Annotated in this window: 56 protein-coding genes and 2 pseudogenes (2 of these 58 cut by a window edge); 44 read left to right on the top strand and 14 right to left on the bottom strand. The window is 54.1% G+C overall.

All coding sequences use genetic code 11. From position 1 onward, the window contains the following. Positions 1–589, bottom strand: the 5' portion of a protein-coding gene (gene mnmC, locus OGX81_RS10940) for a bifunctional tRNA (5-methylaminomethyl-2-thiouridine)(34)-methyltransferase MnmC2/FAD-dependent 5-carboxymethylaminomethyl-2-thiouridine(34) oxidoreductase MnmC1 (protein WP_286487569.1). 1412 nt of this gene lie to the left of the window's left edge; 589 of the gene's 2001 nt are visible here — the first part of the coding sequence; its start codon is at positions 587–589; the stop codon falls past the left edge of the window. Positions 590–747: 158 nt separating this feature from the next. On the opposite strand from mnmC, the gene fabB reads away from it, so the two are divergent. Next, positions 748–1968, top strand: coding sequence for a beta-ketoacyl-ACP synthase I (gene fabB / locus OGX81_RS10935; protein WP_058667781.1), 1221 nt, complete (start codon positions 748–750; stop codon positions 1966–1968). Positions 1969–2078: 110 nt separating this feature from the next. Here fabB and OGX81_RS10930 read toward each other — a convergent pair whose 3' ends face one another. From OGX81_RS10930 to OGX81_RS10920, 3 genes are all read right to left on the bottom strand, one after another. After that, complete coding sequence (locus OGX81_RS10930; protein WP_104868398.1) at positions 2079–2609, bottom strand: YqhG/Tai3 family protein; 531 nt, start codon at positions 2607–2609, stop codon at positions 2079–2081. Beyond that, positions 2609–2977, bottom strand: a complete 369-nt coding sequence (locus tag OGX81_RS10925; RefSeq protein WP_058667779.1) for a hypothetical protein — start codon at positions 2975–2977, stop codon at positions 2609–2611. Before OGX81_RS10925 ends, OGX81_RS10930 begins: the two co-directional genes overlap by 1 nt. Positions 2978–3140: 163 nt before the next feature. Next, complete coding sequence (locus tag OGX81_RS10920) at positions 3141–3389, bottom strand: helix-turn-helix domain-containing protein (protein ID WP_047462299.1); 249 nt, start codon at positions 3387–3389, stop codon at positions 3141–3143. Between the two features lie 173 nt (positions 3390–3562). Here OGX81_RS10920 and OGX81_RS10915 point away from each other — a divergent pair, with 173 nt between their 5' ends. Both OGX81_RS10915 and OGX81_RS10910 read left to right on the top strand, forming a co-directional pair. Next, positions 3563–3937 (top strand): MerR family transcriptional regulator, encoded by a 375-nt coding sequence (locus OGX81_RS10915; protein WP_104868399.1) that lies wholly within the window; start codon positions 3563–3565, stop codon positions 3935–3937. 179 nt (positions 3938–4116) lie between these two features. Further along, positions 4117–5295: an MFS transporter gene (locus OGX81_RS10910; protein ID WP_047462305.1), complete on the top strand. Its 1179-nt coding sequence runs from the start codon at positions 4117–4119 to the stop codon at positions 5293–5295. On the opposite strand, the gene flk is transcribed toward OGX81_RS10910, so the two are convergent. Then, positions 5292–6293: a flagella biosynthesis regulator Flk gene (flk, locus tag OGX81_RS10905; RefSeq protein ID WP_049008705.1), complete on the bottom strand. Its 1002-nt coding sequence runs from the start codon at positions 6291–6293 to the stop codon at positions 5292–5294. The genes OGX81_RS10910 and flk overlap by 4 nt on opposite strands. A 102-nt stretch (positions 6294–6395) precedes the next feature. On the opposite strand from flk, the gene pdxB reads away from it, so the two are divergent. The 15 genes and pseudogenes from pdxB to hisP all read left to right on the top strand — a co-directional run bounded on the left by pdxB (position 6396) and on the right by hisP (position 20727). Next, on the top strand, positions 6396–7532 hold the full coding sequence (gene pdxB / locus OGX81_RS10900; RefSeq protein WP_012131449.1) for a 4-phosphoerythronate dehydrogenase PdxB: 1137 nt from the start codon (positions 6396–6398) through the stop codon (positions 7530–7532). Between the two features lie 61 nt (positions 7533–7593). Continuing rightward, a complete protein-coding gene (locus tag OGX81_RS10895; protein WP_012131450.1) occupies positions 7594–8607 on the top strand; it encodes an aspartate-semialdehyde dehydrogenase in 1014 nt (337 codons plus the stop codon). Continuing rightward, positions 8607–9419, top strand: a complete 813-nt coding sequence (gene truA / locus OGX81_RS10890) for a tRNA pseudouridine(38-40) synthase TruA (protein WP_104868400.1) — start codon at positions 8607–8609, stop codon at positions 9417–9419. Before OGX81_RS10895 ends, truA begins: the two co-directional genes overlap by 1 nt. Before the next feature lie 23 nt (positions 9420–9442). Then, a complete protein-coding gene (locus tag OGX81_RS10885) occupies positions 9443–10102 on the top strand; it encodes a DedA family protein (protein WP_012131452.1) in 660 nt (219 codons plus the stop codon). A gap of 152 nt (positions 10103–10254) precedes the next feature. Next, positions 10255–11169: an acetyl-CoA carboxylase, carboxyltransferase subunit beta gene (gene accD / locus OGX81_RS10880; protein ID WP_104868401.1), complete on the top strand. Its 915-nt coding sequence runs from the start codon at positions 10255–10257 to the stop codon at positions 11167–11169. 193 nt (positions 11170–11362) lie between these two features. Continuing rightward, a complete protein-coding gene (gene folC, locus OGX81_RS10875) occupies positions 11363–12631 on the top strand; it encodes a bifunctional tetrahydrofolate synthase/dihydrofolate synthase (protein WP_049008685.1) in 1269 nt (422 codons plus the stop codon). Next, positions 12621–13304, top strand: coding sequence for a cell division protein DedD (gene dedD, locus OGX81_RS10870; RefSeq protein WP_104868403.1), 684 nt, complete (start codon positions 12621–12623; stop codon positions 13302–13304). The genes folC and dedD overlap by 11 nt, the downstream gene beginning before the upstream one ends. 247 nt (positions 13305–13551) lie before the next feature. Continuing rightward, positions 13552–14040 carry a colicin V production protein gene (gene cvpA / locus OGX81_RS10865; protein WP_012131456.1) on the top strand — a complete coding sequence of 163 codons (489 nt, stop codon included), beginning with the start codon at positions 13552–13554 and terminating at the stop codon, positions 14038–14040. Positions 14041–14075: 35 nt separating this feature from the next. Further along, on the top strand, positions 14076–15593 hold the full coding sequence (purF, locus tag OGX81_RS10860) for an amidophosphoribosyltransferase (RefSeq protein WP_012131457.1): 1518 nt from the start codon (positions 14076–14078) through the stop codon (positions 15591–15593). Positions 15594–15684: 91 nt separating this feature from the next. Beyond that, positions 15685–16260 (top strand): annotated as a pseudogene (locus OGX81_RS10855) (UbiX family flavin prenyltransferase); the annotation flags it as partial. 288 nt (positions 16261–16548) lie between these two features. Continuing rightward, on the top strand, positions 16549–17331 hold the full coding sequence (gene argT / locus OGX81_RS10850; protein ID WP_286487568.1) for a lysine/arginine/ornithine ABC transporter substrate-binding protein ArgT: 783 nt from the start codon (positions 16549–16551) through the stop codon (positions 17329–17331). Between the two features lie 247 nt (positions 17332–17578). Further along, on the top strand, positions 17579–18361 hold the full coding sequence (gene hisJ, locus OGX81_RS10845; RefSeq protein WP_012131461.1) for a histidine ABC transporter substrate-binding protein HisJ: 783 nt from the start codon (positions 17579–17581) through the stop codon (positions 18359–18361). 185 nt (positions 18362–18546) lie between these two features. Continuing rightward, positions 18547–19233, top strand: a complete 687-nt coding sequence (locus OGX81_RS10840) for a histidine ABC transporter permease HisQ (protein WP_012131462.1) — start codon at positions 18547–18549, stop codon at positions 19231–19233. Next, positions 19230–19946, top strand: coding sequence for a histidine ABC transporter permease HisM (gene hisM, locus OGX81_RS10835; RefSeq protein ID WP_012131463.1), 717 nt, complete (start codon positions 19230–19232; stop codon positions 19944–19946). The genes OGX81_RS10840 and hisM overlap by 4 nt, the downstream gene beginning before the upstream one ends. Positions 19947–19953: 7 nt before the next feature. After that, positions 19954–20727 (top strand): histidine ABC transporter ATP-binding protein HisP, encoded by a 774-nt coding sequence (hisP, locus tag OGX81_RS10830; protein ID WP_049008687.1) that lies wholly within the window; start codon positions 19954–19956, stop codon positions 20725–20727. Positions 20728–20824: 97 nt separating this feature from the next. On the opposite strand, the gene OGX81_RS10825 is transcribed toward hisP, so the two are convergent. The 3 genes from OGX81_RS10825 to folX all read right to left on the bottom strand — a co-directional run bounded on the left by OGX81_RS10825 (position 20825) and on the right by folX (position 22683). Next, positions 20825–21337: a GNAT family N-acetyltransferase gene (locus OGX81_RS10825; protein ID WP_049008706.1), complete on the bottom strand. Its 513-nt coding sequence runs from the start codon at positions 21335–21337 to the stop codon at positions 20825–20827. A gap of 70 nt (positions 21338–21407) precedes the next feature. Beyond that, a complete protein-coding gene (locus OGX81_RS10820; RefSeq protein WP_047462321.1) occupies positions 21408–22301 on the bottom strand; it encodes a TIGR01777 family oxidoreductase in 894 nt (297 codons plus the stop codon). A 19-nt stretch (positions 22302–22320) separates the two neighbouring features. After that, entirely contained in the window at positions 22321–22683 is a 363-nt protein-coding gene (gene folX / locus OGX81_RS10815) for a dihydroneopterin triphosphate 2'-epimerase (protein ID WP_104868404.1), read from the bottom strand. 196 nt (positions 22684–22879) lie between these two features. Between folX and yfcF the strand changes: the two genes are divergently transcribed. From yfcF to yfcD, 3 genes are read left to right on the top strand one after another with little or no spacing between them, the layout of a single operon-like run. After that, the gene (yfcF, locus tag OGX81_RS10810) at positions 22880–23524 is read left to right on the top strand and encodes a glutathione transferase (RefSeq protein WP_047462323.1); all 645 of its coding nucleotides are present in this window, start codon (positions 22880–22882) and stop codon (positions 23522–23524) included. A 55-nt stretch (positions 23525–23579) separates the two neighbouring features. Continuing rightward, a complete protein-coding gene (yfcE, locus tag OGX81_RS10805; protein WP_047462326.1) occupies positions 23580–24131 on the top strand; it encodes a phosphodiesterase in 552 nt (183 codons plus the stop codon). A 55-nt stretch (positions 24132–24186) separates the two neighbouring features. After that, on the top strand, positions 24187–24741 hold the full coding sequence (gene yfcD, locus OGX81_RS10800; protein ID WP_058667767.1) for an NUDIX hydrolase YfcD: 555 nt from the start codon (positions 24187–24189) through the stop codon (positions 24739–24741). Between the two features lie 5 nt (positions 24742–24746). Here yfcD and OGX81_RS10795 read toward each other — a convergent pair whose 3' ends face one another. Next, on the bottom strand, positions 24747–25766 hold the full coding sequence (locus OGX81_RS10795; protein WP_012131471.1) for a LacI family DNA-binding transcriptional regulator: 1020 nt from the start codon (positions 25764–25766) through the stop codon (positions 24747–24749). Positions 25767–26016: 250 nt separating this feature from the next. Here OGX81_RS10795 and OGX81_RS10790 point away from each other — a divergent pair, with 250 nt between their 5' ends. The 6 genes and pseudogenes from OGX81_RS10790 to OGX81_RS22120 form a co-directional block, all read left to right on the top strand. Further along, positions 26017–26460 (top strand): PTS sugar transporter subunit IIA, encoded by a 444-nt coding sequence (locus OGX81_RS10790; protein WP_104868405.1) that lies wholly within the window; start codon positions 26017–26019, stop codon positions 26458–26460. Positions 26461–26542: 82 nt separating this feature from the next. Further along, positions 26543–26815, top strand: coding sequence for a PTS sugar transporter subunit IIB (locus OGX81_RS10785; RefSeq protein ID WP_024130155.1), 273 nt, complete (start codon positions 26543–26545; stop codon positions 26813–26815). A 22-nt stretch (positions 26816–26837) separates the two neighbouring features. After that, positions 26838–28229, top strand: a complete 1392-nt coding sequence (locus tag OGX81_RS10780; protein WP_012131474.1) for a PTS ascorbate transporter subunit IIC — start codon at positions 26838–26840, stop codon at positions 28227–28229. Further along, a complete protein-coding gene (locus OGX81_RS10775; RefSeq protein ID WP_104868406.1) occupies positions 28226–29056 on the top strand; it encodes a transketolase in 831 nt (276 codons plus the stop codon). The genes OGX81_RS10780 and OGX81_RS10775 overlap by 4 nt, the downstream gene beginning before the upstream one ends. Next, positions 29049–30002, top strand: a complete 954-nt coding sequence (locus OGX81_RS10770) for a transketolase family protein (RefSeq protein ID WP_104868407.1) — start codon at positions 29049–29051, stop codon at positions 30000–30002. The genes OGX81_RS10775 and OGX81_RS10770 overlap by 8 nt, the downstream gene beginning before the upstream one ends. A gap of 86 nt (positions 30003–30088) precedes the next feature. After that, positions 30089–30181 (top strand): annotated as a pseudogene (locus tag OGX81_RS22120) (transketolase); the annotation flags it as partial. 104 nt (positions 30182–30285) lie between these two features. On the opposite strand, the gene yfcC reads toward OGX81_RS22120, so the two are convergent. The 3 genes from yfcC to ackA all read right to left on the bottom strand — a co-directional run bounded on the left by yfcC (position 30286) and on the right by ackA (position 35452). After that, positions 30286–31812, bottom strand: coding sequence for a putative basic amino acid antiporter YfcC (gene yfcC / locus OGX81_RS10765; protein WP_104868408.1), 1527 nt, complete (start codon positions 31810–31812; stop codon positions 30286–30288). A gap of 216 nt (positions 31813–32028) precedes the next feature. Continuing rightward, positions 32029–34173 (bottom strand): phosphate acetyltransferase, encoded by a 2145-nt coding sequence (gene pta / locus OGX81_RS10760; protein ID WP_024130156.1) that lies wholly within the window; start codon positions 34171–34173, stop codon positions 32029–32031. A gap of 76 nt (positions 34174–34249) precedes the next feature. Then, positions 34250–35452, bottom strand: a complete 1203-nt coding sequence (gene ackA, locus OGX81_RS10755) for an acetate kinase (RefSeq protein WP_012131481.1) — start codon at positions 35450–35452, stop codon at positions 34250–34252. A 338-nt stretch (positions 35453–35790) separates the two neighbouring features. Here ackA and yfbV point away from each other — a divergent pair, with 338 nt between their 5' ends. From yfbV to OGX81_RS10735, 4 genes are all read left to right on the top strand, one after another. Then, entirely contained in the window at positions 35791–36246 is a 456-nt protein-coding gene (gene yfbV / locus OGX81_RS10750) for a terminus macrodomain insulation protein YfbV (protein ID WP_003028087.1), read from the top strand. A gap of 83 nt (positions 36247–36329) precedes the next feature. Next, a complete protein-coding gene (locus OGX81_RS10745; protein ID WP_012131483.1) occupies positions 36330–36824 on the top strand; it encodes a YfbU family protein in 495 nt (164 codons plus the stop codon). Then, complete coding sequence (locus tag OGX81_RS10740; RefSeq protein ID WP_012131484.1) at positions 36817–37494, top strand: sugar phosphatase; 678 nt, start codon at positions 36817–36819, stop codon at positions 37492–37494. The genes OGX81_RS10745 and OGX81_RS10740 overlap by 8 nt, the downstream gene beginning before the upstream one ends. A gap of 77 nt (positions 37495–37571) precedes the next feature. After that, positions 37572–39404, top strand: coding sequence for an SLC13 family permease (locus OGX81_RS10735; RefSeq protein ID WP_012131485.1), 1833 nt, complete (start codon positions 37572–37574; stop codon positions 39402–39404). Between the two features lie 90 nt (positions 39405–39494). Here OGX81_RS10735 and yfbR read toward each other — a convergent pair whose 3' ends face one another. Then, complete coding sequence (yfbR, locus tag OGX81_RS10730; protein WP_012131486.1) at positions 39495–40094, bottom strand: 5'-deoxynucleotidase; 600 nt, start codon at positions 40092–40094, stop codon at positions 39495–39497. Positions 40095–40198: 104 nt separating this feature from the next. Beyond that, on the bottom strand, positions 40199–41416 hold the full coding sequence (gene alaA, locus OGX81_RS10725) for an alanine transaminase AlaA (protein WP_012131487.1): 1218 nt from the start codon (positions 41414–41416) through the stop codon (positions 40199–40201). A gap of 935 nt (positions 41417–42351) precedes the next feature. Between alaA and lrhA the strand changes: the two genes are divergently transcribed. The 13 genes from lrhA to nuoM form a co-directional block, all read left to right on the top strand. Continuing rightward, entirely contained in the window at positions 42352–43290 is a 939-nt protein-coding gene (gene lrhA / locus OGX81_RS10720) for a transcriptional regulator LrhA (RefSeq protein ID WP_012131489.1), read from the top strand. A 629-nt stretch (positions 43291–43919) separates the two neighbouring features. Then, positions 43920–44363 carry an NADH-quinone oxidoreductase subunit NuoA gene (nuoA, locus tag OGX81_RS10715; RefSeq protein WP_012131490.1) on the top strand — a complete coding sequence of 148 codons (444 nt, stop codon included), beginning with the start codon at positions 43920–43922 and terminating at the stop codon, positions 44361–44363. Between the two features lie 15 nt (positions 44364–44378). Continuing rightward, a complete protein-coding gene (gene nuoB / locus OGX81_RS10710; RefSeq protein WP_012131491.1) occupies positions 44379–45053 on the top strand; it encodes an NADH-quinone oxidoreductase subunit NuoB in 675 nt (224 codons plus the stop codon). An 85-nt stretch (positions 45054–45138) separates the two neighbouring features. Then, positions 45139–46941 carry an NADH-quinone oxidoreductase subunit C/D gene (nuoC, locus tag OGX81_RS10705; RefSeq protein WP_012131492.1) on the top strand — a complete coding sequence of 601 codons (1803 nt, stop codon included), beginning with the start codon at positions 45139–45141 and terminating at the stop codon, positions 46939–46941. Between the two features lie 2 nt (positions 46942–46943). Then, positions 46944–47444, top strand: a complete 501-nt coding sequence (gene nuoE / locus OGX81_RS10700; RefSeq protein WP_012131493.1) for an NADH-quinone oxidoreductase subunit NuoE — start codon at positions 46944–46946, stop codon at positions 47442–47444. Continuing rightward, on the top strand, positions 47441–48778 hold the full coding sequence (nuoF, locus tag OGX81_RS10695) for an NADH-quinone oxidoreductase subunit NuoF (protein WP_012131494.1): 1338 nt from the start codon (positions 47441–47443) through the stop codon (positions 48776–48778). Before nuoE ends, nuoF begins: the two co-directional genes overlap by 4 nt. Before the next feature lie 81 nt (positions 48779–48859). Beyond that, a complete protein-coding gene (nuoG, locus tag OGX81_RS10690) occupies positions 48860–51586 on the top strand; it encodes an NADH-quinone oxidoreductase subunit NuoG (RefSeq protein ID WP_104869116.1) in 2727 nt (908 codons plus the stop codon). Further along, a complete protein-coding gene (gene nuoH, locus OGX81_RS10685) occupies positions 51583–52560 on the top strand; it encodes an NADH-quinone oxidoreductase subunit NuoH (protein ID WP_012131496.1) in 978 nt (325 codons plus the stop codon). Before nuoG ends, nuoH begins: the two co-directional genes overlap by 4 nt. A 14-nt stretch (positions 52561–52574) precedes the next feature. Continuing rightward, positions 52575–53117, top strand: coding sequence for an NADH-quinone oxidoreductase subunit NuoI (gene nuoI / locus OGX81_RS10680; RefSeq protein WP_012131497.1), 543 nt, complete (start codon positions 52575–52577; stop codon positions 53115–53117). An 11-nt stretch (positions 53118–53128) separates the two neighbouring features. Next, positions 53129–53683 (top strand): NADH-quinone oxidoreductase subunit J, encoded by a 555-nt coding sequence (gene nuoJ / locus OGX81_RS10675; RefSeq protein WP_012131498.1) that lies wholly within the window; start codon positions 53129–53131, stop codon positions 53681–53683. After that, positions 53680–53982 carry an NADH-quinone oxidoreductase subunit NuoK gene (nuoK, locus tag OGX81_RS10670; protein ID WP_000612644.1) on the top strand — a complete coding sequence of 101 codons (303 nt, stop codon included), beginning with the start codon at positions 53680–53682 and terminating at the stop codon, positions 53980–53982. Before nuoJ ends, nuoK begins: the two co-directional genes overlap by 4 nt. Next, positions 53979–55820, top strand: a complete 1842-nt coding sequence (gene nuoL / locus OGX81_RS10665) for an NADH-quinone oxidoreductase subunit L (protein WP_012131499.1) — start codon at positions 53979–53981, stop codon at positions 55818–55820. Before nuoK ends, nuoL begins: the two co-directional genes overlap by 4 nt. Before the next feature lie 183 nt (positions 55821–56003). Beyond that, positions 56004–56644, top strand: partial view of an NADH-quinone oxidoreductase subunit M gene (nuoM, locus tag OGX81_RS10660; protein WP_012131500.1) — the 5' end (the start) only. 889 nt of this gene lie beyond the right edge of the window; only the first 641 of its 1530 coding nucleotides appear in the window; it begins with the start codon at positions 56004–56006; the stop codon falls past the right edge of the window.

The following is a 56644-nucleotide window of genomic DNA, read 5'->3' as shown; positions in this document are numbered from 1 at the left end:
TGGTGGAAAACAGATTCTGCGTCCACATGTCAGGGTTTTTCGCGGGGGCAAAACCATCCAGAAACCAGGCGTCCACTTTCTGGTTCAGAGATTCATCCAGTTTCCCCGTCAGTTCATTAATATCGCCGAACCAGAGATCCAGCGTCACGCGACCGTCATCAAGAATCAGACGATGGCACCCGGCCAGCGGCAGCGGCCACTGCGCGTGTAGCTGCTGTGCCCAGGGGGCAAGCTCTGGCCAGTGTTGATGGGCTAAAGCGAGGTCGGCCTGCGTCAGGGGAAATTTTTCAAAACTGATAAAATGTAATCTTTGTAGCGTAGCCTCAGGGTGAGCGTCGCGAAACTGCGAGAACGCCTGCCAGAGCGTCAGGAAGTTAAGGCCAGTGCCGAAACCGCTCTCCGCCACCACGAATAATGGGCGAGGGTGCAGCGGAAAACGCTCCTCAAGCTGATTGCCGCCGAGAAAAACATAACGCGTCTCTTCCAGCCCATTATCATTGGAAAAGTAGACGTCATCGAAATCTCGGGAAACAGGTGTACCCTCAGCGTTGAATTCAAGGTTGGCAGGTTGTATAGCGTATTGTTTCACGTAAGTTACTCGTCTGACAGGCAGTGTCACGATCTTAGCGATGTGCGCCCGGAGGCGCAAATTTCCATATTAATTGGCTGATCGGACTTGTTCGGCGTACAAGTGTACGCTATTGTGCGAGTCGAATCTTAAAATAGTGCGACTTACAGAGGTATTGAATGAAACGTGCAGTGATTACTGGCCTGGGCATCGTTTCCAGCATCGGTAATAACCAGCAGGAAGTCCTGGCATCTCTGCGTGAAGGACGTTCAGGGATCACTTTCTCTCAGGAGCTGAAGGACTCCGGCATGCGTAGCCATGTTTGGGGTAACGTCAAACTGGATACCACTGGCCTCATTGACCGCAAAGTAGTGCGCTTTATGAGCGACGCATCCATCTATGCTTACCTTTCTATGGAGCAGGCGATTGCTGATGCGGGTCTCTCTGTAGAAACTTACCAGAATAACCCGCGCGTTGGCCTGATTGCAGGTTCCGGCGGCGGCTCCCCGAAATTCCAGGTCTTTGGCGCAGATGCCATGCGTAGCCCGCGTGGTCTGAAAGCCGTTGGCCCGTATGTAGTGACCAAAGCGATGGCCTCCGGCGTTTCTGCCTGCCTCGCTACGCCGTTTAAAATCCACGGCGTGAACTACTCCATCAGCTCTGCTTGCGCGACCTCTGCACACTGCATCGGCAACGCGGTTGAACAGATTCAACTGGGCAAACAGGACATCGTCTTTGCCGGCGGCGGCGAAGAGCTGTGCTGGGAAATGGCGTGTGAATTCGACGCGATGGGCGCACTGTCCACCAAATACAACGACGATCCGTCTAAAGCTTCCCGTACCTATGATGCGAACCGTGATGGTTTCGTTATCGCGGGCGGCGGCGGTATGGTTGTGGTTGAAGAACTGGAACATGCTCTGGCGCGCGGCGCGCACATCTATGCGGAAATCGTCGGTTACGGCGCAACGTCTGATGGCGCTGACATGGTTGCACCGTCAGGCGAAGGCGCAGTGCGCTGCATGCAGATGGCGATGCACGGCGTTGACTCTCCGATTGACTACCTGAACTCCCACGGTACGTCTACGCCGGTAGGCGACGTGAAAGAACTGGGCGCAATTCGTGAAGTCTTTGGCGATAAGAGCCCGGCTATCTCCGCGACCAAAGCGATGACCGGTCACTCTCTGGGTGCGGCTGGCGTGCAGGAAGCTATCTATTCGCTGCTGATGCTGGAACACGGCTTTATCGCGCCGAGCATCAACATTGAAGAGATGGACGAGCAAGCGGCAGGTCTGAACATCGTAACCGAAGCCACCGATCGCGAACTGACGACCGTCATGTCCAACAGCTTCGGCTTTGGCGGCACTAACGCGACGCTGGTTATGCGTAAGCTGAAAGCGTAAATCTGAAGACGTTGGGCGGATAAGGCGTTTGCGCCGCTATCCGACATCAACGTTTGCCTGATGGCGCTTCGCTTATCAGGCCTACAGGGGAGCCGATAATGGCTCCCTTTTTATTGCTTGTTTTCGTATTCCTGCTCGATTTTTGCAGACCACGCCCTGGCGCGGGCAATAGCGCCTGCATCGTAGATCGGGTGTTCAAACTGGTGGGTAAGATCGCGTACCCGATAAATTTTCCATTGACCATTTTCCCGGCGAGTGTACACCATTAAATGGATAAGGCGGGTATCGGAATCGCCAAGCCATACATCCACTTTTTCACCTCCCAAAAAAGCACTGGCTGTTCCTGCGTGGAATTTAGCGATCCATTCCGGCGCGTAGTCCTGCACGTACATAAAGTAGTCTGACGCCACGATTTCCTGCTCATAATAATCGTCAATTTTCTTTAATCTGCGAATAATTTCAGTTGAAACATATTTTTCATAAATAGGATTGGTGTAATTGATAAGGCTCTTATCGTTATCGCTGGCGTATATTGCCATGTACAGGGGGTAGAATTGACTCACCATGTTACGACTACTTGTATCATTGTGAACATTACATGCGGATAACAGTAAAAGGATTAATGGGAGAATAAATCGCATTAGTTCCTCCTATATATCGTATATTGTGGTTTTGCTGCTCTGTAACCAGGACCTGCCCACATATCACGTTGTTTGAAATCGGAATACCAGTCTTGTCCATCAAATATAGCCATATGACCGCTTGGGTTTCCTCCCTCATACGGTTGCAAAATGACAACATCACCTGCTCGCGGGGACTCATAAGGAGAGACGGGTCTGAAACCCGCGTGCATTAAAAGAGAACCATAATCTTTGGCGTGCCCAGTGTTCCCTATATCTATGCCTCCGGCACGGATTGCCTTTCGTGTATATTCAGCACATTTTTTGATTGAGTGTGTATGAGCGTGATGCTTTGCATAGTTTGTTGCTGTTCTTATATCCCAGACCATATTATATCCTTTGGGTGTTATTACGTGATCCGTTAATTAATTATCACTGTAATAATGGGCTATATAGGTAATATGTGCTATAAAAAAGAATTATAAATAATGTGATTGTATTTAATATGCCAAATAATATTGACCTGAAAAATATTTCGGGATTTATAGTGTTTTATTCTTCTGAACGCTGATGTGGTTCCTCATGACCAGAAATGTAGCGCGAAGGCCAAATCACATCTGGTGTGGTCTCCAGCGCCACTGCAATGATCAGCTCTGCTCTGGGCCAATGGCGGGTAAATACATTGCGTAACGAGTCGGGAGATAATCCAGCTGCTCGTGAAAGATCTCTGAGCGTAATTCCTCTTTTTTCCAGTGCACTTTTAATATCTGCACGATGCCAGTCTTGGCTTTTGTGTTCCATTCTGTAATCCTAAGAAGATGTGTTATCGGCGCCGATATTTTTCAGGTTATAAATTAGCGCGACAAAAAGAACGTTACTTTCTTTTTCATTATAAGAATATTGCCAGAATAAACCTGAAATTTCGCGCAAAAGAAAAAATATTTTTATTTCATCAGGGAAAAGGAAAGAGACTGATGGCAAAAGAGTGGTTCACGGTTAAGGAGTGTCTTGCATTACCGGGGTTTCCAGGAAGTGTGCCTGCGGTTCGTGAACGTTTGAATAAGTACAGTGAGGGGAAAGAGAGTGTCAAACGTAAGCGTGCTAAATCGAAAGCTGAGGAGTACCATATTTCTGTTTTTCCTCTCTACCTCCGTCCTTATTTGAACGAAAATGAGGCAGTGCTAACGCTGGAGAATGCCTTCGACCAGGAAGTGGAACCCAAAGAGATCTGGGATATGATATTCAGGCTACTGACGCCGGGGCAACGTATACAGGTGACCGGGCTGTTCAGGACAAAGGGAATCGATGCCGTCTTTCCCTTTCTGTTCGATGACAAGTCTTCGTTTTGATACAACTTCCTGAGACTTCAAGGTTGACAAGTTTAGCGGCTCACAGGCAGACTTCACGCTCAACATTATCCCCATGATAATGCGTAAGCGTTTAACGTTATCCAACGCACCTTAATCCTGATGGTCAGGTGGAGGGGGCGTGGCATTTCCTCGCCTTACTCTGCATTCTGGAGTAACGCATGACAGCTGTATCCCAAAAAGAAAAAACACCTTCTGCGAATTTTTCGCTTTTTCGTATCGCTTTTGCGGTTTTTCTGACCTATATGACGGTCGGTTTACCGTTACCTGTAATCCCTCTTTTTGTTCACCATGAGCTGGGCTATGGCAACACGATGGTCGGCATCGCGGTGGGCATTCAATTCCTTGCAACGGTATTAACCCGTGGTTACGCCGGGCGACTGGCCGATCAATATGGCGCCAAACGTTCCGCGCTACAGGGGATGTTGGCCTGCGCGCTGGCGGGGGGCGCGTGGCTGTTGGCGGCGTTGTTACCTGTTTCTGTACCTGTAAAATTCGCGTTGCTGATTGTCGGGCGACTGATCCTGGGTTTTGGCGAAAGCCAGCTACTGACCGGAACCCTGACCTGGGGGATGGGGCTGGTTGGGCCTTCGCGCTCCGGTAAAGTGATGTCGTGGAATGGCATGGCGATTTACGGCGCGCTGGCTGCCGGTGCGCCGCTTGGTTTACTGATTCACAGCCATTACGGTTTTGCGGCGCTGGCAGGAACGACAATGGCGCTGCCGCTGCTGGCCTGGGCATTTAATGGCACCGTGCGTAAAGTACCTGCGCACGCGGGCGAACGTCCGTCGCTGTGGAGCGTCGTCGGCCTCATCTGGAAGCCGGGCCTGGGGCTGGCGCTACAGGGGGTTGGTTTCGCCGTTATCGGCACCTTTATTTCACTCTATTTCGCCAGTAAAGGCTGGGCGATGGCCGGTTTTACGTTGACCGCGTTTGGCGGCGCTTTCGTGCTGATGCGCGTGCTGTTTGGCTGGATGCCGGATCGCTTTGGCGGCGTGAAGGTGGCGGTTGCGTCCCTGTTGGTCGAAACGGCAGGGCTGGTGCTGCTTTGGTTGGCGCCTGTGGCCTGGATTGCGCTATTGGGCGCGGCATTAACCGGGGCTGGGTGCTCGCTCATCTTCCCGGCGCTGGGTGTTGAAGTGGTGAAGCGCGTACCTTCTCAGGTACGCGGTACGGCACTTGGCGGCTATGCCGCGTTTCAGGACATCTCCTACGGCATTACCGGCCCTCTGGCCGGGCTGTTAGCCACCTCGTGCGGCTACTCTTCCGTGTTTCTCGCCGGGGCGATTTCTGCCGTCGTGGGGATTGTGGTAACGCTGCTGTCGTTTCGCCGGGGTTAAGACACCAGCCAGAACAGAATGAAGGCAACCGCCAGTGCGATAAAGATCAGCCCCGGTCGCGCCGTTACGGATTTGATGGTTTCAATCATCGGGGCGAATGGGCTGTATATCGGCTGAATGTGATGCGGCTCGGTTAACTCTCTTTCGCGCGCAACGCGGCGCAGAAAGACCTGGTTCAGCAGATCCTGAACCTGAGCGGTTGTCAGAATTGTATGCGGCAACGCCTGATATGTCTGCTGGGCGTAATCTCTTAACGCCGTGAATTCATTCGGCTCCAGCGGCAGTTTTAGCGCCGCCTGTAGCGTCTGTAGGGTGGGCGCGCTCTGGTTGCTGAGGGTCTGGCGCGCTTGCAGCCAGGTGACCAGGTGCGTGAACTGTTTTGCAGGGATTAGCTCGCCGCTTTTCACACCGGAAAGTTCCAGCATGGACTGCCAGATAAGTTTGCCCGATTCGCCCGTCGCGGCGGCCAGCTTCGTCACCAGTTGGTTGAGCGTATTATGCTCGGCAGGCAATAACGGTCTGTCGGTTGGCGGACGTTGTTGAGGCTGAGGAATGGAAAGTTGCCCCTGTTGCAGTAGCGTCAGCACATTCTTTAACTGCTCGGGCGTTAACTGGCTGAGCGCCGTCTGACCGTACTGTTGGCGAATAAAATCGCTGACGGCCTGGCGGTTGTTCCCCTGGCTTAATAATTCCGTCAACTGCGAGAGCACCTGACGATTCGCGTGGTTCTGCTGAGCGACGCTCAGGCGTTGCGTGAGATTTTGTTCTGCGGCGGGGAAGTGACGCGATAGCAACGGCGTGTCGCTTTTTACGCCCAGATCGTGTTTCATTCCGGCCCAGACTTCCGCACTTTGCTGTTGCGTCAGCGAAATCAGACGCGTAATCAGGCGTTCCAGCACCGTGCGCTGCTGGGTGGATAGCGGCTGTTCTCCGGCAACGGAAGGCGCAGTCTGACCTTCACCGGGAGGGCGTGCGGGAGTACCGGAAATGGGTTGCATCATCACTTATCCTTAAACCATAAATCTTAGCAAAGTATGCCTGGCGGCCAGATTATGGCACACTTGCCCGGTTAACTCTCGTTCTCAAACAGGTACGCAGACGTGAAAATCCTCGTTGATGAAAATATGCCTTATGCCCGCGAATTGTTTAGCCGTCTGGGCGAGGTCAAAGCGGTTCCCGGTCGCCCCATTCCCGTTGCAGAACTTGATGATGCGGATGCGTTAATGGTGCGTTCAGTCACCAAAGTGAATGAAGCGCTGCTTGGGGGAAAATCCATCAAATTTGTCGGCACCGCAACCGCCGGAACCGATCATGTGGATGAGGCGTGGCTTAAGCAGGCTGGCGTGGGGTTTTCAGCGGCGCCTGGCTGCAATGCTATCGCTGTTGTTGAATATGTTTTTTCCGCTTTACTGATGCTGGCGGAGCGTGACGGTTTTGCTTTAAGCGACCGCACCGTGGGGATTGTCGGCGTAGGTAATGTTGGCGCTCGCTTGCAGGCGAGGCTGGAAGCGTTGGGCATTCGCACTTTGCTGTGCGATCCGCCGCGTGCGGACCGGGGCGATGAAGGTGATTTCCGCTCGCTGGATGAGCTGGTCCAGGAAGCGGATATTCTGACGTTCCACACGCCATTGTATAAAGAGGGGCCTTACAAGACGCTGCACCTGGCGGATGAGGCGCTGATCGGGCGGCTGAAGCCGGGGACGATTCTGATTAACGCCTGTCGCGGCCCGGTGGTGGATAACACCGCGCTGCTGGCGCGCCTGAATGCCGGGCAGTCGCTGAGCGTGGTGCTTGATGTCTGGGAAGGGGAGCCCGATCTCAACGTGGCGCTGCTGGAAAAAATTGATATCGGCACATCGCACATTGCCGGTTATACCCTGGAAGGGAAGGCGCGCGGCACCACGCAGGTCTTTGAAGCCTATAGTACGTTTATCGGACGGGCGCAAAAAGTGGCGCTGGATACGCTGCTACCCGCGCCGGAGTTTGGGCGTATTACGCTGCATGGCCCGCTGGATCAGCCGACGCTGAAAAGGCTGGCGCATTTGGTGTATGATGTGCGCCGCGATGATGCGCCACTGCGTAAAGTCGCCGGAATTCCGGGCGAGTTTGATAAGCTGCGTAAGAATTACCTTGAGCGCCGTGAATGGTCTTCCTTGTACGTGATGTGCGACGATGCCAGTGCCGCCACGCTGCTGCATAAGCTCGGTTTCAACGCCGTTCATCATCCGGCCCATTAACATTCTTTTTGTCGCTCCCTGCATAGCGCGGGGAGCTTTGCTATTTCTGGAGTAAACCACCATGTCTGAAGGCTGGAACATTGCCATCCTGGGCGCAACAGGCGCCGTAGGCGAAGCCCTGCTCGAAACGCTGGCTGAACGTCAGTTCCCGGTCGGTGAGATTTATGCGCTGGCGCGTAATGAAAGTGCGGGCGAACATCTGCGCTATAGCGGCAAGTCTGTCATTGTGCAGGATGTCGCTGATTTTGACTGGACGCAGGCGCAGCTGGCGTTTTTTGTCGCTGGCGCTGAAGCCTCTGCCGCATGGGTTGAGGAAGCCACCAATGCGGGCTGTCTGGTGATCGACAGCAGCGGCCTGTTTGCCCTGGAACCGGATGTGCCATTAGTGGTGCCGGAAGTGAACCCGTCTGTGCTGGCCGATTACCGCAACCGCAATGTGATCGCCGTAGCCAACAGCCTGACCAGCCAGTTGCTGGCCTCGCTGAAGCCGCTGATTGATGAAGGCGGTCTGTCGCGCATTAGCGTCACCAGCCTGCTTTCTGCCTCGGCACACGGGAAAAAAGCGGTGGATGCGCTGGCCGGTCAGAGCGCGAAACTGCTCAACGGTATTCCTATCGACGAAGATGATTTCTTTGGTCGCCAACTGGCGTTTAACATGCTGCCGCTCCTGCCGGACAGTGAAGGCAGCGTGCGCGAAGAGCGCCGTATCGTTGATGAAGTGCGTAAGATTTTGCAGGACGACGGGCTGATGATTTCCGCCAGCTGCATTCAGTCGCCGGTATTTTATGGCCATGCGCAAATGGTCAGTTTTGAAGCGCTGCGCCCGCTGGCGGCGGAAGAGGCGCGCGATGCCTTTTCTCGCGGCGAAGATATTGTGCTGTCTGAAGAGACTGACTTCCCGACTCAGGTGGGCGATGCATCAGGCAATCCGCAGCTTTCTGTCGGCTGTGTGCGTAACGACTATGGCATGCCGGAGCAGGTTCAGTTCTGGTCGGTGGCCGATAACGTTCGCTTTGGCGGCGCGCTGATGGCGGTTAAGACCGCGGAAAAACTGGTGCAGGAGTACCTGTACTGATGTCAGCAGTGGAACAACCGCCAGTTTATAAAATTGCGCTGGGCATTGAGTACGACGGCAGCAAATATTATGGCTGGCAACGCCAGAACGAAGTGCGCAGCGTTCAGGAAAAGCTGGAAAAAGCGCTTTCTCAGGTTGCCAACGAACCTGTTAACGTGTTTTGCGCCGGGCGGACAGACGCTGGCGTACACGGAACGGGGCAGGTGGTGCATTTTGAAACCACCGCGTTGCGTAAAGACGCGGCGTGGACGCTGGGTGTAAATGCGAATTTACCTGGTGACATCGCGGTTCGTTGGGTTAAAGCTGTACCTGAGGATTTTCACGCCCGGTTTAGCGCAACGGCTCGCCGTTATCGCTACATCATCTACAATCATCGGTTGCGCCCGGCGATTTTAGGTCATGGGGTTACGCACTTTTATGAGCCGCTGGACGCAGAACGTATGCACCGGGCGGCGCAGTGTCTGATTGGTGAAAATGATTTTACCTCGTTTCGCGCGGTACAGTGCCAGTCGCGTACGCCGTGGCGAAATGTGATGCACATTAACGTGACGCGTCACGGTGCGTATGTGGTGGTCGATATCAAAGCCAATGCCTTTGTACATCATATGGTCAGGAATATTGTCGGTAGCCTGATGGAAGTAGGCGCCCACAACCAGCCGGAGAGCTGGATAGCAGAGTTGCTGGCGGCGAAGGACAGGCGGCTTTCAGCAGCAACGGCGAAAGCGGAAGGGTTGTATCTGGTTGCGGTTGATTACCCGGAACGGTTTGGCCTTCCCAAAACGCCACTGGGCCCGCTGTTTCTGGCGGACTAATTTGAGTCGTATAAGGCATCAATATGGACCTGATTTATTTTCTGATTGATTTTATCCTGCACATTGACGTGCACCTGGCGGAGCTGGTCGCGGAATACGGCGTCTGGGTATATGCCATTCTGTTCCTGATCCTGTTTTGTGAAACCGGACTGGTGGTGACGCCGTTTCTGCCGGGGGATTCGTTGCTGTTTGTGGCGGGCGCGTTGGCGTCGCTGGAAACCAACGATCTCAACGTACATATTATGGTGATGTTAATGCTGATCGCCGCGATTGTCGGCGATGCGGTGAACTACACGATCGGCAGATTGTTTGGCGAACGGTTATTCAGTAACCCGAATTCAAAAATTTTCCGTCGCAGTTACCTTGATAAGACGCACCAGTTTTATGAGAAGCATGGCGGGAAAACCATTATTCTGGCCCGTTTTGTCCCGATTGTCAGAACCTTTGCGCCGTTTGTTGCGGGTATGGGACATATGTCTTATCGCCATTTTGCCGCGTATAACGTCATTGGCGCGCTTTTATGGGTGCTGCTCTTCACATATGCGGGGTATTTCTTCGGTACGATCCCTATGATTCAGGATAACCTTAAGTTACTGATCGTAGGGATTATTGTGGTGTCGATATTGCCAGGCGTGGTTGAAATCATTCGCCATAAGCGCGCTGCGTCGCGTGCCGCAAAATAGAAAGTAACTCAGCGGTTCGACCACTTTTTTATCCAAAGTTTCGGGCTGTTATGTTTTAATGTGCAACATTCATAGTCTGTTGGGGGCAAAAATGGCATTATGCGCTCCTGATAACAAAGCTGACGACTAAGGTTCAGGCAGAAAGGTCACTAATGAGCTGGATTGAACGAATTAAAAGCAACATTACTCCCACCCGCAAGGCAAGCATTCCTGAAGGGGTGTGGACCAAGTGTGATAGCTGCGGTCAGGTTTTATACCGTGCTGAGCTGGAACGTAATCTTGAGGTCTGTCCGAAGTGTGACCATCATATGCGCATGTCGGCGCGCAATCGCCTGCATAGCCTGTTAGATGAAGGAAGCCTTGTGGAACTGGGCAGCGAACTTGAGCCGAAAGATGTGCTGAAGTTCCGCGACTCCAAGAAGTATAAAGATCGTCTGGCTTCCGCGCAGAAGGAAACCGGTGAGAAAGACGCGCTGGTGGTGATGAAAGGTACGCTCCACGACATGCCGGTTGTCGCGGCGGCGTTTGAGTTCTCCTTTATGGGCGGTTCTATGGGGTCTGTGGTCGGCGCGCGTTTTGTCCGTGCCGTTGAGCAGGCGCTGGAAGATAACTGCCCGCTGATCTGCTTCTCCGCTTCCGGCGGCGCGCGTATGCAGGAAGCGCTGATGTCGCTGATGCAGATGGCAAAAACCTCCGCTGCACTGGCGAAAATGCAGGAGCGTGGTCTGCCGTATATCTCCGTGTTGACCGATCCGACAATGGGCGGCGTTTCCGCAAGTTTTGCGATGCTCGGCGATCTCAACATTGCAGAACCGAAAGCGTTAATCGGTTTTGCGGGCCCGCGTGTTATTGAACAAACCGTACGTGAGAAACTGCCGCCGGGATTCCAGCGCAGTGAGTTTCTGATTGAAAAAGGCGCTATCGATATGATCGTCCGCCGCCCGGAAATGCGCCTGAAACTGGCAAGCGTTCTGGCGAAGCTGATGAATCTTCCGGCGCCGAACCCGGATGCGCCGCGCGAAGGCGAGGTGGTGCCGCCGGTACCCGATCAGGAACCCGAGGCCTGATAATTTACTCTATGGATTTCGAGTTGCAGGAAGGCGGCAAGAGAGCGAATCCCGATGAGCTTGCACAGGCAAGTGATTCGGGTGAGCGAGAGCAGCCAACACACCTGCAGCTTGAAAGACGACGAGTACAAAAGGGCAGGGCCAGCTGGCGCTGCCCTTTTGCTTTTCTCAACGTAATAAATTTACAGGCATCATGGACAATAAACACATTCCCCAAGCCGCGTCGCCCCTGGCAGCGTGGCTTTCTTATCTGGAAAACCTGCACAGTAAAACTATCGATTTGGGTCTGGAACGCGTAAGCCGGGTTGCGGCGCGTCTGGGCGTGCTGAAACCCGCGCCATTTGTCTTTACGGTGGCGGGCACTAACGGTAAAGGAACGACCTGCCGCACGCTGGAGTCTGTGCTGACGGCGGCGGGCTATAAAGTGGGCGTCTACAGTTCTCCGCATCTGGTACGCTATACCGAACGCGTTCGCGTGCAGGGGAACGAGTTGCCGGAGTCTGCTCATACCGCCTCGTTCGCCGAGATTGAGGCCGCGCGCGAAGACATTTCTCTGACCTACTTTGAATACGGCACGCTGTCGGCGCTGTGGCTGTTTAAGCAGGCTCAGCTTGACGTGGTGATTCTGGAAGTCGGGCTGGGCGGACGTCTGGACGCGACCAATATTGTTGATGCGGATGTTGCGGTAGTGACCAGCATTGCGCTGGATCATACCGACTGGCTGGGGCCGGACCGCGAAAGTATCGGGCGTGAGAAGGCGGGGATCTTCCGGGCGGAAAAACCGGCTATCGTCGGCGAACCGGAAATGCCGTATACCATCGCCGATGTGGCGCAGGAAACCGGGGCGCAGTTACAGCGTCGCGGCGTGGACTGGCATTATGATGTGACGGGCGACGGCTGGTCGTTTACGGACGGCGAAGGTACGCTGGCGAATCTTCCGCTGCCGCAGGTGCCTCAGCCTAACGCCGCCACCGCGCTGGCGGCACTGCGCGCCAGCGGGCTGAACATCAGCGAGCAGGCGATTCGTGACGGCATTGCCCGGGCGATTTTGCCCGGTCGTTTCCAGATAGTGAGCGAATCGCCACGGGTGATTCTGGATGTCGCACATAATCCCCATGCTGCGGAATATCTGACAGAGCGCCTGAAAATGTTGCCGAAAAACGGGCGTATACTTGCCGTTATCGGTATGCTACATGATAAAGATATCGCAGGGACGTTAGCCTGGCTGAAAAGCGTGGTCGACGACTGGTATTGCGCGCCGCTGGAAGGGCCGCGCGGCGCGACGGCGGAGCAATTGCTGGAACATCTGGGCAAAGGCACTGTCTATGACAGTGTCGCGCTGGCGTGGCATGCCGCGCTGGCAGAGGCGAAACCAGAAGATACCGTGCTGGTGTGTGGATCATTTCACACGGTTGCACATGTCATGGAAGTGATGGACGCGGGGAGAAGCGGTGGCGAGTAAGTTTCAGAATCGTTTAGTTGGCACAATCGTGCTGGTCGCTCTCGGGGTGATTGTGCTTCCCGGGTTGCTCGACGGGCAGAAAAAACACTATCAGGATGAGTTTGCGGCGATCCCGCTGGTGCCAAAGCCTGGCGATCGCGATGAGCCTGATATGATGCCAGCCGCAACACAGGCGTTGCCGACCCAGCCGCCTGAAGGCGCTGCTGAGGAGGTGCGTGCCGGAGATGCGGCAGCGCCGTCTCTGGACCCTTCCCGTTTTGCTGCGGAAAACAACGCCAGTTTCGATCCTGTCACCGCACCTGTTGAGCCGCCGAAGCCGAAACCGGTTGAAAAGCCGAAACCACAGCCGAAGCCGCAGCAACCGGTAGCGGCAACGCCGACACCGGCACCTGAGCCGAAACCTGCTGCTGAAGAAAAACCCGCGCCAACGGGTAAAGCGTACGTTGTGCAGTTGGGGGCGTTGAAAAATGCCGATAAGGTCAATGAGATAGTGGGTAAACTTCGTGGCGCGGGCTTCCGGGTATATACTTCTCCGTCAACGCCGGTACAGGGTAAAATAACCCGTATCCTCGTCGGGCCTGACGCCTCAAGAGACAAGCTGAAAAATTCTCTTGGCGAGTTACAGCAGATCTCCGGTTTGAGTGGCGTGGTGATGGGTTACAGCCCGAACTAAGCCACCGCTGCCTGATGGCGACGCTGCGCGTCTTATCAGGCCTACGATGTACTGTTTTCCAGGCCGGATAAGGTGCTTGCACCGCCATCCGGCAATGCCCGAAGAGGCAAAAAGTTTGATGGCGTTGAATATTTTTTCAGCGCCATTTTTATTTACGCACGGGAAGGAAATCCCTACGCAAACGTTTTCTTTTTCTGTTAGAATGCGCCCCGAACAGGACGACAGGGCGTAAAATCGTGGGACACATATGGTCTGGATTGATTACGCCATTATCGCGGTGATTGGTTTTTCCTGTCTGGTTAGCCTGATCCGTGGCTTTGTTCGTGAAGCGTTATCGTTGGTGACATGGGGTTGTGCTTTCTTTGTCGCCAGCCATTACTACACTTACCTGTCTGTCTGGTTTACGGGCTTTGAAGACGAACTGGTTCGAAATGGGATTGCTATCGCGATACTGTTTATCGCGACGCTTATCGTCGGCGCTATCGTGAACTTTGTGATAGGTCAGCTGGTGGAGAAAACCGGCCTGTCGGGTACTGACAGGGTGTTGGGGATCTGTTTTGGCGCGCTGCGAGGAGCGTTAATCGTCGCCGCCATTCTGTTCTTTCTCGATACGTTTACCGGCCTGTCGAAAAGCGAAGACTGGAGCAAGTCGCAGCTTATCCCGCAGTTCAGTTTTATCATCAGATGGTTCTTTGACTATCTGCAAAGCTCGTCAAGTTTCTTGCCCAGAACGTAACGGTTCTGAGATGTGGCTTAACGAGGAAAAGACGTATGTGCGGTATTGTCGGTATCGCCGGTGTTATGCCGGTAAACCAGTCGATTTATGACGCGTTAACGGTGCTCCAGCATCGTGGTCAGGATGCCGCTGGCATCATCACCATTGATGCCAACAACTGCTTCCGCTTGCGTAAGGCAAACGGGCTGGTGAGCGATGTTTTTGAAGCTCGCCATATGCAGCGTATGCAGGGCAATATGGGCATCGGGCATGTGCGTTACCCAACGGCTGGCAGCTCCAGCGCCTCCGAAGCTCAACCTTTTTACGTCAACTCGCCGTATGGCATCACGCTTGCTCATAACGGCAACCTGACCAATGCGCATGAGCTGCGTAAAAAGCTGTTTGAAGAAAAACGTCGTCACATCAACACCACGTCAGATTCTGAAATCCTGCTCAATATTTTTGCCAGCGAGCTGGATAACTTCCGTCATTATCCGCTGGAAGCCGATAATATCTTTGCCGCCATTGCCGCGACCAACCGCCAGATTCGCGGCGCGTATGCCTGTGTGGCGATGATTATCGGGCACGGTATGGTGGCTTTCCGCGATCCGAACGGCATCCGCCCGCTGGTGCTGGGCAAGCGCGACATTGGCGATGGCCGCACTGAATATATGGTTGCGTCCGAAAGCGTGGCGCTTGATACGCTGGGCTTCGAATTCCTGCGCGATGTGGCGCCGGGCGAAGCGGTGTACATCACCGAAAAAGGCCAGTTGTTTACCCGCCAGTGCGCGGATAACCCGGTCAGCAATCCGTGCCTGTTCGAATACGTCTACTTTGCGCGCCCGGACTCGTTCATCGATAAAATTTCCGTCTACAGCGCCCGCGTGAATATGGGGACGAAGCTGGGCGAAAAAATTGCCCGTGAATGGGAAGATCTGGATATCGACGTGGTGATCCCGATTCCAGAAACCTCCTGCGATATCGCGCTGGAAATCGCCCGAATTCTGGGTAAACCGTACCGCCAGGGCTTTGTGAAAAACCGCTACGTTGGCCGGACGTTTATCATGCCGGGCCAGCAGTTGCGCCGTAAGTCCGTGCGTCGCAAGCTGAACGCCAACCGCGCTGAATTCCGCGATAAGAACGTCCTGCTGGTGGATGACTCCATCGTGCGCGGCACCACCTCTGAACAGATTATTGAGATGGCCCGTGAAGCAGGCGCGAAGAAGGTCTATCTGGCTTCTGCGGCGCCGGAAATTCGCTTCCCGAACGTTTACGGTATCGATATGCCAACGGCAAATGAGCTGATTGCTCACGGTCGTGAAGTGGATGAAATTCGCCAGATCATCGGCGCTGATGGGCTTATCTTCCAGGATCTGGACGATCTGATTGAAGCTGTTCGCGCTGAGAACCCGGATATTCAGCAGTTTGAATGTTCGGTCTTTAACGGCGTGTATGTCACGAAAGACGTTGACCAGCAGTATCTCGATTATCTGGATTCCCTGCGTAACGACGACGTCAAAGCGATGCAGCGTCAGAACGAAGTGGAAAACCTGGAAATGCATAACGAAGGTTAATCTCTCCTCCTGGCAAGGGCGCGCAATCCGCGCCCTTGCTTGCAACGTCCCGTAAAATCCTGCAAAGTCAGCCCAGACGCAAGAAAGGGCAAAAATCATGAAACGACTCATTGTAGGGATTAGCGGCGCCAGCGGCGCGATTTATGGCGTGCGCTTGTTGCAGGTTCTGCGTGACGTGGCGGATGTGGAGACCCACCTGGTGATGAGTCCGGCTGCGCGTCAGACGCTTGCGCTGGAAACCGAATTTTCCTTGCGGGAGGTGCAGGCTCTGGCCGATGTCACCCATGATGCGCGCGATATTGCCGCCAGTATCTCTTCTGGTTCCTTTCAGACGGCGGGGATGGTGATTTTACCGTGCTCGATCAAAACGCTCTCCGGTATTGTACACAGCTATACTGACGGACTTCTCACCCGTGCGGCGGATGTTGTCCTGAAAGAACGCCGCCCGCTGGTGTTGTGCGTGCGGGAAACGCCGCTGCATTTAGGACACCTGCGCCTCATGACTCAGGCGGCTGAAATTGGCGCCGTTATTATGCCACCGGTTCCCGCGTTTTATCATTGCCCGCAAACGCTGGATGATGTGATTAATCAGACGGTTAATCGTGTTCTGGATCAGTTTGATATCACGTTGCCGCACGATCTTTTCACCCGTTGGCAGGGCGCATAACGCTGCCCGCTCACAGTGCGTTTTTGCACAAATTGCCCTGTTTCAGGGCAATTTTGTAACCGCGATCATATCCTCAACATTTAATTCGCTAAAAGCGACCGAAACGCTGCGGTTCAACCGTCATACCTGCTATCTTCAACATCAGGACAATATTGCAACGTTTTATTAACATATTTAACGTCAAATAGGGACGCCGATGTGAAAATGGCATAAGACCTGCATGAAAAAGTCTGCAAACACACAACACAATGCAAAACATAATAAAATTACGCCACTTGAGGGTTATGTATGAAGAAGACAGTTCTCGCTTTGTCTTTGCTGGTAGGACTTTCCGCAACGGCGGCCAGCCACGCAGCGCTACCGCAGACGGTTCGTATTGGTACAGACGCGACATATGCGCCTTTCTCATCGAAAGATGCCAAAGGGGATTTTGTCGGTTTTGATATCGATCTGGGCAATGAGATGTGCAAACGTATGCAGATCAAATGCACCTGGGTCGGTAGCGATTTTGATGCGCTGATTCCTTCCCTGAAAGCGAAGAAAATCGATGCCATCATTTCATCGCTCTCCATTACCGAGAAACGCCAGCAGGAGATTGCCTTCTCCGACAAACTGTATGCCGCCGACTCGCGCCTGATTGCCGCGAAAGGCTCATCTGTCCAGCCGACGATTGACTCGCTGAAGGGCAAGCACGTTGGCGTACTGCAAGGCTCCACTCAGGAAGCCTATGCGAATGATAACTGGCGCAGCAAAGGCGTGGATGTTGTGGCCTACGCGAACCAGGATCTCATCTATTCCGACCTGACGGCGGGCCGTCTTGATGCTGCATTGCAGGATGAAGTTGCGGCCAGCGAAGGGTTCCTCAAACAGCCTGCGGGCAAGGACTATGCGTTTGCCGGTCCTTCCGTGAAAGATAAAAAGTACTTTGGCGACGGCACCGGGGTTGGCTTGCGTAAAGACGATACCGAGCTGAAAGCGGCGTTTGATAAAGCGCTGAGCGATCTGCGTGCTGACGGCACCTACGACAAGATGGCGAAAAAGTACTTTGACTTTAACGTCTACGGCGACTGACAGGTTGCTGCGGGGAGTGTTGCGCACCGTTTTGGTTAACCATCACGGTGCGTGATGAGAGATTTGCACCATCATGGTGCGTTTGTCGCTGTCAAAATGAGCATGAATGCATACTTAAGCGCTTTTCATGCAAAATAAACCGGCTGACAGGGTAGAATGCTTTGCCTTGTCGGCCCGATTAATGGCACGATAACTGCACCTGGTCCTGTAAAGATCCCCTATAAAAGACAGTCTGTTGAGGATAGTTATGAAAAAACTGGTGTTGTCTCTTTCTCTGGTCCTGGCTTTCTCCAGTGCTACCGCAGCATTTGCAGCCATTCCGCAAAAAGTTCGTATCGGTACCGATCCGACTTATGCCCCTTTTGAATCGAAAAATGCACAGGGTGAATTGGTCGGTTTTGATATCGATCTGGCCAAAGAGCTGTGCAAACGCATTAATACACAATGTACCTTCGTGGAAAACCCGCTGGATGCGCTGATCCCCTCGTTAAAAGCGAAGAAAATCGATGCCATCATGTCCTCGCTTTCCATCACCGAAAAGCGTCAGCAGGAAATCGCGTTTACCGACAAGTTCTATGCAGCAGACTCTCGCCTGGTCGTCGCCAAAGATTCTGATATCCAGCCGACCGTTGAGTCCCTGAAAGGCAAGCGTGTTGGCGTATTGCAGGGCACCACACAGGAAACGTTTGGTAATGAGCATTGGGCGCCGAAAGGCATTGAAATCGTCTCTTACCAGGGTCAGGACAATATCTATTCCGACCTGACGGCAGGGCGTATCGATGCCGCTTTCCAGGATGAAGTCGCAGCCAGCGAAGGCTTCCTGAAGCAGCCTGTAGGCAAAGATTACAAATTCGGCGGCCCGTCGGTGAAAGACGAGAAACTGTTCGGTGTGGGTACGGGTATGGGGCTGCGCAAAGAGGATAACGAACTGCGCGAAGCCCTGAACAAAGCATTTGCGGAAATGCGTGCTGACGGTACTTACGAGAAGCTGGCGAAAAAGTACTTTGATTTTGATGTTTACGGCGGTTAATCGCCGCTGGTGCAGATAACGCCCGCAGATTTTTGACGCGCTGATTTTATGCCTGATGGCGCAGCGCTTATCAGGCCTACAGAGATTTTGTAGGTCGGATAAGGCAAAGCCGCCATCCGGCATTTAACGGCTCGACTGAGATCAAAAGAGGCGTCTTACTCACCACACACGACAGGACAGGCAGCATGTTGTACGGGTTTTCAGGTGTTATTTTTCAGGGCGCGCTTGTCACGCTTGAGCTGGCCCTCAGCTCAGTTGTGCTGGCCGTGCTGATCGGTCTTGTCGGCGCGGGCGCGAAACTTTCGCAAAACCGGGTGACGGGACTTATTTTCGAAGGCTATACCACCCTGATTCGCGGGGTGCCGGATCTGGTTTTAATGCTGCTGATTTTCTACGGGTTGCAAATCGCGCTCAATGCGGTGACCGACGCGATGGGAATAGGGCAGATTGATATTGATCCGATGGTCGCCGGTATTATCACCCTGGGTTTTATCTATGGCGCGTACTTTACGGAAACTTTCCGTGGCGCGTTTATGGCGGTGCCCAAAGGGCATATTGAAGCGGCGACGGCATTCGGTTTCACCGGTTCGCAAATATTCCGGCGGATTATGTTCCCGGCGATGATGCGCTACGCCTTACCGGGGATTGGTAATAACTGGCAGGTTATCCTCAAAGCGACGGCGCTGGTTTCGCTGCTCGGGCTGGAAGATGTGGTCAAAGCCACGCAGCTGGCCGGCAAGAGCACCTGGGAGCCATTCTATTTCGCCGTAGTGTGCGGGCTGATTTATCTGGTATTTACAACGGTTTCCAATGGTGTGCTGCTGTTCCTCGAGCGCCGCTACTCCGTGGGTGTGAAGAGGGCTGACCTGTGATCGAGATTATTCAGGAGTACTGGAAATCCCTGCTCTGGAGCGATGGCTATCGCTTTACTGGCGTGGCCATTACGCTGTGGTTGCTGATCTCCTCGGTGGTGATGGGCGGCATTCTGGCGCTGTTTTTGGCGATTGGCCGCGTTTCCAGCAACAAATTTATCCAGTTCCCCATCTGGTTGTTTACCTATGTTTTTCGCGGTACGCCGCTGTATGTGCAACTGCTGGTGTTCTATTCCGGGATGTACACGCTGGAGATCGTGAAAGGAACCGATCTCCTCAACGCGTTTTTCCGTAGCGGTCTTAACTGTACCGTTCTGGCGTTGACGCTGAATACCTGCGCCTATACCACGGAGATTTTCGCTGGCGCCATCCGTTCAGTACCGCACGGGGAAATTGAAGCGGCGCGGGCGTATGGCTTCTCATCGTTCAAAATGTATCGCTGTATTATTTTACCTTCCGCGCTGCGTATCGCGCTGCCAGCATACAGTAACGAAGTGATCCTGATGCTGCACTCAACCGCGCTGGCGTTTACCGCGACGGTGCCGGATTTGCTGAAAATCGCCCGTGATATTAACTCGGCAACCTATCAACCGTTTACCGCATTCGGCATTGCCGCTGTGCTGTATTTGATTATTTCGTATGTCCTGATTAGCCTGTTCCGTAAAGCGGAAAAGCGCTGGCTCCAGCACGTGAAACCTTCTTCAACGCACTGAGAATACGATGTCTGAGAATAAATTAAACGTTATCGATTTGCACAAGCGCTACGGCGAACATGAGGTGCTGAAAGGGGTATCGCTACAGGCTAACGCCGGAGATGTGATCAGTATTATCGGATCGTCTGGCTCCGGTAAGAGTACCTTTCTGCGCTGTATTAACTTCCTCGAAAAACCGAGCGAAGGGTCGATTGTGGTGAGCGGCCAGAATATTTCCCTGGTGCGTGATAAAGACGGCCAGCTCAAGGTCGCCGATAAAAACCAGCTGCGGCTGCTGCGTACGCGCCTGACGATGGTATTTCAGCACTTCAATCTCTGGAGCCACATGACGGTGCTGGAGAACGTTATGGAAGCGCCGATTCAGGTGCTGGGATTAAGCAAACATGAAGCGCGCGAGCGTGCGGTGAAATACCTGGCGAAAGTCGGTATTGATGAACGTGCGCAGGGAAAATACCCGGTACACCTCTCAGGTGGTCAGCAGCAGCGTGTCTCAATTGCCCGCGCGTTGGCGATGGAACCTGAGGTGCTGCTGTTTGATGAGCCGACATCGGCGCTTGACCCCGAACTGGTAGGCGAAGTCTTGCGTATCATGCAGCAGTTAGCGGAAGAGGGGAAAACGATGGTGGTGGTGACGCATGAAATGGGGTTTGCCCGCCATGTTTCCACCCATGTGATTTTCCTGCATCAGGGGAAAATCGAAGAAGAAGGCGATCCAGAGCAGGTATTTGGCAACCCGCAAAGCCCGCGTTTGCAACAGTTCCTGAAAGGCTCGCTGAAGTAGCGGTTTATCCGTCGCTCAGAGAAACAATTTTGCCCGGTGGCGCTGTGCTTACCGGGCCGACACGTAGGCCGGATAAGGCATCGCCGCCATCCGGCGATTATCGCCCCATTTCGCTTTCCAGACGGTATACCCATTCGTCATACCGGATGCCGTTCACCTCATAGGCGTTTTCCAGCACCTGAGTCCGCGTAAAACCACGCTTTTCCAGCACGCGCACAGACGCGTGATTCTCTGCCAGCACATAGGCGTTTATCGCTTTCACGCTGGTATGCGTAAAGGCGTAATCGCAGACGGCATATAAGGCTTCTGTGGCGATCCCTCTCCCTTGCGCTTCCGGGAGCACCGTATAGCCGATATCGGCTTCCTGCGGATAATGGTGGCTAATTTGTAAGCCAATGTCGCCCAAAGGCTTATCGCTGTTATGCAGGCGGATGACGAAGGTATGCTTTGAGACGAGGCGACGGGCGAACAGTAGGCGAGTGTCTTTTTCCGGCGTGATATCAGCCATATAACGCATGATTTCAGGGTTTTCACGCAGTGCGAGAAAAAAGGACCAGTCAGTAGGTTGAAAAAGGGAGAGGGTCAATCGGGAGGTGGTTATTATCGCCATAAAATCGCCATTCCAGAAGTCAGGCATACTACCTTACCACTGGAATGGCTACAGTGACCAGGTGAATGGTTTAACGGATCACATCGGCCAGCGCTTCTTCTAAATCGTACCAGCGAAATGAAAACCCCGCCGCCTCCAGTCTTTTTGGCAATGCGCGCTGTCCGCCCAGCACCAGTACCGATGATTCCCCCATTAACAGGCGGATGACGGTCGCGGGAACGCGCAGGATTGCGGGGCGGTTCAGCGCATGGCCCAGCGCATGGGCGAACTGTTCATTACGAACCGGATAAGGCGAGACCATATTGAACGGGCCGCGCAGGTCGTTATCCAGCAGCCAGAGAATACCGTTTACCATATCATCGATATGGATCCAGGCCAGATACTGACGCCCATTGCCAATTGGCCCTCCCAGCCCCAGGCGAAACGGCGGGATCATTTTGGCCAGAATGCCGCCTTCCGGCGCCAGGACGACGCCGGTGCGTAGCAGACAAACGCGCGTTTTATCACTTTGCGCGCTACAGGCAATCTGCTCCCAACGCGCGCATAACTTATGGGTAAATTCGTTATGCGGCGGCTCTTCTTCCGTTACGACAACTTCGCCCAGATCGCCGTAATAGCCTGCGGCAGACCCGGAAATTAACGCGGCCGGGGGCGTCTCGCTGGCGTTGATCAAATCTGCCAGCTTTTGCGTGATGGACCAGCGGCTTTGACACAAACGCTCTTTTTGCTGCGCGGTCCAGCGTTTGTCGGCGATAGGCTCGCCAGCAAGGTTGACCACGGCGTCTATGTCGTTGAGGTTTTGCCTGTCCTCCAGCCCTTTCCACAGCGCAACCCGGGAGTCGAGAAGCTGACGCGCCTTATCGGGACTCCGTGTGACGACCGTCACCTGATGCCCCAGCTCCAGCAGACGGGGAATCAGGTGGCGTCCTATCAGGCCAGTACCGCCGGTAATCAGAATCTGCATGTTTCCTCCCGGATAGCGCTTAACGTCGCCAGCTGAGCGTCATGGAGACGGAATCGGCATAACGCAGCGCATGAAGTTTGTCGATCTCTACTTCAGCATAAGTGACCCAGTGATGTTCACGTGCGATGTCGAGCACATCCTGAGTTAATTTTTCTAACAGCGAGAATCGGTTGCTCTCCACATGCTGAATAATGTTTTTTGTGATGGTGCGGTAATTCAGCGCGTCGTTGATGTCCTCGCTTACGCGGGCTTTTTCCGCCGGATAGTGAATGGTAACGTTAATAACGATATCCTGGCGGTTGAGGATCTCTTCCTCTTTGATACCGATAAACGTGCGCAGACGAAGGTTTTTTATACGAATAATAGCGTCAGGTTGTGACATTGCAGGCGTCCTCCATGGTTGAACCTTTGCATGATACACGAGAACCCGGCCGCGTTATTCGCTCTGACTCTCAGGCTTCTGCTAAGGCCGCAGTCTTGCGCGTTCTGTTGCCGTGCTCAGTATGAGTTTTCATCAGGTGACAGTATGCGAAAGACTCTATATTTTGAGAGAAAGCCCAAAGAACGAAGAGGACATTATGAGCAAACCCGAGATTACGCTTTGGTCAGACGCTAACTTTTTCTCTCCTTACGTCTTATCCGTTTATGTTGCCTTGCAGGAGAAAGGACTGCCTTTTAGCCTCAAAACCGTTGACCTGAGCAGCGGCGAGCATTTGCAGCCCTCATGGCAGGGCTACGCGTTAACGCGCCGCGTCCCGGTGCTGGAAATCGATGGCTTCGAACTTAGCGAGTCGTCGGCGATTACCGAGTATCTGGAAGATCGCTTTGCGCCGCCGCAGTGGGAGCGCATCTACCCGCACGATCTGCAAAAACGCGCCCGCGCGCGCCAGATTCAGGCGTGGTTACGCAGTGATTTAATGCCCATTCGCGAGGAACGTTCGACGGATGTGGTCTTTGCGGCGGCCAGGAAAGGCCCGTTAAGCGAAGCAGGGAAAGAGAGCGCGGCAAAACTGGTGGCGACGGCCAGTGGTTTGCTCGCTCACGGTAAGCCGAATTTATTTGGCGAATGGTGTATTGCGGATACCGATTTGGCGCTCATGCTTAACCGCCTCGTACTCAACGGCGACGAGATTCCTGAGGCACTGGCGGAATATGCAGCATTCCAGTGGCAGCGCGCCTCCGTTCAACGTTTTATTGCGCTTTCCGCAAAGCGTTCCGGCTGATAATCCGCGTATAATCCAGTATCATAGAACGGTTTTTTATGACGAGGAGTGAGTGATGAAACTGATGTTTGCATCGGACATTCATGGTTCGTTACCTGCGACAGAGCGCGTACTTGAACGGTTTGCGCAAAGTGGCGCGCAATGGCTGGTGATACTGGGTGATGTGCTTTATCACGGGCCGCGTAACGCGCTGCCGGAAGGCTACGCACCGGCGCAGGTGGCAGAACGCCTGAACGAGCAGGCGGCGCGTATTATTGCGGTACGGGGAAACTGTGACAGCGAAGTGGATCAGATGCTGCTCCACTTCCCGATAACCGCGCCGTGGCAGCAAGTGCTGCTGGAAAACCGGCGCATCTTCCTGACCCACGGACACCTGTTCGGGGCGGATAATGTACCCGCGTTAAATGCGGGCGACGTTCTTGCTTATGGGCATACTCATCTGCCGGTCGCTGAAAAACGCGGCGAGCTGTATCACTTTAATCCAGGCTCAGTCAGCATCCCGAAAGGTGGGTTTGCAGCAAGCTACGGCATTCTGGATGATAATGTTTTGAGCGTAATCGCACTCAATGATCAAAGTATCATTGCGCAGGTCGCGATTAATCCGTAATTTACCCCACAATTGTAAATGCGCCGTAAGAGCGCCAGAAAAAGAAGGTTTCCTGATGGTGGAACAGCGTCGTTTGGCAAGTACTGAATGGGTGGATATTGTGAATGAAGAGAACGAAGTCATTGCGCAATCCAGCCGGGAGCAAATGCGAGCGCAGCGCTTACGTCATCGTGCAACGTATATCGTCGTGCATGATGGTATGGGCAAAATTCTGGTTCAACGCCGTACTGAGACAAAAGACTTTTTGCCCGGCATGTTAGATGCCACCGCAGGTGGAGTGGTGCAGGCCGATGAGCAACTGCTGGAGTCTGCACGACGTGAAGCGGAAGAAGAACTGGGTATCGCAGGCGTGCCGTTTGCTGAGCACGGTCAGTTCTATTTTGAAGATGATAATTGCCGTGTCTGGGGCGGGTTATTTAGCTGCGTTTCTCATGGGCCATTCGCGCTTCAGGAAGAAGAGGTCAGCGAAGTCTGCTGGCTGACGCCGGAAGAAATTACGGCGCGTTGCGATGAGTTCACCCCGGACTCATTGAAAGCGCTGGCGTTGTGGATGACCCGCAATGCCAACAATGAATCGGCAAAGCAAGAGAAGCAAGAAGAGACGGAATAAGGTCTCTAACAGCTATCCCGCAGGCATAAACTGGAGGCGATCTGTTTCCGATCGCTCCAGTTACCATCCTTCAGACGTTCCAGCAGCGCGCGTCCGGCTTCAAGGCCTATCTTACGATGCGGTACGGCCATTGTCGTTAACGGCGGCTGACAAACCCGGCTCACATCGCTGTCGCCGAATCCTACCACCGCCAGATCGTCAGGGACTTTGATCCGTCTGCGCTGACACTCATATAACGCACCGCAAGCCAGCTCATCGGATACGCACACCAGCGCGTCCAGCTCGGGCCACGCCAGAATAAATTCGGGAAGCTGTGAGGCGCCGGTGGAAAAGTTTGGCGGCAGGGCGGCGTTAATCACGCGATTGGGCGACATATGGTGGCGCAACATCGCCTTGTACCAGCCCTGCAAATGCTGTTGAAAGATCCACTGCTCCTGATTGGCGCAAAGCAGGCCAATATTCTGATAACCGCGCTGAATGAGCATTTCGGTCAGTTCGTACATTGCCGCGACGTTATCAATACCGATATTCATATCGATCGGATCGGTACGAATGGCGCCAATTTCCATCACCGGAATCGACGCGTTTTTTAACCAGTGACGCACCGTGTCGCTGTGCTCGACGCTGAGTAAGATGGCGGCGGCGATGTTGGAGGCCAGCAGCGTCTCCAGCAGTTTCTCTTCCTGTTCGAGATGGTGAAGGGACTCCGCCAGCATAATCTGGTATCCCGCAGGCTGTAAAACTTGCTGAAGTCCGGCAAACATTTCTGAACAACCGGCTTCCGTGAGGTTCGGGACGACCATCGCGATGGTTCGTGACGAGGCGGAAGCCAGCGCGCTTGCGGCAAGATTAGGCATGTAACCGAGTTCATTCACTGCGGCTTCGATTTTTTCCCGGAGTTTATCGGAAACTTGCTCAGGCGTGCGTAACGCACGGGACACGGTCATGGTGCCGACACCGGCAAGCTGAGCAACATCGGCGATGGTCACCTTACCAGTACTACGCCGTTTTCGAGTTATAGACATACAGATTCCTGCGCAATTACAACGTATTGAGATGTTTTTTTATTGTCATTCATCGCTTCACGGGAATAGCAGTATACGCCTTAAATCCGGTTTAAGGCTGTGATTTCACGCGTTGATTGTATTTTGATAGCGCTATCACATATCTGACTGATAACTTTTGATAGCGCTATCTTTGTGAATATGATCACAGATAAGGTTTCAGCGCTTGAATAAAGTTTGCTCATATCTGGCAATCACGCGAGGAGGATATGTGCTCAATCACTGGCTAACTGATGCAACCATCATGCGGCAGGCGAGGGTGGAAAACTGGCCGCAGGCGCTGGAAATATGCGCCAGACCGCTGCTGGATGCTGGCGTTATCACACCTGAATATGTGACGGCGATTGTTGAGCAGCATCATAAGCTGGGCGCGTATTACGTTCTGGCGCCGGGTCTGGCGATGCCGCATGCGCGACCGGAAGAGGGAGCAAAGGGATTAGGCTTGTCGTTGTTAAAGCTGGAGCAGGGGGTCTCATTTGGGGCGGGCGAGTTCGATCCGGTGGATATCATCGTGATGCTCGCGGCACCCGACAAACACAGCCATATTGAAATGATTTCGACGCTGGCAGAGTTATTTTCCAGCGATGACGATATGGATAAATTACATCAGGCGAAGTCGCTGGAGGAAATAAAAACAATAATCGCACGTTTCTAATTTAATTACGCATTCCGAATTACCTGACACATTACGCGCCTGCGTGATGCGGGCGTACTCTACTTAAAAGAAGGTGATGATAATGAAAATTATGGCTATTTGCGGTTCTGGCCTGGGCAGTAGTTTTATGGTCGAAATGAATATTAAAAAAGTGCTCAGGAAGCTTGAAATTGATGCCGATGTTGAGCATTCCGATCTCTCCTCGGCGACGCCTGGCGCTGCGGATCTGTTTGTCATGGCGAAAGATATTGCCGCCAGCGCCAGCGTGCCGGAAAGCCAGCTGGTGGTGATTAATAACATTATCGATATTAATGAACTTGAAGCGCAGCTGCGCGCCTGGTTCGCCAAACAATAACCTTATTGCAAGCGAGGCGGATATGTTTATCCTTGAAACGCTGAATTTTGTTGTTGATATCTTAAAAGTGCCCTCGGTGCTGGTGGGGTTAATTGCCTTAATTGGCCTTGTCGCGCAGAAAAAAGCGTTTTCCGATGTGGTGAAAGGCACGATTAAAACTATTTTAGGTTTTATTGTACTGGGCGGCGGCGCAACGGTACTGGTCGGGTCTTTAAATCCACTCGGCGGAATGTTTGAACATGCGTTTAATATCCAGGGGATTATTCCAAATAACGAAGCGATTGTTTCCATCGCGCTGGAAAAATATGGGGCGTCTACGGCGCTGATCATGGCCTTTGGCATGGTGGCAAATATTGTGGTCGCCCGTTTTACCCGTCTGAAATACATCTTTCTGACAGGACACCATACGTTTTATATGGCCTGTATGATCGGCGTAATCCTGACGGTTGCCGGTTTTGACGGCGTTGGTCTCGTCTTTACCGGATCGCTGATTCTGGGGCTGGTGATGGCCTTTTTCCCGGCGCTGGCGCAGCGCTATATGAAGCGTATCACCGGCACTGATGATATCGCGTTTGGTCACTTCGGCACGCTGGGTTATGTGCTGTCCGGCTGGATCGGCAGCCTTTGTGGTAAAGGTTCCCGCTCTACCGAAGAGATGAACCTGCCTAAAAACTTAAGCTTCCTGCGCGACAGTTCGATCTCTATCTCTCTGACCATGATGATTATCTATCTGATCATGGCGGTGAGCGCGGGGCGTGAATATGTCGAGAGCACCTTCAGCGGCGGTCAGAACTACCTGGTCTACGCCATCATTATGGCGATCACCTTTGCGGCGGGCGTGTTCATCATCCTACAGGGCGTACGTCTGATTCTGGCGGAAATTGTACCGGCCTTTACCGGATTCTCAGAAAAACTGGTGCCGAACGCCCGCCCGGCGCTGGACTGCCCGGTCGTCTATCCGTATGCGCCTAACGCGGTGCTGATTGGCTTCCTGTTTAGCTTCCTCGGCGGTCTGGTCGGTCTGTTCCTGCTCGGACAGATGAAGCTGGTGCTGATCCTGCCGGGCGTGGTGCCGCACTTCTTTACCGGTGCGACGGCTGGCGTATTTGGTAATGCCACTGGCGGGCGGCGCGGCGCGATGATCGGCGCATTTGCCAACGGTCTGTTGATCACTTTCCTGCCCGTTCTGCTGCTGCCCGTGCTGGGGGCGATCGGCTTTGCGAATACGACCTTCTCAGACGCTGATTTCGGCGCAGTGGGGATTGTGCTGGGCAATCTGGCGCGCTACCTGTCGCCGCTTGCCATCACAGGGCTTGTTGTGGCGTTGTTCGTGCTGCTGGTGGCGTACAACGTGTTTGCGAAAAACAAATCTGCGGGGGGTAACACGCAGGAGAATACCGGAGCCAAATTATGAATGTGAATGAAGTTACTCAACTGGCGCGCGATATTCGCGTTGCCACTCTTAAGTCATTGACGCAGCTTGGCTTTGGCCACTACGGCGGCAGCATGTCGGTAGTGGAGACGCTGGCGGTGCTGTACGGCGCGGTGATGAAGATTGACCCGGCCGACCCTGACTGGCCGGAGCGCGATTACTTTGTGCTGTCTAAAGGTCATGCTGGCCCGGCGCTCTACAGCACGCTGGCGATTAAAGGTTACTTTCCGACAGAAGAACTGAACACGCTTAACCAGAACGGCACCCGTCTGCCGAGCCATCCAGACAGGTTAAAAACGCGCGGCGTGGATGCGACGACCGGTTCACTGGGGCAGGGGATCTCGATTGCCGGGGGGGTGGCGCTGTCGCACAAACTTGCCGGGCGCCCGAATCGGGTATTTTGTATCGTCGGCGACGGCGAGCTGAACGAAGGGCAGTGCTGGGAAGCGTTTCAGTTTATCGCCCATCATCGCCTGAACAACCTGACGGTGTTTATCGACTGGAACAAGCAGCAGCTGGACGGCGAACTGGATGAGATTATTTGCCCGTTCGATCTGGAAGGGAAATTCCGCGCTTTCGGTTTTGATGTTGTCACCGTGAAAGGCGATGACATTGCCCGGCTGCTGGAGGTCGTTCAGCCGGTTCCGGCGGCGGATGCCCGTCCGCGCGTGGTGATCCTCGACAGTATTAAAGGACAGGGCGTGCCCTACCTGGAGCAATTAAGCAACTCCCACCACCTGCGTCTGACCGATGAGATGAAGAAGGCGCTTAACGAGACGATTCGCCAACTGGAGGCCGCGCATGATTAAGGTTGCACCCGCGGGACAAAAAGAGAGCATGGAAATGCGTAAAGTGTACGCCGGATTTGTGGCGGAGCAGATAGAGGCCGGAAGCCAGATTATCGCACTTGAAGCGGATCTCATGAGTTCTATGGCGATGGACGGCGTTGCGAGGGATTATCCTCAGCATGTGATCAACTGCGGCATTATGGAAGCCAATGTGATCGGCACTGCGGCAGGGCTATCGCTCACCGGACGCAAACCGTTTGTCCATACCTTCACCGCCTTTGCCAGCCGTCGCTGTTTTGATCAGCTGTTTATGTCGCTCGATTACCAGCGCAACAACGTCAAGGTGATCGCGTCGGATGCCGGCGTGACTGCCTGCCATAACGGCGGCACCCATATGTCTTTTGAAGATATGGGCATTGTGCGCGGGCTGGCGCATTCGGTCGTGCTGGAAGTGACTGATGCCGTCATGTTTAAGGATATTTTGCGCCAGCTTATCGAGCTTGAGGGTTTTTACTGGGTTCGAACCATCCGCAAACAGGCCCCGAGCATTTATGCGCCGGGATCGACGTTCACCATCGGTAAAGGGAATGTTCTGCGTGAAGGCAGCGATATCACGCTGATTGCCAACGGCATTATGGTTGCCGAGGCGCTGGAGGCGGCGCGCCAGTTGGAGCAGGATGGCGTGAGCGCGGCGGTTATCGATATGTTTACCCTCAAGCCCATCGACCGCATGCTGGTAAAAAATTACGCGGAGAAAACCGGGCGAATCGTCACCTGTGAGAACCACAGCATTCATAATGGACTTGGGTCGGCCGTGGCTGAAGTGCTGGTTGAAACGTGCCCGGTGCCCATGCGCCGCGTCGGCGTTAAAGAGCGTTATGGTCAGGTCGGGACGCAGGATTTCTTGCAGAAGGAGTATGGTTTGACCGCAGAGGCCATTGTGGAAGCGGCGAAAACGCTGCTGTAATAACGATGTATTGTTGCCGGATGGCGCTACTGCTTATCCGGCCTACAATAACCTGACTCGTAGGCCGGATAAGACGCACTAGTTAACGTTATGGTCAGGTCGGGACGCAGGATTTCTTGCAGAAGGAGTATGGTTTGACCGCAGAAGCCATTGTGGAAGCGGCGAAAACGCTGCTGTAATAATGATGTGTTGTTGCCGGATGGCGCTACCGCTTATCCGGCCTACAATAACCTGACTCGTAGGCCGGATAAGACGCGCCAGCGTCGCCATCCGGCATTTTTGATCAATGGTATCCCATCAACTGCGCGCCGATAACCACCACGCTGGACATGATAAACAGCAACCCCAGCAGCGTCGCGCCAACCTTCAGCCAGTTGCGAAAATCGACCCGGCACACGCCTAATGTCGCCATTAACGATGCGGACGTTGGATAGATGATGTGACTGAAGCCATCGCCAAACTGGAAGGCCAGTACCGTAACCTGACGGTTTACGCCTACCAGATCGCCTAACGGAGCCAGAAGCGGCATCGTTAACGCTGCCTGACCGGAACCTGAGGTAACAAAGAAATTGAATACGGCCTGAAACAGCAGCATAAACCATGCGGCGACAGCGTTGTTCAGACCGCTAATACCGTGAGCAATACTGTTCAACAGGGTATTTAACACGCTGGCGTCGCCCGCCTCGCCGTTGCCCACGAGCAATAAAATACCTTTGGCGAAGCCGACCAGCAGGGCCGGGGCAATCATCATTCTGGCGCCTTCGGTGAACGAGGAGGCCATGATGTTCACCGTCATACCGTTGAGGCGGAAAATAACCCCAATGATGCCGATGACCACGCCCATCGTGAAGAACTGGCTGGCAATCTCAGGAATAAACCACGCGTGAACAATCACTCCCCAGATAACCCAAATCATCACTCCGGTCAGCACAATCAGCACCAGCCAGTCGCCTGTGGTGAAAGGACGTTGGGCGATTTCGTCCTGCTTCTCACGAAAATAGCGATCGGATTCATGGACGCGCGACAGATGGGGATTCTTTTTCACCCGCGCGGCATAGGTCAGGGTAAAAAGAAGACCAATCAGCGTGGAAACGAACCACACAACAATGCGCAAGCCTGAGCCGGAAAGGACCGGTACGCCCGCAATCCCCTGCGCGACCACGACGCAAAACGGGTTCATCCATGAACTGGCAAAACCAATCTGGGTGGCGATATAGGTAACCAGTACGGTGGTAATGCTGTCATAGCCCAGGCGCACCATCAGCGGCGCGATAATAATCGCAAAGGCGACGGCCTCTTCCCCCATACCAAAAACCGCGCCGCCCAGTGAGAAGAGGATGAACAGCACCGGGATAAACAGCACCTCATTACCGCGCGTATGGCGTATCAGCGCCAGAATACCGTTATCAATGGTGCCTGTGCGCATGACGATGCCGAACGCGCCGCCGATCACCAGCATAAACATGATGATGCCGACAGCCGTGCCGAATTTAGAACCGGAGGTTAATCCTTCGAACGGGAAATTCATTAAGCCGGGTCTTTCATCGCCGGTTGTAAAGAGCTGGACGCGGTGATACTGCGCTTCACCGGCTTCGTTGGTGAGAATACGAAAAGAGTGGGGATCGACCACTTTGCGGGTTTTCGTCTGCCCGTCAACCTGATACTGCACCTCCTGGCTGTCGAACATTCCGACGGGAACAACCCAGGTGGCAAGACTGGTCAGAATGGCGACGAAAAAAATAATCACCAGCGTATCGGGCATCGCCCATTTTTTGGCAGGCCGCGATTGCGATTCTGTTACTGCGGACATAACACACTATCCCTGTTGCAAGGCAAAGAGATAATTATGCGAACAGAGGAATAGTTATTCATTGATACAGCGCAGCTAAGCGGGAAAATCGGATTTCGTTCATGCCGGTTCGGCGGGCATAAAAAATCTGGAAATAATCGCTATTTCCAGACCTTAGATATGAAGTGCTGGCCGGATAAGGACGCCTTAGCGTCGCTATCCGGCACACAAAGCAGATTACTGCTGTTGCTGTGAAGACTGAATCGCGGTCAGGGCGATGGTGTAGACGATATCATCTACCAGCGCGCCACGGGACAGGTCGTTCACCGGCTTGCGCATACCCTGTAGCATCGGCCCGATGGAGATCAGGTCGGCAGAACGCTGTACCGCTTTGTAGGTGGTGTTACCGGTGTTCAGATCCGGGAAGATGAACACGGTCGCGCGACCTGCAACCGGAGAGTTCGGCGCTTTGGATTTCGCAACATCAGCCATGACTGCGGCGTCGTATTGCAACGGGCCGTCGATCATCAGGTCAGGACGTTTTTCCTGCGCCAGACGGGTCGCTTCACGCACTTTCTCTACGTCGCTGCCTGCGCCAGAGGTGCCGGTGGAGTAGGAGAGCATCGCAACGCGCGGTTCGATGCCGAAGGCAATTGCGGATTCCGCAGACTGGATGGCGATTTCAGCCAGCTGTTCTGCCGTCGGGTCCGGGTTGATCGCGCAGTCGCCGTAAACGTAAACCTGTTCCGGCAGCAGCATGAAGAACACGGAAGAGACCAGAGAGCTGCCCGGCGCTGTTTTGATCAGCTGTAGCGGCGGACGAATGGTGTTTGCCGTGGTGTGAACCGCACCGGAAACCAGACCGTCAACTTCATCCTGTTCCAGCATCAGCGTACCGAGAACCACGTTGTCTTCCAGTTGTTCGCGGGCGACGGTTTCGGTCATGCCTTTGCTCTTACGCAGCTCAACCAGACGAGCGACATAGCTTTCGCGAACCACTTCCGGGTCGACGATTTCAATGCCTGCGCCCAGTTCTACGCCCTGAGAGGCGGCAACGCGGTTGATCTCTTCCGGGTTACCCAGCAGGACGCAAGTCGCGATGCCACGTTCAGCACAGATGGCTGCCGCTTTAACGGTACGCGGTTCGTCGCCTTCCGGCAGAACGACGCGTTTACCGGCTTTACGCGCCAGCTCGGTCAACTGGTAGCGGAATGCAGGCGGAGACAGACGACGGCTGCGCTCAGAGGTCGCGGTCAGGGATTCAATCCAGTCAGCGTTGATGTAGTTGGCAACGTATTCCTGAACTTTTTCGATACGCTCATGGTCATCAACCGGAACTTCCAGGTTGAAGCTCTGTAGGCTCAGAGAGGTCTGCCAGGTGTTGGTATTCACCATGAATACCGGCAGGCCGGTTGCGAAAGCACGTTCGCACAGTTTAGAGATGCGCGCGTCCATTTCGTAGCCGCCGGTCAGCAGCAGAGCGCCGATTTCCACGCCGTTCATTGCCGCCAGGCAAGCCGCAACCAGTACGTCAGGACGGTCAGCAGAAGTCACCAGCAGAGAACCCGCACGGAAGTGCTCCAGCATGTGCGGAATGCTGCGCGCGCAGAACGTGACAGACTTCACGCGACGGGTGTTGATATCGCCTTCGTTCACAACGGTTGCGTTCAGGTGACGCGCCATGTCGATTGCACGGGTTGCAATCAGATCGAAGCTCCACGGCACCGCGCCCAGAACCGGCAACGGGCTGGATTCCTGGAGTTTAGCCGGATCGACTTTCACCACTTTCGCTTTGGAAGAGTCGTCGAAAATCTCAGACAGATCCGGGCGGGTACGGCCCTGCTCATCAACCGGTGCGTTCAGTTTGTTAACAATAACGCCGGTGATGTTGGTGTTTTTCGCGCCGCCGAAGCTGCTGCGAGTCAGTTCGATACGCTCATTCAGCTGTTCCGGGGTGTCGGTGCCCTGAGACATCACGAAGACGATTTCCGCATTCAGCGTTTTCGCGATTTCGTAGTTCAGAGACTGAGCGAACTGGTGTTTACGCGTCGGAACCAGGCCTTCAACCAGCACCACTTCCGCATCTTTGGTGTTCGCGTGATAGTTCGCGATGATCTCTTCCATCAGCACATCTTTCTGATTGCTGGACAGCAGAGATTCAACGTGGCTCATCTTCAGCGGTTCAGCCGCCGGGACAGACGAGTTTGCACGAACGATAGCGGTAGTCTGGTCTGGCGCATTGCCACCCGCGCGCGGTTGGGCGATTGGCTTAAAGACGCTCAGACGAACGCCTTTGCGTTCCATAGCACGGATGACGCCAAGGCTGACGCTGGTCAGGCCGACGCTGGTTCCGGTAGGGATCAGCATAATAATACGGGACACGGTTTATCCTCTTTCGTTACCGCCGGTTTCAGGCGGGTTACAAAACAGCACCGCCAGCTAGGCTGGCGGTGTAAAATCAGGCAGTCAGACGGCTCGCGTCTTGCGCGATAACCAGTTCTTCGTTGGTTGGGATAACCACCGCAGGACGGGTACCTTCTTTGTTGATGAAACCAGATTTGCCGAAACGGGCAGCCAGGTTACGTTCGTGATCGACTTCAAAGCCCAGCACGCCCAGTTTACCCAGAGACAGCTCACGCACCATCGCCGCGTTTTCACCGATACCGCCAGTGAAGACCACTGCGTCCAGACGACCTTCCATCAGCGCGGTGTAAGAGCCGATGTATTTCGCCAGACGGTGGCAGTATACGTCCATCGCACGTTTCGCATCTTCTTTAGCGGTGTAGTTGTCTTCAACATAACGGCAGTCGCTGGTGACTTCGGTCAGACCCAACAGACCTGATTCTTTGGTCAGCATTTTGTTGATCTGATCGATGTTCATGCCCAGGTTGTCATGCAGGAAGAAGATGATTGCCGGGTCGATGTCACCGGTACGGGTGCCCATCACCAGACCTTCCAGCGGGGTCAGACCCATAGAGGTGTCAACGCACTGGCCGTTGCGGATTGCAGAAACAGAACCACCGTTGCCCAGATGGCAGGTGATGATGTTCAGTTCTTCAACCGGCTTGTTCAGCATTTTTGCGGCTTCCTGAGTCACATAGTAGTGGCTGGTGCCGTGGAAACCGTAACGACGTACGCCGTGTTCTTTGTACAGGCTGTACGGCAGGGCATACAGGTAAGACTCTTCCGGCATAGTCTGATGGAACGCGGTGTCGAACACTGCAACGTTCTTTTCTTTCAGTTCCGGGAAGGATTTCAGCGCTTCAGTAATCCCGATCAGGTGAGCCGGGTTGTGCAGCGGAGCGAACGGCGCAGCGTCTTTGATGCCCTGGATAACGGAGTCATCAATGACCACGGAGCTGGTATACTTCTCGCCGCCGTGTACGATACGGTGACCAATTGCGGTCAACTGCGCAGACAGTTCTGGTTTTTGTGCCAGAATAGTATTAACAATAAAGTTCAGCGCTTCACTGTGAGCGGCGCCTGCACCTAAAGCCGCTTCTTGTTTATTGCCGTCCATTTTCCATTTGATACGTGCTTCAGGAAGATGGAAACATTCGGCTAAACCAGAAAGGTATTCTTCACCGTTCGCTGCATCGATGATTGCAAATTTCAGTGAGGAGCTACCGCAGTTCAGAACCAGTACTAACTTACTCGACATGGAAGTACCTATTTATGATACGTGGCTAAAAAAACGTCAGTGAGCCATAGAGCGTAACGCATGATGACGCTGACGTTTATGATTAACATCATGCGCAATAATCTTTTTCGGCATGATGGAAGAAATACCTTTGAGTCTATGCCATTTTGCGTATTTTTCAGCCAATGGCATACTATATGTAAATTTGACGACTCAATGATTTTGGACTACTGGCCTTAGAGGCCGACACAGGATACCTGATAGTGGGTATCAATGACAAAATGTTTTGAACGATGTCCCTTGCAGTTGTTGTTTTGCACAAATTTTTGAATTTTTATATGTGAAGTTGAGGTAAAGCCATGTCGACACCGGATAATCGCTCCGTGAATTTTTTTAGTTTGTTTCGCCGGGGGCAGCACTACGCAAAGACGTGGCCGATGGAAAAGCGCCTTGCGCCGGTCTTTGTTGAGAACCGCGTGATTCGTATGACGCGTTACGCCATTCGCTTTATGCCGCCGATCGCGGTGTTTACGCTGTGCTGGCAAATCGCGCTGGGCGGTCAGTTAGGCCCGGCGGTTGCCACAGCCCTGTTTGCGCTCAGTTTACCGATGCAAGGCATGTGGTGGCTGGGAAAACGCTCCGTTACGCCACTCCCGCCTTCCATCCTGAACTGGTTCTATGAGGTTCGGGGAAAATTGCAGGAAGCCGGGCAGGCGTTGTCGCCGGTAGAAGGCAAGCCGGATTACCAGGCATTAGCTGACACGCTTAAGCGCGCCTTCAAACAACTGGATAAAACTTTCCTTGATGATTTGTAATTGACCCCTGATTACGCATATAAAAGAAGGCATACCAATGCCTTCTTTTTTTGACCGCAGTAGAGTGATACAGGAGTCCCAAAATGGAAATGACCAACGCTCAACGTCTGATTTTGTCTAACCAGTACAAAATGATGACCATGCTCGACCCGACCAACGCCGAGCGTTATCGCCGTCTGCAAACGATCATTGAACGCGGCTACGGCTTGCAGATGCGTGAGCTGGATCGTGAGTTTGGCGAACTGAAGGAAGAAACCTGCCGCACGATTATCGATATCATGGAGATGTATCACGCCTTACATGTGTCCTGGACTAACCTGAAAGACGCGCAGACCATTGACGAGCGTCGCGTGACGTTCCTCGGGTTTGATGCCGCAACCGAAGCGCGTTATCTGGGCTACGTTCGCTTTATGGTGAACGTGGAAGGGCGCTATACCCACTTTGATGCCGGTACGCATGGCTTTAATGCCCAGACGCCGATGTGGGAAAAATACCAGCGTATGCTGAATGTCTGGCACTCCTGCCCGCGCCAGTATCACCTGAGCTCGAACGAAATTAATCAGATTATCAATGCCTGAGGGGGTGAGCGTGCAGTGCAAAGGCTTTCTGTTTGATCTGGATGGAACGTTGGTTGACTCCTTACCCGTTGTAGAGCGGACATGGTGCAACTGGGCCGATCGTTTTGGCCTCACGCATGATGAAGTGCTGAGCTTTATTCATGGCAAGCAGGCTATCACTTCTCTGCGACACTTCATGGCGGGAAAGCCGGAAGAGGAGATCGCCGCAGAGTTTACCCGTCTGGAACAGATAGAAGCGACGGATACGGCAGGGATTGTGGCGTTGCCGGGCGCGGTCGAATTGCTGAACCATCTCAATAAAGCCGGTATCCCCTGGGCTATCGTTACTTCAGGCTCGATGCCGGTTGCGCGGGCGCGCCATCAGGCGGCCGGCCTTCCTGCGCCAGAGGTGTTTGTTACCGCTGAGCGCGTGAAGCGCGGCAAACCGGAACCGGATGCCTATCTGCTGGGCGCCCAACTGCTCGGCCTCTCGCCGCAGGAATGCGCGGTGGTGGAAGACGCGCCTGCCGGGATTCTCTCCGGGCTGGCCGCCGGGTGTCATGTCATTGCGGTCAATGCGCCTGAGGACACGCCCCGCATTGCGGACGTCGATTTTGCCCTGAGCAGCCTTGAGCACATTTCCGTGACCAAACAGCCCAACGGAAACGTGGTCGTTCTTAGAAATACCTGAACATGATTTAGCCCCGCATTGTTGGGGCTTTTTTATGGCAGAATCAGTCCATCCCTCTCATTTAACAAGGATATGTTGTGAACGGTGAATTGATATGGGTTCTCTCCTTACTGGCGATTGCCGTTATCTTGTTTGCGACGGGCAAAGTGCGCATGGACGCGATTGCTTTGCTGGTCATTGTCGCCTTTGTTCTGAGTGGAACATTGAGCATCTCAGAGGCCTTTTCCGGCTTCAGCGATCCTAACGTTGTTCTGATTGCCGCCTTGTTCATTATCGGCGACGGTCTGGTGCGTACCGGCGTCGCGACGGTCATGGGCGCCTGGCTGGTGAAAATGGCCGGTAGCAGCGAAGTCAAAATGCTGGTGCTGCTGATGATCACCGTTGCCGGGCTTGGCGCGTTTATGAGTTCAACCGGCGTGGTCGCGATTTTCATCCCGGTGGTGTTAAGCGTTTCTATGCGTATGCAGACCTCGCCTTCACGCCTGATGATGCCGCTCAGTTTTGCCGGTCTTATCAGCGGCATGATGACGCTGGTGGCGACGCCGCCCAACCTGGTGGTGAACAGTGAACTGCTGCGTGAAGGGCTGCACGGTTTTAGCTTCTTTAGCGTCACGCCGATTGGGCTGGTGGTGCTGTTCCTCGGTATTATCTACATGCTGGTGATGCGCTTTATGTTGAAAGGGGATGATGCGTCGCAGCAGCGTGATGGCTGGAAGCGTCGCGCCTTTCGCGATTTAATCAAAGAGTACCGTCTGACCGGTCGCGCTCGTCGGCTTGCCATTCGCCCGGGTTCGCCGATGGTCGGCCAGCGTCTGGATGACCTTAAGCTGCGTGAGCGCTATGGCGCGAACGTGATCGGCGTTGAACGCTGGCGGCGCTTTCGGCGCGTTATTGTTAACGTCAATGGGGTGTCGGAATTTCGCGCCCGCGATGTGTTACTGATCGATATGTCTGCCGCCGAGGTGGATCTCCGGGAATTTTGCAGCGAGCAACTGCTGGAGCCGATGGTTTTACGCGGCGAGTATTTTTCCGATCAGGCGCTGGACGTGGGGATGGCGGAAATCTCCCTGATTCCCGAATCGGAACTGATTGGCAAATCGGTGCGCGAGATCGGTTTTCGTACGCGCTATGGCCTGAATGTCGTCGGTCTGAAGCGTGACGGTGTGGCAATCGAAGGGTCGCTTGCTGATGAAGCGCTGTTAATGGGCGACATTATTCTGGTAGTAGGAAACTGGAAGCTGATTGGTCAACTGGCGAAGCAGGGCCGTGACTTCGTGGTGCTGAATATGCCTGTGGAAGTGAGCGACGCCTCCCCGGCGCACAGCCAGGCGCCGCATGCGATCTTCTGTCTGGTGCTGATGGTTGCGCTGATGCTGACCGATGAGATCCCTAACCCGATCGCGGCAATCATTGCTTGCCTGCTGATGGGGAAATTCCGCTGTATTGATGCAGAAAGCTCCTACAAAGCGATTCACTGGCCGAGCATTATCCTGATTGTCGGGATGATGCCTTTTGCGCTGGCGTTGCAAAAGACCGGCGGCGTTGATCTGGTCGTTAAAGGATTGATGGATGTCGGCGGCGGTTATGGCCCCTATATGATGCTGGCATGTCTGTTTGTGCTGTGCGCCACCATCGGGCTGTTTATTTCCAATACCGCGACCGCCGTGCTGATGGCGCCGATAGCCCTTGCGGCAGCGAAGTCGATGGGGGTGTCACCGTATCCTTTCGCGATGGTGGTGGCAATGGCGGCGTCGGCGGCGTTCATGACGCCGGTCTCCTCGCCGGTAAACACGCTGGTTTTGGGGCCGGGGAACTACAGTTTTAGCGACTTTGTTAAGATCGGGGTGCCGTTTACGATAATCGTTATGGCGGTATGCGTGGTGATGATCCCGGTGCTGTTTCCGTTCTGACGGGAGCCGGATGGCGGCGTGAACGCCTTATCCGGCCTACCGCTACATTTGTAGGCCGGATAAGCGAATAGCGCCATCCGGCAAAACGATTTATAGCGGCGAATCCTGGCTGATTTCATCCAGCGAGAGGTGAAAACTGGGCACAAACACCGCCATAAAATAGTCCATCTCTTCGCTGCGGCGCGACGCCAGGGTTTTTTCCAGTCGCGTTTTTGCCAGCAGGAATTCATTATTGCCCGCCGATAACTCTTCCAGACACTTCAGATAGGCGCAAAGCGCGTCGGCTTGCTTCACAACCGATTTCTCTTCTTCGCTGTAAGCATGTTCGTCGATCAGCGGTGCAAAAATATCGCGCAGTTCGTCAGGAACCATATCCACCAGTTTTTGTTGGGCAATTTTCTCAATCGCTTTGTATTCCTGCGCGATTTGCGAATTGAAGTATTTCACCGGGGTCGGGAGATCGCCGGTCAACACTTCAGAGGCATCGTGGTACATCGCCAGTAGCGCAATACGCTCGGCATTGACCTGGCCGCCGAATTTGCGATTTTTGATAGCGGCAAGCGCATGGGCGACCATTGCCACCTGCAAACTGTGTTCGGAGACGTTTTCGGTGCGCACGTTGCGCATCAATGGCCAGCGGTTAATCAGTTTCAGGCGGGAGAGGTGGGCAAAAAAATGGCTCTGCTTCATAGTGACCTTTTCATGATGACAACCTGAGGGTCATTGTGCGCAGAGAAGGCCATCGGATGCAAATACTCGTCTTTCTCACGTTGCATCCGACGGCCAGTTTACGGTTACAGCTGATGATACCCTGACAGGAAGCGCCCGAATTTACTCAGCGACATTTCAATGTCGTCAATACGAGGCAGCGTTACAATGCGGAAGTGATCCGGCCAGGGCCAGTTGAACGCGGTTCCCTGCACCAGCAGCACTTTTTCCTGCAACAGGAAGTCGAGCACCATCTTCTGGTCATCGTGGATGTTAAAGCGCTTCGCATCTATTTTTGGGAACATATACAGTGCGCCGCGCGGTTTCACGCAGGAAACGCCCGGAATATCGTTAATCAGCTCCCACGCACGGTTACGTTGTTCATACAAACGCCCGCCCGGCATGATGAATTCGCTAATACTCTGGTAGCCGCCCAGAGCCGTCTGGATCGCGTGCTGCGCCGGAACGTTGGCGCACAGACGCATTGACGCCAGCATCTCCAGCCCTTCAATGTAGCCTTTGGCGTGTTTTTTCGGCCCATTCAGCACCATCCAGCCCTGGCGGAATCCGGCGACGCGATAGGTTTTGGACAGCCCGTTGAACGTAATGGTCAGCAGATCCGGCGCCAGCGCGGCGATAGAATGATGCTCAGCGTCGTCGTAGAGGATCTTGTCGTAAATCTCATCGGCGAAAATGATCAGATTATGTTGACGGGCAATCTCAACGATCTCCATCAGCAGCTCTTTGGAGTAAACCGCGCCGGTTGGGTTATTCGGGTTGATTATCACAATGCCACGGGTACGCGGCGTGATTTTGGCGCGGATGTCGTCGAGATCCGGGAACCAGTCAGAAGATTCATCGCAAAGATAGTGTACCGCTTTGCCGCTGGAGAGCGAGACTGCCGCTGTCCACAGCGGGTAATCCGGCGCGGGAACCAGCATTTCGTCCCCGCTGTTCAGCAACGCCTGCATTGCCTGCACGATCAATTCGGATACGCCGTTACCAATATAGATATCTTCTACGGTGACGTCGCGCATACCGCGCGCCTGGTAATGCTGCATGATCGCTTTGCGTGCGGAATACAGACCCTTTGAATCGCAATACCCCTGCGCCGTTGGCAAATTGCGGATGACATCGACCAGGATCTCATCAGGCGCTTCAAACCCAAAAGGGGCGGGGTTGCCGATGTTCAGTTTCAGAACTTTATTGCCTTCTTCTTCCAGGCGTTTCGCTTCTTTCAGAACAGGGCCGCGGATGTCATAACAGACATTTTCTAGTTTGCTGGATTTTTCAATGGGGGACATGAATCTTGACCTTTTTAGCTGTTATCGCCACTCCCTGCCGTGGAAGTCAGCACGGAACAATGTACTCCCACAGCGGTGAGTTTTGAAGGGTCAGCAGTAGAAGATTTTGCTCAGGCTTAGTGTGGGATTGTGCTGTTAAGTCCTGCTTTAATGTCATTCTTGCAGTTTTTATTACTGCTTTTATTTATTTTATTGGTTTTTTGTTTTTAGTATTGGGCTTTTGTGTGGTTGTATGTTTTGTTAAAAAATAGTCTAAACTCAGGGAGGAAAGTGTTAGCGGCGTCAGCATAACTCAATTATCAGGAAAATACTGAATGCTTTTACGAAACTACTGTTATCGCCATGATCTGTAAACGTTAGGGTGTAAATCTATTGTTAAGTAGAATTAATGAGTAGTGGCGATCTTAATTAATTATTATTTAATATTTAAAAAGCACCTGCTGGTGAGATTAATAATACATAATTTTCTTAGTTAAGATAACATAATCACGCTTCAGATTATTCGTATTAAGGCTTATAAATATAGTGGTTTTGGGTTAAGATAAGCCCCAGGAAATGGTGCGCAGTCTGCGTTGTCTGCTAATTTTTATGACGAGCATCTATAACTAACTTGTTGCTCAGTAGGCTTTTTTTGTGTCGGTAAATGTCCGTTAACTTCTTTTACATTTACAAAATTACACGTTTATCCTTAGCAGAATTCCGTTGTTACCTAAAAAGGTATGCGTCTTCTCCTCGATATATCCCTGGTAATGACCTCTGGGATTATTCGAAAAGAAAGGAGAAGAGGTTGTTAGCAGCACCAAATACATTTTTACTTTCACTTGGTTACGCAAGTGAAACGGCGAGGGAAGCACATTACAAATGGAATTGTTTGTTTATGAACACACAGCATTAACCAGGTCAGCATGGTATGACCCGCCAGTAAGTGAAAAATTATGATAAATGCAAATCGTCCGATAATTAACCTCGACCTCGATCTGCTGAGAACGTTTGTTGCTGTTGCCGATCTGAACACGTTCGCCGCTGCGGCGGCGGCGGTATGTCGTACTCAGTCTGCGGTGAGCCAGCAAATGCAGCGTCTTGAGCAGCTTGTGGGCAAGGAGTTGTTCGCCCGTCATGGTCGTAACAAGCTGTTGACTGAACACGGTATTCAGCTTCTGGGTTACGCCAGAAAAATCCTGCGCTTTAATGATGAGGCGTGCTCATCATTGATGTTTAGCAATCTTCAGGGCGTATTAACAATTGGCGCTTCTGATGAATCCGCCGATACGATATTGCCTTTCCTGCTCAATCGGATCAGTTCGGTTTACCCGAAGCTTGCTCTGGATGTGAGGGTGAAACGTAACGCCTTTATGGTGGATATGCTGAAATCGCAGGAAGTGGATTTGATTGTCACTACGCACCGTCCGGGATCTTTCGAGTTCCTGAACCTGCGCACATCGCCGACACACTGGTACTGCGCGGCGGAATATGTGCTACAGAAGGGGGAACCGATCCCGCTGGTGTTGTTAGACGATCCCAGCCCGTTCCGCGATATCGTATTAGCGACGTTGAATGCGGCGAATATTCCCTGGCGCCTTGCCTATGTGGCCTCAACGTTAGCGGCGGTACGCGCGGCCGTAAAAGCCGGGCTGGGGATCACCGCGCGACCGGTCGAGATGATGAGCCCGGATTTACGCGTGCTCGGCGCTGCGGATGGATTACCGCCGTTGCCAGACACGGAATACTTACTGTGTCGCGATCCATCAGGCCAGAACGAACTGGCGCAGGTTATCTATCAGGCGATGGACAGTTACCAAAACCCCTGGCAATACAGTCAGTTTACTCCCGAAGGAGGAGACGATTCGCTGATGGTTGAAGGTGACTTTGAGTAGCCAGTCACAAAAAAAAACGTTATAAAATGTAAGTGTAAAAAAGGGCCGCTGATGCTGAAAAAACATCCAGCGGTTCTTTTTTTATACAATTTACCGGCGTTTCGAACGTAAATGCGGGAAAAAGCCTAAAAAATCAGTAAGTAGTCATTAACCTGTTAATTTGGATGAAAAATAGGCACTGACGGTCTGGTTTTGTTTCCATGTTAAAAAACTAGAGAAATTGTTGCTGTTTTTTATGGCGGATTAACAAAAGCGTGTCACAGATCAAGAAAATACTCCCATTTAGGGGGAGGCATCTGCGTAAAATCCTGTCAAAATAGGAGTGTATTATCTCATTTACTTCACAACGGACACGATTCAACAACATTAAATTCGGGCTGGTGATGCGATCGAAATCAGTCAAAATGGCATTAAATGTTAATGGTGTTGGGTCGATGTAAATTAATGTGAGGAAACTTTTGTTAAAGTTGACAAAAGGTTATAGAAAGGAGTAAAAAACCACATCAATTAGCTGTTTAATCATTTTCTACAGTGATTGTAAGGTTTTTTTTATTCCTCCCCATGAATCGATGTGGCGTTCATCTGCCGAAAAGAGCAGAGAATTTGGCGCTACTTTTGATGAGTAAGCAATGAGTATGTCAACATCCACTGAAATCATCGCTCATCACTGGGCATTCGCTATCTTTCTTATTATTGCCATTGGCCTGTGCTGCCTGATGCTCGTCGGCGGTTGGTTTTTAGGCGGTCGCGCACGCGCGAGGTCGAAAAACACCCCGTTTGAATCGGGTATCGACTCGGTCGGCTCCGCCCGCTTACGCCTGTCTGCCAAGTTTTACCTGGTAGCCATGTTCTTCGTTATCTTCGACGTTGAAGCGCTGTATCTGTTCGCATGGTCGACCTCTATCCGTGAAAGCGGTTGGGTAGGCTTTGTGGAAGCTGCAATTTTTATTTTTGTGTTACTGGCTGGTCTGGTTTATCTGGTGCGTATTGGCGCGCTGGACTGGACGCCCGCGCGTTCACGCCGCGAGCGTATGAACCCGGAAACGAACAGTATCGCTAATCGTCAACGCTAACCGCGAGGCATTAAGATGGATTATACGCTCACCCGCATAGATCCCAACGGTGAGAATGACCGTTACCCCCTGCAAAAACAGGAGATCGTAACCGACCCCCTGGAGCAAGAAATCAACAAAAGCGTGTACATGGGCAAGCTCGAACACGCGCTGCATGACATGGTTAACTGGGGTCGTAAGAATTCAATTTGGCCGTATAACTTCGGCCTTTCCTGCTGCTATGTCGAGATGGTGACCTCTTTTACCGCCGTGCATGACGTGGCGCGCTTCGGCGCGGAAGTACTGCGTGCTTCGCCGCGTCAGGCCGACCTGATGGTGGTAGCGGGAACATGCTTTACCAAGATGGCGCCTGTTATTCAGCGTTTGTATGACCAGATGCTGGAGCCGAAGTGGGTGATTTCCATGGGGGCATGCGCTAACTCTGGCGGTATGTACGATATTTATTCGGTTGTGCAGGGCGTTGATAAATTTATCCCGGTAGATGTGTATATCCCGGGCTGCCCGCCGCGCCCCGAAGCGTACATGCAGGCGCTGATGTTGTTGCAGGAATCAATTGGCAAAGAACGTCGTCCGCTCTCCTGGGTGGTTGGCGATCAGGGCGTTTATCGCGCCAATATGCAGTCAGAGCGCGAACGTAAACGCGGCGAACGCATTGCAGTAACGAATCTACGTACACCAGACGAGATTTAATTTGCGCCTGTCGGCAGCAGACTTCACTTCGCTTATCACTACATAAATAACGCGAAGCACTGCCGACTACCACGGACCATTTGCAATGGTGAACAATATGACCGACTTAACCGCGCAAGACGCTGTATGGCAAACCCGGGATCATCTGGATGACCCGGTCATTGGCGAACTGCGCAACCGTTTTGGGCCGGATGCCTTTACCGTTCAGGCGACCCGCACCGGGGTACCCGTTGTTTGGGTCAAGCGTGAACAATTACTGGAAGTTGGCGATTTCTTAAAGAAACTGCCGAAACCTTACGTCATGCTGTTTGACTTACACGGCATGGACGAGCGTCTGCGCACGCACCGCGACGGGTTACCCGCTGCGGATTTTTCCGTTTTCTACCACCTGATCTCAATAGACCGCAATCGCGACATCATGCTCAAGGTGGCATTGTCTGAAAACGACCTGCATGTGCCGACGTTTACCAAACTCTTCCCGAACGCCAACTGGTACGAGCGTGAAACCTGGGAGATGTTTGGCATCACGTTTGACGGCCACCCGCACCTGACGCGTCTGCTGATGCCGCCGACCTGGGAAGGGCATCCGCTGCGTAAAGACTACCCGGCGCGCGCTACCGAATTCGATCCGTTTGAGCTGACCAAAGCCAAGCAGGATCTGGAGATGGAAGCGCTGACCTTCAAACCGGAAGACTGGGGGATGCAACGCGGCACCGAAAACGAGGACTTTATGTTCCTCAACCTCGGTCCGAACCACCCGTCCTCACACGGCGCATTCCGTATCGTTCTTCAGCTTGATGGCGAAGAAATTGTCGACTGCGTGCCTGACATCGGCTACCACCACCGTGGCGCTGAGAAAATGGGCGAACGCCAGTCCTGGCACAGCTACATTCCGTATACCGACCGTATCGAATACCTCGGCGGCTGCGTCAACGAAATGCCGTACGTACTGGCGGTAGAAAAACTGGCGGGTATTACCGTACCGGATCGCGTAAACGTGATTCGCGTTATGCTCTCCGAACTGTTCCGCATTAACAGCCACCTGCTGTACATCTCGACGTTTATTCAGGACGTCGGCGCGATGACCCCGGTCTTCTTCGCCTTTACCGACCGTCAGAAAATTTACGATGTGGTGGAAGCGATCACCGGTTTCCGTATGCACCCGGCCTGGTTCCGTATCGGCGGCGTCGCGCACGACCTGCCGCGCGGCTGGGATCGCCTGCTGCGCGATTTCCTGGACTGGATGCCGAAGCGTCTGGACTCCTACGAGAAAGCGGCGCTGCGCAACACCATCCTGAAAGGGCGTTCTCAGGGCGTTGCCGCTTACGGCAAGAAAGAAGCGCTGGACTGGGGCTGTACAGGCGCCGCGCTGCGTGCGACCGGTATTGATTTCGACGTGCGTAAATCACGTCCGTACTCTGGCTACGAAAACTTTGACTTTGAAATCCCGGTTGGCGGCGGCGTGTCCGACTGCTATACCCGCGTGATGCTGAAAGTCGAAGAGCTGCGTCAGAGTTTGCGCATCCTTGAGCAGTGCCTCAATAACATGCCGGAAGGCCCGTTCAAAGCGGATCACCCGCTGACGACGCCGCCGCCGAAAGAGCGCACGCTGCAACATATCGAAACCCTGATCACCCACTTCCTGCAAGTGTCGTGGGGCCCGGTCATGCCTGCGAATGAATCCTTCCAGATGGTAGAGGCGACCAAGGGTATTAACAGTTACTACCTGACCAGCGATGGCAGCACTATGAGTTACCGTACTCGTATCCGTACCCCGAGCTATGCGCATTTGCAGCAGATTCCGGTGGCGGTGCGCGGCAGCCTGGTGTCTGACCTGATCGTTCATTTAGGTAGTATCGATTTTGTTATGTCAGATGTGGACCGCTAATTATGCACGAGAATCAACAACCACAAACCGAGGCTTTTGAGCTGAGTGCGGCAGAGCGTGAAGCCATTGAGCACGAGAAGCACCACTACGAAGACCCGCGTGCGGCGTCCATTGAAGCGCTGAAAATCGTACAGAAGCAGCGTGGCTGGGTGCCGGATGGCGCGATCTACGCGATCGCCGACGTGCTGGGTATTCCGGCGAGCGATGTCGAAGGCGTCGCCACATTCTACAGCCAGATCTTCCGCCAGCCGGTCGGTCGCCATGTGATCCGTTACTGTGACAGCGTGGTGTGCCATATCACCGGTTATCAGGGGATCCAGGCCGCGCTGGAGAAAAAACTCAATATCAAGCCGGGGCAGACGACCTTTGACGGTCGCTTTACGCTGCTGCCGACCTGTTGCCTGGGGAACTGCGACAAAGGGCCGAACATGATGATTGATGAGGATACTCACAGCCATCTGACCCCGGAAGCCATTCCCGAACTACTGGAGCGGTATAAATGAAAAACGTTATCCGTACTCCCGAAACGCATCCGCTGACCTGGCGTCTGCGTGATGACAAGCAGCCGGTATGGCTGGACGAATACCGTAGTAAAAACGGCTACGAAGGCGCGCGTAAAGCGCTGACCGGGCTGTCTCCTGACGAGATCGTCAATCAGGTGAAAGACGCTGGCCTGAAAGGGCGCGGCGGCGCGGGCTTCTCCACCGGTCTGAAGTGGAGCCTGATGCCGAAAGATGAATCCATGAATATCCGTTACCTGCTGTGTAACGCCGATGAAATGGAGCCGGGCACCTATAAAGACCGTCTGCTGATGGAGCAACTGCCGCACCTGCTGGTGGAAGGTATGTTGATCTCCGCCTTTGCCCTGAAAGCGTACCGTGGCTACATCTTCCTGCGTGGCGAATACATCGAAGCGGCTGTGCATCTGCGCCGCGCAATCGCGGAAGCGACCGAAGCCGGTCTGCTCGGCAAAAACATCATGGGCACCGGTTTCGACTTCGAACTGTTTGTCCACACCGGGGCAGGGCGTTACATCTGCGGTGAAGAAACCGCGCTGATTAACTCCCTCGAAGGTCGTCGCGCCAACCCGCGCTCTAAGCCGCCGTTCCCGGCAAGCTCCGGCGTATGGGGCAAGCCGACCTGCGTCAACAACGTGGAAACGCTGTGTAACGTCCCGGCGATCCTCGCGAACGGCGTGGAGTGGTATCAGAACATTTCGAAGAGCAAAGATGCGGGCACCAAGCTGATGGGTTTCTCCGGTCGCGTGAAAAATCCGGGACTGTGGGAACTGCCGTTCGGCACTACCGCGCGTGAGATCCTCGAAGATTACGCCGGTGGCATGCGCGATGGCCTGAAATTCAAAGCCTGGCAGCCAGGCGGCGCGGGCACTGACTTCCTGACTGAAGCGCACCTCGACCTGCCGATGGAATTTGAAAGCATCGGTAAAGCGGGCAGCCGTCTGGGTACGGCGCTGGCGATGGCCGTTGACCACGAAATCGGCATGGTGTCGCTGGTGCGTAACCTGGAAGAGTTTTTTGCGCGTGAATCGTGCGGCTGGTGTACGCCGTGCCGCGACGGTCTGCCGTGGAGTGTAAAAATTCTGCGTGCGCTGGAACGCGGCGAAGGCCAGCCTGGGGATATCGAGACACTTGAGCAACTGTGTCGTTTCCTCGGGCCGGGTAAAACCTTCTGTGCGCATGCGCCAGGCGCGGTCGAACCGTTGCAGAGCGCCATTAAATATTTCCGCGAAGAATTCGAAGCTGGCATCAAGCAGCCGTTCAGCAATACCCATGTGATTGGTGGTATACAGCCGAACCTGCTGAAAGAGCGCTGGTAATTGCGGGCTTACCCCTGCATCGCGATAAGTCATTCGATTAACGCTTAGTCCCTGACTAAGCCAACTGGAAGCATGCTGACTATGGCTACGATTCATGTAGACGGCAAAGAATATGAGGTCAACGGCGCAGACAACCTGCTACAGGCATGTCTGTCCCTCGGCCTTGATATTCCGTACTTTTGCTGGCACCCGGCGCTGGGTAGCGTCGGTGCTTGCCGCCAGTGTGCGGTGAAGCAATATCAAAACGCGGAAGATACGCGTGGTCGCCTGGTGATGTCTTGTATGACGCCTGCCACCGACGGCACCTTTATTTCTATTGATGACGAAGAAGCGAAACAGTTCCGCGAAAGCGTGGTGGAATGGTTAATGACCAACCACCCGCACGATTGTCCGGTCTGTGAAGAGGGCGGTAACTGCCACCTTCAGGATATGACCGTGATGACGGGCCACAACTTCCGTCGTTACCGTTTCACTAAGCGTACTCACCGCAACCAGGATTTGGGGCCGTTCATCTCTCACGAAATGAACCGCTGTATCGCCTGCTACCGCTGCGTGCGTTACTACAAAGACTACGCAGACGGCGCGGATCTGGGCGTATATGGCGCGCATGACAACGTCTACTTCGGTCGTCCTGAAGACGGTACGCTTGAAAGCGAATTCTCCGGCAACCTGGTAGAAATCTGCCCGACCGGCGTATTCACCGACAAAACGCACTCCGAGCGTTATAACCGTAAGTGGGACATGCAGTTTGCGCCAAGCATCTGCCAGCAGTGCTCCATCGGTTGTAACACCAGCCCGGGCGAGCGCTACGGCGAACTGCGTCGTATCGAGAACCGTTACAACGGGACCGTTAACCACTACTTCCTCTGCGACCGTGGTCGTTTCGGTTATGGTTATGTGAACCTGAAAGACAGGCCTCGTCAGCCGATTCAGCGTCGTGGCGATGACCTGATCACCCTCAACGCCGAACAGGCGATGCAGGGCGCGGCGGATATTCTGCGTCAGTCGAAGAAGGTGATCGGCATCGGTTCTCCGCGCGCCAGCGTTGAGAGCAACTTCGCGCTGCGTGAACTGGTGGGCGCGGATAACTTCTATACCGGTATCGCTCAGGGCGAGCAGGAACGTCTGCAACTGGCGCTGAAAGTGCTGCGCGAAGGCGGCATTCATACTCCGGCGCTGCGTGACATCGAATCTTACGATGCGGTACTGGTGCTGGGCGAAGATATTACCCAGACCGGCGCGCGCGTTGCGCTGGCGGTTCGCCAGGCGGTGAAAGGCAAAGCGCGTGAAATGGCGGCGGCCCAGAAAGTGGCCGACTGGCAGATTGCGGCCATCCTCAATATCGGCCAGCGCGCTAAGCATCCGCTGTTTGTGACCAACGTTGACAACACCCGTCTGGACGACATCGCGGCATGGACTTACCGTGCGCCGGTGGAAGATCAGGCGCGTTTAGGCTTTGCCATCGCTCATGCGCTGGACGACAGCGCACCGGTGGTCGACGGCATCAGCAGCGATTTGCAGAACAAAATCGACGTCATCGTTCAGGCGCTGGCGGGTGCGAAGAAACCACTGATTATCTCCGGCACCAACGCCGGTAGCGCGGAAGTGATTCAGGCGGCCGCCAACGTGGCGAAAGCGCTGAAAGGCCGTGGTTCGGATGTCGGCATCACCATGATTGCCCGTTCGGTCAACAGCATGGGGCTGGGCATGATGGGCGGCGGTTCGCTGGACGACGCGTTGACCGAACTGGAAACCGGTCGTGCCGACGCTGTCGTGGTGCTGGAAAACGATCTGCACCGCCATGCAAGCGCCGTTCGCGTAAATGCCGCGCTGGCAAAAGCGCCGCTGGTGATGGTGATTGACCATCAGCGCACGGCGATTATGGAGAATGCGCATCTGGTGCTCTCCGCCGCAAGTTTTGCGGAAAGCGACGGTACGGTCATCAACAACGAAGGCCGCGCGCAGCGTTTCTTCCAGGTTTATGACCCGGCCTATTACGACAGCAACACCGTGATGCTGGAAAGCTGGCGCTGGCTGCACTCGCTGCACAGCACCGTGCAGAACCGCGAGGTGGACTGGACGCAACTGGACCACGTTATTGACGCCGCGATCGCCGCAATGCCGCAACTGGCGGGCATTAAAGATGCCGCGCCGGACGCGACCTTCCGCATTCGCGGGCAGAAATTGGCGCGTGAGCCGCACCGTTACAGCGGTCGTACCGCGATGCGCGCTAACATCAGCGTTCACGAGCCGCGTCAGCCGCAGGATAAAGACACCATGTTCGCCTTCTCAATGGAAGGGAACAACCAGCCGGGCGCGCCGCGTTCGCAGATTCCGTTTGCCTGGGCGCCAGGCTGGAACTCCCCACAGGCGTGGAACAAGTTCCAGGATGAAGTGGGCGGCAAACTGCGTCATGGCGATCCGGGCGTGCGTTTGATTGAAGCATCTGAAAACGGTCTTGATTACTTCACTACCGTTCCGGCCAGCTTCCAGGCGCAGGATGGTCAGTGGCGTATCGCGCCGTACTATCACCTGTTTGGCAGTGACGAAATGTCGCAGCGCTCTCCGGTCTTCCAGAGCCGTATGCCGCAACCGTACATCAAACTCAACCCGGCTGATGCCGCGAAGTTGGGCGTGAATGCGGGAACGCGCGTTTCCTTCAGCTACGACGGCAATACGGTAACGCTGCCGGTTGAAATCGCTGAAGGCTTAACGGCAGGGCAGGTCGGATTGCCGATGGGTATGCCTGGCATCGCGCCGGTTCTGGCGGGCGGTCGTCTTGAGAATCTGCAGGAGGCGCAACAATGAGTTGGATTACACCGGATCTGATCGAGATCCTGCTGAGCATTCTCAAAGCGGTGGTGATCCTGCTGGTGGTGGTCACCTGCGGGGCATTCATGAGCTTTGGCGAACGTCGTCTGCTGGGTCTGTTCCAGAACCGTTATGGGCCAAACCGCGTTGGCTGGGGCGGTTCGCTCCAGCTGGTCGCGGACATGATCAAAATGTTCTTTAAAGAGGACTGGATCCCGAAATTCTCGGATCGCGTCATCTTTACCCTGGCACCGATGATCGCTTTTACCTCGCTGCTGCTGGCGTTCGCTATCGTTCCGGTTAGCCCGACCTGGGTTGTCGCTGACCTGAACATCGGGATTCTGTTCTTCCTGATGATGGCGGGCCTGGCGGTGTATGCGGTGCTGTTCGCCGGTTGGTCGAGCAACAACAAATACTCGCTGCTGGGGGCGATGCGTGCATCAGCACAAACGCTCAGCTACGAAGTGTTCCTCGGGCTTTCCCTGATGGGCGTGGTGGCGCAGGCCGGTTCATTTAATATGACCGACATCGTCAACAACCAGGCTGATATCTGGAACGTTATTCCGCAGTTCTTTGGTTTTGTCACCTTTGCCATCGCGGGCGTGGCGGTGTGTCACCGTCATCCGTTTGATCAGCCGGAAGCCGAGCAGGAACTGGCCGATGGTTATCACATTGAATACTCCGGTATGAAATTCGGTCTGTTCTTCGTGGGGGAATACATCGGTATCGTTACTATCTCCGCGCTGATGGTGACGCTGTTCTTCGGTGGCTGGCATGGCCCGTTCTTACCGCCATTCATCTGGTTCGCGCTGAAAACCGCGTTCTTTATGATGATGTTCATTTTGATTCGTGCGTCGTTACCGCGTCCTCGTTATGACCAGGTAATGTCCTTCGGCTGGAAAGTCTGCCTGCCGTTGACGCTCATCAACTTGCTGGTAACGGCGGCTGTCATTCTCTGGCAGGCGCAATAAGGGGCACAAAGACCATGACCTTAAAAGAATTGTTAGTAGGCTTCGGCACCCAGGTACGCAGTATCTGGATGATCGGCCTGCATGCGTTCGCGAAACGCGAAACGCAGATGTACCCGGAAGAGCCGGTCTATCTACCGCCTCGTTACCGTGGTCGTATCGTGCTGACGCGCGACCCGGACGGCGAGGAGCGTTGCGTTGCCTGTAACCTATGTGCGGTAGCCTGCCCGGTAGGCTGTATCTCGCTGCAAAAAGCAGAGATGAAAGATGGTCGCTGGTATCCTGAGTTTTTCCGTATCAACTTCTCACGCTGCATTTTCTGCGGCCTGTGCGAAGAAGCCTGTCCGACGACGGCCATTCAGCTCACCCCCGATTTTGAAATGGGTGAGTACAAGCGCCAGGACCTGGTTTATGAGAAAGAGGATCTGCTGATCTCCGGTCCGGGCAAATACCCGGAATATAACTTCTACCGGATGGCAGGTATGGCAATCGACGGCAAAGATAAGGGCGAAGCAGAGAACGAAGCCAAGCCTATCGACGTCAAGAGCCTGTTACCGTAAGGAGAGGGGCAATGGAGTTCGCTTTTTATATCTGTGGCCTGATCGCCATTCTCGCAACCTTGCGAGTCATCACCCATACCAATCCGGTACACGCGCTGCTGTATCTGATTATTTCGCTGCTGGCGATTTCCGGGGTGTTTTTCTCGCTGGGCGCTTACTTTGCCGGTGCGCTGGAAATTATCGTTTATGCGGGCGCCATCATGGTGCTGTTCGTGTTCGTGGTCATGATGCTCAACCTCGGCGGTTCGGAAATCGAACAGGAACGCCAGTGGCTGAAACCGCAGGTGTGGATTGGCCCGGCGATTTTGTCGGCCATCATGCTGGTGGTGATCGTGTACGCCATTCTGGGCGTCAACGACCAGGGTATCGACGGTACGCCAATTAGCGCCAAAGCGGTCGGTATCTCGCTGTTTGGGCCTTACGTTCTGGCGGTCGAACTGGCCTCTATGCTGCTGCTGGCCGGTCTGGTTGTCGCCTTCCACGTCGGTCGCGAAGAGCGTGTGGGCGAAGTGCTGAGCAACCGTCCTGGTGACAGCGCGAAAAGAAAAACGGAGGAGCACGCATGATCCCCTTACAACATGGACTGATCCTCGCGGCGATTTTATTCGTGCTGGGCTTAACCGGTCTGGTTATCCGCCGCAATCTGCTGTTTATGCTGATTGGGCTGGAAATCATGATTAACGCCTCCGCGCTGGCCTTCGTGGTCGCCGGGAGCTACTGGGGCCAGACGGATGGTCAGGTGATGTACATTCTCGCCATCAGCCTTGCGGCTGCGGAGGCGAGTATTGGCCTGGCGCTGTTACTGCAACTTCATCGCCGTCGCCAGAACCTGAACATCGATTCAGTAAGTGAGATGCGTGGATGAACATGCTTGCCTTAACCATTATTCTGCCATTGATTGGCTTTGTATTACTGGCGTTCTCTCGCGGTCGCTGGTCGGAAAACCTCTCCGCGACTGTGGGCGTCGGCTCCATTGGCCTGGCGGCGCTGGTGACGGCGTTTGTCGGCGTTGACTTCTTCGCTAACGGCAAGCAGGCGTTCAGCCAGCCGCTGTGGACGTGGATGTCGGTGGGTGATTTCAACATCGGTTTCAACCTGGTGCTGGACGGCCTGTCGCTGACCATGCTCTCGGTAGTGACCGGCGTGGGTTTCCTGATCCACATGTTCGCCTCCTGGTATATGCGCGGTGAAGAGGGATACTCCCGCTTCTTCGCCTACACCAACCTGTTTATCGCCAGCATGGTTATTCTGGTGCTGTCCGATAACCTGCTGTTGATGTACCTCGGCTGGGAAGGCGTGGGTCTGTGCTCCTATCTGCTGATCGGTTTCTACTACACCGATCCGAAGAATGGCGCTGCGGCAATGAAAGCGTTTGTTGTGACCCGTGTGGGCGACGTGTTCCTCGCGTTTGCGCTGTTCATTCTGTACAACGAACTGGGCACCCTGAACTTCCGCGAAATGGTGGAACTGGCGCCAGCGCACTTCGCCGACGGCAACAACATGCTGATGTGGGCGACGCTGATGCTGCTGGGCGGTGCGGTAGGTAAATCTGCGCAGCTGCCGTTGCAGACCTGGCTTGCAGACGCGATGGCGGGCCCGACGCCTGTCTCCGCGCTGATCCACGCTGCGACGATGGTTACCGCCGGTGTTTACCTGATTGCCCGTACCCACGGCCTGTTCCTGATGACGCCGGAAGTGCTGCATCTGGTGGGGATCGTTGGGGCGATTACGCTGGTGCTGGCCGGTTTCGCCGCGCTGGTGCAGACCGACATCAAACGTGTTCTCGCTTACTCCACCATGAGCCAGATTGGCTACATGTTCCTGGCGCTGGGCGTCCAGGCGTGGGATGCGGCGATTTTCCACCTGATGACGCACGCCTTCTTTAAAGCGCTGCTGTTCCTGGCGTCCGGCTCGGTGATTCTGGCCTGCCACCACGAACAGAACATCTTCAAGATGGGCGGCCTGCGTAAGTCTATTCCGCTGGTTTATCTCTGCTTCCTGGTGGGTGGCGCGGCGCTGTCGGCTCTGCCGCTGATTACCGCCGGCTTCTTCAGTAAGGATGAGATTCTGGCTGGCGCGATGGCGAATGGTCATATCAATCTGATGGTTGCAGGTCTGGTCGGTGCGTTCATGACCTCCTTGTACACCTTCCGTATGATTTTCATCGTGTTCCACGGTAAAGAACAAATTCACGCTCATGCAGGGAAGGGGATTACGCATCACCTGCCGCTGATTGTGCTGATGGTACTGTCCACCTTTGTTGGCGCGCTGATTGTGCCGCCGTTGCAGGGTGTGCTGCCGCAGACGACCGAGCTTGAGCATAGTCGTGTGATGACCCTGGAAATTGCCTCCGGCGTGGTTGCGATTGTCGGCATCCTGATTGCCGCATGGCTGTGGCTGGGTAAACGTACTCTGGTGACTTCTGTCGCCAACAGTGCGCCGGGCCGTCTGCTGGGCACCTGGTGGTATAACGCCTGGGGCTTCGACTGGCTGTACGACAAAGTGTTCGTGAAACCATTCCTCGGCGTCGCCTGGCTGCTGAAACGCGACCCGCTCAATGCGCTGATGAACGTTCCGGCTATCCTTTCCCGCTTTGCAGGTAAAGGCCTGCTGCTCAGCGAGAACGGATATCTGCGCTGGTATGTGGCATCCATGAGCATCGGTGCGGTCGTTGTGCTGGCGCTGTTGATGGTACTGCGTTGAGTTTGAGGATTGTGGGTTGATGTCGGATGGCGCTGGCGCTTATCCGACCCACGGGAATCTGTAGGCCCGGTAAGCGTTAGCGCCACCGGGCAAAAAAGGCCGCAATCCGAAGTGAATTTTCTGTTGTGAGAATTCGTTGAAAATCAGGTCCTGATGGGACTTTAACAAGGAATAAAGATCGCCATGTTACTACCCTGGCTAATATTAATTCCCTTTATCGGTGGCTTTCTGTGCTGGCAGACCGAACGCTTCGGCGTGAAGGTGCCGCGCTGGATTGCGCTGATCACCATGGGACTGACGCTGGCGCTTGGCCTGCAACTGTGGTTGCAGGGCGGCTATTCACTGACGCAAGCCGCTGGCATTCCGCAGTGGCAGTCTGAGTTCATTCTGCCGTGGATCCCGCGCTTCGGCATCTCTATCCATCTGGCTATCGACGGTTTGTCGCTGCTGATGGTGGTGCTGACCGGTCTGCTGGGCGTTCTGGCGGTACTCTGCTCCTGGAATGAAATCGAAAAATATCAGGGCTTCTTCCACCTGAACCTGATGTGGATTCTGGGCGGCGTTATCGGCGTGTTCCTTGCCATCGACATGTTCCTGTTCTTCTTCTTCTGGGAAATGATGCTGGTGCCGATGTACTTCCTGATCGCGCTGTGGGGGCACAAAGCCTCTGACGGTAAAACGCGTATCACGGCGGCTACCAAGTTCTTCATCTATACCCAGGCGAGCGGTCTGGTGATGCTGATTGCCATCCTGGCGCTGGTGTTTGTACACCACAATGCGACCGGCGTCTGGACCTTCAACTACGAAGACCTGCTGAAAACGCC

The organism is Citrobacter sp. CK206 (genome assembly GCF_030333125.1).
Taxonomy (GTDB): domain Bacteria; phylum Pseudomonadota; class Gammaproteobacteria; order Enterobacterales; family Enterobacteriaceae; genus Citrobacter_B; species Citrobacter_B koseri.
This window is presented reverse-complemented; position numbering and strand designations above follow the sequence as displayed.

Bases quoted from the DNA above. Each gene is read 5' to 3' on its own strand.
- OGX81_RS10785 (WP_024130155.1), top strand. From the start codon at position 26,543: ATGAAAATTATGGCTATTTGCGGTTCTGGCCTGGGCAGTAGTTTTATG.
- fabB (WP_058667781.1), top strand. From the start codon at position 748: ATGAAACGTGCAGTGATTACTGGCCTGGGCATCGTTTCCAGCATCGGT.
- yfbR (WP_012131486.1), bottom strand. From the start codon at position 40,094: ATGAAGCAGAGCCATTTTTTTGCCCACCTCTCCCGCCTGAAACTGATT.
- nuoJ (WP_012131498.1), top strand. From the start codon at position 53,129: ATGGAGTTCGCTTTTTATATCTGTGGCCTGATCGCCATTCTCGCAACC.
- OGX81_RS10775 (WP_104868406.1), top strand. From the start codon at position 28,226: ATGAATGTGAATGAAGTTACTCAACTGGCGCGCGATATTCGCGTTGCC.
- hisP (WP_049008687.1), top strand. From the start codon at position 19,954: ATGTCTGAGAATAAATTAAACGTTATCGATTTGCACAAGCGCTACGGC.
- nuoK (WP_000612644.1), top strand. From the start codon at position 53,680: ATGATCCCCTTACAACATGGACTGATCCTCGCGGCGATTTTATTCGTG.
- cvpA (WP_012131456.1), top strand. From the start codon at position 13,552: ATGGTCTGGATTGATTACGCCATTATCGCGGTGATTGGTTTTTCCTGT.
- OGX81_RS10820 (WP_047462321.1), bottom strand. From the start codon at position 22,301: ATGCAGATTCTGATTACCGGCGGTACTGGCCTGATAGGACGCCACCTG.
- argT (WP_286487568.1), top strand. From the start codon at position 16,549: ATGAAGAAGACAGTTCTCGCTTTGTCTTTGCTGGTAGGACTTTCCGCA.
- OGX81_RS10915 (WP_104868399.1), top strand. From the start codon at position 3,563: ATGGCAAAAGAGTGGTTCACGGTTAAGGAGTGTCTTGCATTACCGGGG.
- OGX81_RS10740 (WP_012131484.1), top strand. From the start codon at position 36,817: ATGCCTGAGGGGGTGAGCGTGCAGTGCAAAGGCTTTCTGTTTGATCTG.
- OGX81_RS10840 (WP_012131462.1), top strand. From the start codon at position 18,547: ATGTTGTACGGGTTTTCAGGTGTTATTTTTCAGGGCGCGCTTGTCACG.
- nuoI (WP_012131497.1), top strand. From the start codon at position 52,575: ATGACCTTAAAAGAATTGTTAGTAGGCTTCGGCACCCAGGTACGCAGT.
- OGX81_RS10780 (WP_012131474.1), top strand. From the start codon at position 26,838: ATGTTTATCCTTGAAACGCTGAATTTTGTTGTTGATATCTTAAAAGTG.
- OGX81_RS10885 (WP_012131452.1), top strand. From the start codon at position 9,443: ATGGACCTGATTTATTTTCTGATTGATTTTATCCTGCACATTGACGTG.
- flk (WP_049008705.1), bottom strand. From the start codon at position 6,293: ATGCAACCCATTTCCGGTACTCCCGCACGCCCTCCCGGTGAAGGTCAG.
- alaA (WP_012131487.1), bottom strand. From the start codon at position 41,416: ATGTCCCCCATTGAAAAATCCAGCAAACTAGAAAATGTCTGTTATGAC.
- OGX81_RS10745 (WP_012131483.1), top strand. From the start codon at position 36,330: ATGGAAATGACCAACGCTCAACGTCTGATTTTGTCTAACCAGTACAAA.
- nuoC (WP_012131492.1), top strand. From the start codon at position 45,139: ATGGTGAACAATATGACCGACTTAACCGCGCAAGACGCTGTATGGCAA.
- OGX81_RS10930 (WP_104868398.1), bottom strand. From the start codon at position 2,609: ATGCGATTTATTCTCCCATTAATCCTTTTACTGTTATCCGCATGTAAT.
- truA (WP_104868400.1), top strand. From the start codon at position 8,607: ATGTCAGCAGTGGAACAACCGCCAGTTTATAAAATTGCGCTGGGCATT.
- nuoG (WP_104869116.1), top strand. From the start codon at position 48,860: ATGGCTACGATTCATGTAGACGGCAAAGAATATGAGGTCAACGGCGCA.
- ackA (WP_012131481.1), bottom strand. From the start codon at position 35,452: ATGTCGAGTAAGTTAGTACTGGTTCTGAACTGCGGTAGCTCCTCACTG.
- lrhA (WP_012131489.1), top strand. From the start codon at position 42,352: ATGATAAATGCAAATCGTCCGATAATTAACCTCGACCTCGATCTGCTG.
- OGX81_RS10825 (WP_049008706.1), bottom strand. From the start codon at position 21,337: ATGGCGATAATAACCACCTCCCGATTGACCCTCTCCCTTTTTCAACCT.
- OGX81_RS10920 (WP_047462299.1), bottom strand. From the start codon at position 3,389: ATGGAACACAAAAGCCAAGACTGGCATCGTGCAGATATTAAAAGTGCA.
- OGX81_RS10925 (WP_058667779.1), bottom strand. From the start codon at position 2,977: ATGGTCTGGGATATAAGAACAGCAACAAACTATGCAAAGCATCACGCT.
- nuoB (WP_012131491.1), top strand. From the start codon at position 44,379: ATGGATTATACGCTCACCCGCATAGATCCCAACGGTGAGAATGACCGT.
- nuoH (WP_012131496.1), top strand. From the start codon at position 51,583: ATGAGTTGGATTACACCGGATCTGATCGAGATCCTGCTGAGCATTCTC.
- OGX81_RS10895 (WP_012131450.1), top strand. From the start codon at position 7,594: ATGTCTGAAGGCTGGAACATTGCCATCCTGGGCGCAACAGGCGCCGTA.
- hisJ (WP_012131461.1), top strand. From the start codon at position 17,579: ATGAAAAAACTGGTGTTGTCTCTTTCTCTGGTCCTGGCTTTCTCCAGT.
- folC (WP_049008685.1), top strand. From the start codon at position 11,363: ATGGACAATAAACACATTCCCCAAGCCGCGTCGCCCCTGGCAGCGTGG.
- OGX81_RS10910 (WP_047462305.1), top strand. From the start codon at position 4,117: ATGACAGCTGTATCCCAAAAAGAAAAAACACCTTCTGCGAATTTTTCG.
- yfbV (WP_003028087.1), top strand. From the start codon at position 35,791: ATGTCGACACCGGATAATCGCTCCGTGAATTTTTTTAGTTTGTTTCGC.
- yfcE (WP_047462326.1), top strand. From the start codon at position 23,580: ATGAAACTGATGTTTGCATCGGACATTCATGGTTCGTTACCTGCGACA.
- OGX81_RS10770 (WP_104868407.1), top strand. From the start codon at position 29,049: ATGATTAAGGTTGCACCCGCGGGACAAAAAGAGAGCATGGAAATGCGT.
- yfcC (WP_104868408.1), bottom strand. From the start codon at position 31,812: ATGTCCGCAGTAACAGAATCGCAATCGCGGCCTGCCAAAAAATGGGCG.
- nuoF (WP_012131494.1), top strand. From the start codon at position 47,441: ATGAAAAACGTTATCCGTACTCCCGAAACGCATCCGCTGACCTGGCGT.
- nuoL (WP_012131499.1), top strand. From the start codon at position 53,979: ATGAACATGCTTGCCTTAACCATTATTCTGCCATTGATTGGCTTTGTA.
- yfcF (WP_047462323.1), top strand. From the start codon at position 22,880: ATGAGCAAACCCGAGATTACGCTTTGGTCAGACGCTAACTTTTTCTCT.
- yfcD (WP_058667767.1), top strand. From the start codon at position 24,187: ATGGTGGAACAGCGTCGTTTGGCAAGTACTGAATGGGTGGATATTGTG.
- accD (WP_104868401.1), top strand. From the start codon at position 10,255: ATGAGCTGGATTGAACGAATTAAAAGCAACATTACTCCCACCCGCAAG.
- purF (WP_012131457.1), top strand. From the start codon at position 14,076: ATGTGCGGTATTGTCGGTATCGCCGGTGTTATGCCGGTAAACCAGTCG.
- nuoE (WP_012131493.1), top strand. From the start codon at position 46,944: ATGCACGAGAATCAACAACCACAAACCGAGGCTTTTGAGCTGAGTGCG.
- OGX81_RS10795 (WP_012131471.1), bottom strand. From the start codon at position 25,766: ATGTCTATAACTCGAAAACGGCGTAGTACTGGTAAGGTGACCATCGCC.
- folX (WP_104868404.1), bottom strand. From the start codon at position 22,683: ATGTCACAACCTGACGCTATTATTCGTATAAAAAACCTTCGTCTGCGC.
- nuoA (WP_012131490.1), top strand. From the start codon at position 43,920: ATGAGTATGTCAACATCCACTGAAATCATCGCTCATCACTGGGCATTC.